Genomic DNA, 54,457 nt, shown 5'->3' with positions numbered 1-54,457 from the left:
GAACCCATGAACGAAACCTGGACCAACGCACCCACGGACGAGGCCGAGGAAGAAGCGGCCCGCGCCCTGCAGACCGCCCTGGACCGCCGCGCCGACTGACAAGGCGAATCACTCGCCCTTCGGGACTCGGTGGCCCGCCACCGGTCCTGGCATCGGCGTTCGGGCGGTGGTGGTGGGGTGGTGGGACACTGGCGACATGGCGCTCGATGCTGGTTCTGTGGAAGTGGCTCGGGTGTTGCGGGACGTCGCTCGGGTCGGGCCGTACTTCGAGATCCTGACGGGTGACGAGGTCGGTGGGGCCGGGTGGCAGCCTTTTCCTGGTGATTCCGCCCGGCTTGTGGCGTTGACCGGTGACTACGCCGAGCGGCTCGGGACCGGGGAGCGGCGGGTCGCGGCGTCGTTGCTCTTCCAGGGGCTCGCGGCGCGGTTGTGGTCGCCGGTCGTCGCCGCGGCGGCCCTGGGAGTCGTGCCCGACCTGGGGGGGCTTCGGTGGCGTGTCGAGCCGATCGCGTTGGGGCTCGTCGAGCCGCGGGGATGGCGGACGGACGATCTCTCCTGGGCCGCCGAACGTCTTCACGTGATGGTCGTGGACGGGCTGCTTCGGCCGCTGTATGCGTCGATGCTCACGTTCGTGAACCTCGCGGACGGGCTCGTGTGGGGCAATGCGGCTTCGGCGTTGGCTGGGAGCCTGAACGTCGGGCCGGATGACGGTGTGCGGCATGCTCTTGTTCGGGAGTTGTTCACGCGTGAACCCCTGGTCGGGGTGGGGGAGTGGGGGCCGGACGGGTTCGTCCGGCGTAACTGCTGCCTGTACTACCGTGTGCCCGGTGGGGGCATGTGCGGCGATTGTGGTCTGCGTCCCGGGATGTGAGATGAAAGCCCAGGCACTGAGACGTTTGCAGTAGAGTGCGCGCATGGTTTCCCGCAGTGTTCGTCTGGCCGTCATCCCCGGTGACGGGATCGGTCCCGAGGTCGTCGCCGAAGGGCTGAAGGTTCTCGACGCCGTGTCCGGTGAGCTCACGTTCGAGCGGACCGAGTACGACCTGGGCGCCGCCCGCTGGCATCGCACCGGCGAGACGCTGCCCGACTCGGTGCTGGACGAGCTGCGCCGGCAGGAGGTCATCCTGCTGGGCGCCGTCGGCGACCCGACCGTCCCGAGCGGAACCCTGGAGCGCGGTCTGCTGCTGCGGGCCCGGTTCGAGCTCGACCACTACGTCAACCTGCGGCCGGTGAAGCTGTTCCCCGGTGTCGCGACGCCCCTGGCGGGCGTGACGACGGACGACATCGACATGGTCGTCGTCCGGGAGGGCACCGAGGGCCCGTACACCGGTGTCGGCGGTGTCCTGCGCAAGGGCACCGAACACGAGGTCGCCACGCAGGAGAGCGTCAACACCGCCTACGGCGTCGAGCGCGTCATCCGGTACGCGTTCGAGGTCGCCGCCTCGCGGCCCCGCAAGCATCTGACACTCGTCCACAAGGACAACGTCCTCACCTTCGCGGGTGACCTGTACCAGCGCGTCCTCAAGCGGGTCGCGGAGGAGTACCCGCAGGTCACGACCGCCTACTGCCATGTCGACGCGGCCACGATGTTCTTCGTGTCGCAGCCGCAGCGGTTCGACGTGATCGTCACCGACAACCTGTTCGGCGACATCATCACCGACCTCGGCGCCGCGGTCGCCGGGGGCATCGGGCTCGCCGCGTCCGGCAACGTCAACCCCGACCGCACCGCGCCGTCGATGTTCGAGCCGGTGCACGGCAGCGCCCCCGACATCGCGGGGCAGGGCAAGGCCGACCCGACCGCGACCATCCTGTCCGTCGCCATGCTGCTCGACCACATCGGTGAGGCCGACGCCGCCCGCCGGGTCGAGCGGGCCGTCTCCGACGACCTCGCGGAACGGGCCGCCTTCGGTGAGCGGTCCACGTCCCAGATCGGCGACGCGATCGCCAAGCGAGTATCCGGCTGAGGGCACGCCTCTCTGCCGGAACCAGGGAACTCCGGGCGTGCCCTCGCGGCGCGCCCGGTTTCTTTGTGTGCGCCGCGCCCCGGAGGAGTGGGTCTAGACGAAGTAGGACAATAGGGACTATGGAAGCCGGAGCGGCGATGAGGCCGTGTCGGCGATCCGCGAGAGGACGAAACCGCGATGAGCAGCACCCTGGATTTCGAGATCACGCGCACCGAGCGGCCCGCGACCGCCGCCGAGCGCGAGCGCGTCCTGGCCGACCCCGGCTTCGGCCGGCACTTCACCGACCACATGATCACGATCCGCTACTCGGCGGACCGGGGATGGCACGACGCGCGGCTGGAACCCTACGGCCCGATCCCCATGGATCCGGCCAGCCAGGTCCTCCACTACGCGCAGGAGCTCTTCGAGGGCCTCAAGGCCTACAAGCAGCCCGACGGGTCGATCGTCACCTTCCGGCCGCACATGAACGCCGCGCGGATGAACCGGTCGGCGCGGCGGATGGCGATGCCGGAGATCCCCGAGCAGCTGTTCGTGGACGCGATCGAGCTGCTCGTCAGCACCGACAAGGACTGGGTGCCCGACACCGAGGGGCACAGCCTGTACCTGCGCCCGTTCATGTTCGCGACCACCCGCGCGCTCGGTGTCAACAGCCCGGCGAACGAGTTCCTCTTCATGGTCATCGCGTCCCCGTCCGGGCTGTACTACCCGCGGGGCATCAAACCCGTCTCGGTGTGGCTGTCGCAGGACTACACCCGCGCGGCCCCCGGCGGCACCGGCGAGGCGAAGACCGGCGGCAACTACGCCGCGTCGTTCGCCGGCCAGGCGCAGGCCGTCGCACAGGGCTGTGACCAGGTCGTCTGGCTGGACGCCGTGGAGCACCGCTGGGTCGAGGAGGTCGGGTCGATGAACCTCATGTTCGTCTACGGCTCCGGCACACGGGCACGGCTCCTCACCCCCGCGCTCACCGGGACGCTCCTCGCCGGCGTCACCCGCGACTCGATGCTCAAGCTGGCGCCCGACCTCGGCATCCCGGTCGAGGAAGGCAAGATCAGCATTGAGGAGTGGCAGTCCGGCTGCGAGTCCGGGGAGATCACCGAGGTCTTCGGCTGCGGCACCGCGGCGATCATCAGCCCGGTCGGCCGGGTCAAGGGCGCCGACCGCGAGTGGACGATCGGTGACGGCGAGCCCGGTGAGGTGTCGATGAGGCTGCGCCAGGAGCTGGTCGGCATCCAGTACGGCACCCGTCCCGACCCCTACGGCTGGGTCCACAAGATCGTCTGATCGTTGTTTCGACGCGGGCCTCGGGCGCGCCGGGCCCCGGGGCCGCGTCGTCTCAGGATGCGGGACGGATGTCCCGAGCATGAAAAGCATGTGGCAGACTGTGTACGTCATGCGCCACAGCCTCGTGATTATCGGCTGGCGCGCCGGCAGCAGCTAACAGGACAGCGCCGGCGCGCAGACCTCTCACGTCCGTGAGGGGTCTTTTTTGTGTCCTGGCGCAGGCCCTTGGGGGTACCAGCACATGCAAGGCGACTCGTTCCACGTCTACGACACCACTCTGCGCGACGGTTCGCAGCAGGAGGGGCTCAACCTCTCCGTGCCCGACAAGCTCGCCATCGCGCGGCACCTCGACGACCTCGGCGTGGGCTTCATCGAGGGCGGCTGGCCCGGGGCCAACCCGAAGGACACCGAATTCTTCAGGCGGGCTCGAACAGAGCTCGACCTGACGCACGCGCAGCTCACCGCGTTCGGCGCGACCCGCCGGGCCGGTGTGCGGGCGGCCGACGACCCCCAGGTCGCCGCGCTGCGCGACTCCGGCGCGTCCGTCGTGACCCTTGTCGCCAAGAGTCACGACAGGCATGTCGAGCTGGCCCTCCGCACCACCCTGGAGGAGAACCTCGCGATGATCCGCGACACGGTCTCCCACCTGCGTGCGGAGGGCCAACGAGTCTTCCTGGACGCCGAGCACTTCTTCGACGGCTACCACGCGAACCGCGCCTACGCGCTGGAGGCCGTCCGCACCGCCGCGGAGGCCGGCGCGGACGTCATCGCGCTGTGCGACACCAACGGCGGCATGCTTCCGGACGAGCTGGCCGACATCGTCCACGACGTCGTGTCCCTCGGCGTCCGCGTCGGCATCCACTGCCACGACGACTCGGGCTGCGCCGTCGCGAACACCCTCGCCGCCGTGAAGGCCGGCGCCACCCACGTGCAGGGCTGCGCGAACGGGTACGGCGAACGCAGCGGCAACGCCAACCTGTTCACCGTCGTCGGGAACCTCCAGCTCAAGCGTGGCATGTCGCTGGTCTCCGACGCGCAGCTCGCCGAGATGACCCGGATCGCGCACGCCGTCTCCGAGGTCACCAACGTCGCGCCCAGCTCGCAGCAGCCCTACGTGGGCGTGTCGGCGTTCGCGCACAAGGCGGGGCTGCACGCGTCCGCCGTCAAGGTCGACCCGGACCTGTACCAGCACATCGACCCGGCGGCCGTCGGCAACGACATGCGGATGCTGGTGTCGAGCATGGCCGGACGCGCGTCCGTGGAGCTGAAGGGCCGCGAACTCGGCTACGACCTGTCCGGCGAGAAGGCCAAGGCCGTCGTCGCCCGGGTCAAGGAGCTGGAGTCCACCGGCTACACGTTCGAGGCCGCGGACGCCTCGTTCGAGCTGCTGCTGCGCGAGGAGCTGACCGGCGTCCGGCAGCGGCACTTCGAGGTCGAGTCGTGGCGGTCGATCGTGGAGCGCCGACCGGACGGCTCCATGATCAGCGAGGCCACCGTGAAGCTGCACGCCAAGGGCGAGCGGATCATCGCCACCGGGGAGGGCAACGGTCCCGTCAACGCCCTCGACAACGCGTTGCGCATCGCGCTCGGACGGCTGTACCCGGAGCTGGCGCGGCTGGAGCTCGTCGACTACAAGGTCCGCATCCTGGAGGGCACGCACGGCACCGAGGCCCGCACGCGGGTGCTCGTCGAGTCCGGCGACGGCGAACGCGAATGGGGGACGGTCGGCGTCGAGGACAACGTCATCGCCGCGTCCTGGCAGGCGCTGGAGGAGGCCGTCACCTACTGCCTGCTCCGCGCCGGATACGAGGCGGGTTAGCCCGGCGGGGAATGACCTCGGCCACGTGGGCATTATCGAGGGCATGAGCACCGAGATCATCGACGTGGCCGAGCAGAACCGCTACGAGATCAGGCTGGACGGCGAGGTCGCCGGGTTCGTCGAGTACGAGCCGGGGGACGGCGCCGTCGCCCTCATCCACACCGAGGTCGACTCCGCGTACGAGGGGAAGGGCGTGGGCGGTTCGCTGGCCCGCGGCGTGCTGGACGACCTGCGGGCCCGGGGCCTGTCGGCCGTGCCGATCTGCCCGTTCATCAAGAAGTGGATCGACAAGCACCCCGACTACCAGGACGTCCTGGCGGCCTGACTGAACGGTCGTCTTTGCGGCGGTACGGTGTGGTCAGGTGGAATTTTCGTCGAAAGTTGCGAAATAGGTGGCGGATTTCGTGTGGAGCGGCCACCATGTACCGGCACGGCGCGTGTGACGTTCCACCGCGCCGTTTCTCTGTTGACCGAACCGCCGGAGTGATCGTATGTCTGTCCGACCCTGGAGCCCCGAGGACCTTGGGCGTCCGACGGACGGGACGTGGACGGACGTGGCGTTCATCCTGGGCGAGACCTGCGAGCGCGAAGGCGACCTGGAACAGGCCGCGGACTGGTACCGCAGGGCCGCCGAGTCCGGCCGCGCCGACGCGGCGATGCGTCTCGGCGCGGTCCTCGGCCGGCTCGCGGACGAGGGTTCCGCCGCCGACACGGCCGAGGACCTGCTGGCGGAGGCCACCCGCTGGCTCAGCGGCGCCTACGACGCGTCCACCCCCGACGCCATCGAGCTGATCACCGACCTGCTCAACCGGCAGCTTCGGCAGGCCGCCAGACGCGGTGTGGAACCCGCCCACACCGCCTGAACGCCGGCTGACACCTCCCGGTTCGTCATGAACCGATCCACCCTGACCGTCGTCGGACTCTCTGAGGTCGACGAACAGCGAGGTGGACGAGTTGAGCCGCGAGGAGCCCGGGTACACGCCCCCGGACCACAGGACCACCGACGAGTTCCACGTCCCCGACACGATCACCGATCCGCGGGACGCCGGGCCCGGACCGGAGTCGACCGTCATCGACGAACCCGTCGACTCCGGCGCGACCCTTCAGGACGTCCCGCCGGATGTCACGCTCCAAGACCCACCGGTCGACGACGTGGACGAGCCGCGGGACCTGCCCTCGGCGACCGTCGCCGACATCGCCGTCCCGCCCGGGGCGACGGCGGCCGAGGCCCCCACCGCTGAGGAAACCGCGTCCGACCCGGCCACGCTGCCCGACGAGCCGGAGCGGGCGGTCATGCGCGAGGAGGCGCCCTGGACCGCGCAGTTCGGCGCGGGAGCCGAACCGGCGCCCCTAGGCGGAACCGTGGCCCCCTCCGTCGCCGACATCGCCGTCCCGCCCGGGGCGACGGCGGCCGAGGCCTCCACCGCTGAGGAAACCGTGTCCGACCCGGCCACGTTGCCCGACGAGCCGGAGCGGGCGGTCATGCGCGAGGAGGCGCCCTGGACCGCGCGGTTCGGCGCCGGAGCGGAACCGGCGCCCCCAGGAGGAGCCGAAGCCTCCGCCGACGCGCCCACACAGCCCGCCGAGGCGAGCACGCCGCCGCCGTTCGACGCGACCGCCCCGGCGATGCCGCCTCTCGCGTCGCCCTCGGGGGGAGTGCCGCCGTCGAGGTCGCGGCGCCCGCTGCTGTTCGTGTTGATCGGCGTGGTGGTTCTCCTCGTCGTCGCCGCGGTCGCGATGGTGTTGGTCACCAGAAACTCCGAGACGGAGGAGAAGGCGTCGCCGGCGCGGTCGTCGGCGCCCGCCGCCCCGGAGGCACCGGCCCCGGCGACGTCCGGCGGATCGAATCCCAGCGAGGCGCCCGCGTCGCCTCCGCAGCCCGGCGGGCCTACCGAAGGCACACCCGCGCAGCCGCCCGCGTCCCCGGCACCGGCCGTGTCGACCGCGCCGATCGGTCCGCTGCTGGAAGGCGACGGCATCACCTACCAGCTCGCCCAACAGGACGAGGGGTACTTCGAGGGCCGGATGGTCATCACCAACCGAACCGACCGTCCGATGCGGACATGGCGGCTGACCTTCCGTGTCCCCGGCGCGAACGTGAAGAACATCTGGGGCGCCCGGCTCGTCCGCGGCGGGGAGAACGCCGAGATCGGCAATCTGGACGGCGCCCCCGCGATCCCACCCGGCGGCACATGGGAGATCCAGTTCGGCGCGGCGGGCGCGACGTCCACCCCGCAGGCGTGCCTGCTCGACGGCAGGCCCTGCGGCTTCTGACCGGACGTCCCGGGACATCGGGGGACCTCGGCGACATCCGGAGCGTGTCCCCGGCAACGGCTAGGCTCTTGACATGCGTATCGCCAGGTTCTCCACCGACGAGGGCATGTCCTTCGGCGTGGTGGAGGAGAACACCGTCGCCGCCATCGCGGCCCACCCGTTCGGTGACCTCACGTTCACGGGGCAGCGCCTCCCGCTCGCCGACGTCCGGCTGCTCGCGCCGATCCTGCCGAGCAAGGTCATCGCGATCGGCAAGAACTACGCCGACCACGTCAGCGAGATGGGCGGCGGCGAGCCGCCCGCCGAGCCGGTGGTGTTCTCCAAGCCGTCCACCGCCGTGATCGGCCCCGGAGAGGCCATCGCCTACCCGCAGAAGCTGTCCGAGCGGGTCGACTTCGAGGGTGAACTGGCCGTCGTCATCGGCCGGATGTGCCGCGAGGTTCCGGCGTCCCGCGCCGCCGACGTCATCCTCGGCTACACCTGCGCCAACGACGTCACCGCCCGCGACCTCCAGGCCAAGGACGGCCAGTGGACGCGCGCCAAGGGCTTCGACACCTTCTGCCCCCTCGGCCCGTGGATCGAGACGGAGGCCGACCCCGCCGACCTGGCGATCACCACGACCGTCAACGGCGCCGTCCGGCAGGACGCCCGCACGTCGCTGCTGCTGCACGACGTACCGACCCTGGTCGAGTACGTCAGCCAGGTCATGACACTGCTGCCCGGCGACGTGATCCTCACCGGCACTCCCGCCGGGGTCGGACCGCTGGAGATCGGGGACGAGGTGACCGTCATCGTGGAGAACGTCGGCACCCTGACCAACCGCGTCGTGGCCCGAGACTGAGAGGGGAGCGCCCATGGCGTTCGGCGGCTTCAGCGAGGAGGCCTTCTCGTTCTACGAGGGGCTCCAGGCCGACAACGGCAAGTCGTACTGGACAGCCCACAAGGACACCTACGAACGCCATGTGCGCGAACCCCTGAGAGAACTGTGCGCCGAACTGGAAGAGGAGTTCGGCGCGGTCAAACTCTTCCGTCCCTACCGTGACGTCCGGTTCAGCAAGGACAAGACGCCCTACAAGACGCATCAGGGCGGCCACACCAGCGAGGGCTTCTACCTCCAGATCGACGCGGACGGGCTGATGGTCGCCGGCGGCATGTACGCGCCCACACCCGAGCAGCTCCGCCGGTACCGCGAAGGCGTCGGCTCCGACCTCTACGGCCCCGAACTCCAGGCCATCGTCGACGACCTGCGCGCCGCCGGACTGGAGATCGGGGGAGACCGGCTCAAGACCAGGCCACGCGGCACGCCCCCCGACCACCCACGACTCGACCTGCTACGGCACCGCTCCCTCTATGCCCACGAAGGCTGGCCCGCCGACCCGTGGATGGAGACCCCGGAAGTGGTGACCCGAGTCCGCGCGTCATGGCGCCGGCTGCGTCCCCTCGTCGACTGGGGCAACCGGCACATCGGCCCACCCGACTTCACCCGCTGACCGCGCCCCGAGCCCCGTTCCCGAACCGTCCCGACCCCCGGGTCGGCGGCCCGCCGCGCCAAACGTTTTGGTCGCGGTCCCAAGGTCCTGTATTCTCATCGAGGCGCGAGCGACCCCGGCCCAACGGCCCGGGCGCCCGTACCTCACTGGGGTATGGTGTAATCGGCAGCACGAGTGATTCTGGTTCACTTAGTCTAGGTTCGAGTCCTGGTACCCCAGCTGCGTCCGCCACACGCGGACACACGCCCCCGTCGTCTAGTGGCCTAGGACGCCGCCCTCTCAAGGCGGTAACGGCGGTTCGAATCCGCTCGGGGGTACTGGGCGACACCTGCTCGCCGACCTTTGGTCGGCTTCGCCTGGTTTCCGTGTCTATCCAGGGGGCGACCCCCTGGAACCCCCGATGTGGGGGGCTCCGCCCCCCACGCCCCCCTGTGGCTGATGTCCGGGGTTTTGTGCGGGTGGGTTTCTTCTTCGGTTCTTGGTTCGGCTTCGCCGGGTTCTGGTGTTTCCCTTTCTTGGGCTCCGCCTCCTCGTTTGGCTGAGAGCCTGTGCGTTCTTCTGGTTCGGCGGTGGTTGGTTGCCGGGCGTTGGTTTGTTGTGTTCGTCTGAGGCCCGGAACCTCTGGTGGGTGGGGTTAAGCGGTCGAGGTGGTGGGGGAACTCCGGTAGGGTGGAGGTCGTCCGCACGGAGATCGTGTGGGAGATGTGGTCCTGCCCCCGTCGTCTAGTGGCCTAGGACGCCGCCCTCTCAAGGCGGTAACGGCGGTTCGAATCCGCTCGGGGGTACACGAGAAACGCAGCCGCGGGCCTTCAGGTCTGCGGCTCTTGCATGTGCGGCTCGGGTCTTCTTGATTCGCCTGGGGCGAAGGCGGCGCGGGTGACGTCCCGTTCGAGTGTCGCCGCCTGGAAACCGTAGGTCGGGATCGCGTCCACCTTGATGATCAGACAGAACTGTTCGACGCTCTCCACGGAGGCGGCCAGTTCGTTGTCGTGGCTTTTCAGGAAGTGGACGGCGGCGCGGTTGGCCAGGGACGTGTGCCCGCAGATGATGAAGACCGGGCGGGAACCGGGGGTGGGGCGGAACTTGGCCACCAACGCACGTTCTTGTTGACCTCGGGCGCACCTGAATGTCTCGCCGTCGACCACGAAGGCCAGACGGTCCTCGTCTGAGGTGAAGGGTGTGAGGGTGACGCCGGGCAGATGCGCGGCGAGATGTCCGCCGGTGCGCGGATTGGAGCCGCCTTCCGGTCCGCCGACGCAGAACTCGGTTCTGGTGCCGTTGCTCTCATGGAACTCGCGTGCCTTGCGGATGTCGACCGGGCTGCCCAGCTCACGTCCGAGCATCGCGATCTCGACGAGGGCGTGGACGTCGTCGTGCGCCGTGCTACCGGGCCCGCTGGCCTTGTCGTTCATCACCACGACACAGGGCGCGCCCCCTTCGAGGCCGAAGAACACGGCCTTGCGTTGGAGCCTGCGCGCCTGCTTCACACGGTTCAGCAGCCACACGCCTCCGCCGCTCAGGATGCTGGTCACCAGGCCGATCAGGACATTGAGCAGTACTGCGGACATGGGTCCTTCCTCGCGGTCGGCGAGCGATGCGGTTCGGACGCGAATCCAGCCTATTTCACGATCATGCCGTCACCCAGAGCCTGAGTGTCGGCGGTGGGTTGTAGCGTCGCGGCATGGCATTTCGGTCTGCGTTTCCCATGTTGGCGTGCGATGACCTGCAGCGGTCGCTGGAGTTCTACCGCGATGCGCTCGGATTCGAGGAGACCTATCGGTTCGAGGAGGGTGGGGTGACGACGTTCGTCGCTCTGCGCCTCGGTGAAGGGTCGCTTATCGGGCTGGGGGTGGTGCCTGAGGGGGGAGCGGGGATTCACGGGCTTGCGCAGCGGCCGATCTCCGGCCGTTTCTTCGAGTTGTGCGTCTACTGTGACGACGTCGACTCCTCGGTCGAGGAGTTGGCGGCGCTCGGTCATCCGGTGCTCGTCGCCCCCGGCGATACGCCTTGGGGTGAACGCATCGCCTACGTCGCCGACCCTGATGGGCATCCCGTGATGGTGACGGCCGAGAAGGCGTAGCCGGAGGGACGGCCCCCGCTCGTCCCTCCGGCATGGGGTGTCTCAGGTTCGGACGTGGCTGGTCGGGGTGCCGCTCGGCTCGGGTTCGGGTGTCGACAGGCGCGCGGGCCACCAGAAGTGGCGGTCCAGGTCCAGGGCCAGCGCGGGGACGACGATGGAGCGGACGAAGAACGTGTCCAGCAGTACGCCGAGGGAAACCAGGACCCCGAGCTGCACCATCATTGTGATCGGCATGACGCCGAGGACGCCGAACGTCGCGGCCAGGACGAGCCCGGCGCTGGAGATGACGCCGCCGGTGACGCCGAGGCCGCGTAGGACGCCGTTGCGATGGCCGGCGCGTCCCACCTCCTCGCGGACGCGGGAGACGAGGAACAGGTTGTAGTCCACGCCGAGCGCGACCATGAACAGGAAGCCCATCAGCGCGACCTGGATGTCGAGGGCAGGGAAGCCGAAGGCGTGGTGGAACAGCAACCAGGCCGCGCCGAGGGCCGCGAAGTACGACGCCACCACGGTTGCGATCACCAGGAGTGGGGCGATCAGGGCGCGGAGCAGGGCGATCAGGATGAGCAGGACGACGCCGAGCACCAGCGGGATGACGATCCGGCGGTCATGGGCCTGCGCGTCCGCCACGTCGATGCTGCCGGCGGTGCTCGCTCCGATCGTCGCGTCGGGGATCGTTTCGCGTAGCCGGCGGACGGTCCGCTCGGCCGCTGTGCTGTCGGGCGGATCGTCCAGGACGACCTCGATTCGGGTGAGGCCGCCGTCCTTGGAGGGCTGCGGGTCCTGGACGCGGGCCACGCCGGGGGCTTCACGCAGGGCCGTGGAGACGCGGGACGCGTCCGGTGCGTCGGCGATGACCTGGAGCGGGCGGCTCTGACCGCCGGGGTAGTGCTCCGCGAGGAGGCGTTCGCCGATGGTGGAGGAGGGAGTGGTCGTAAGGAAGTTCGCGCGGTCCAGGCCCGTGTCGATGCCCAGGGCGGCGGACGCGAGCGCGGCGAGGACGGCGAGGCCGCCGATCCAGACCAGGCGGGGACGGGCGGCGACGCGGTGGCCGACGCGGTCCCAGGCGCCGCGTGCGGGTGGCGTGTCGCCGGGACGCGGAATGCGCGGCCAGAACACCCAGCGTCCGAAGACGACGAGCAGCGCGGGCAGGAACGTCATGACGACGACCAGTCCGGCGAGGACGCCGATGGCGCCGATCGGGCCGAGCGCGTAGTTGAAGCCCATGTCGGCGGCGAGGAGGCAGAGCAGGCCGAGGGAGACCGTCGCGGCGGACGCGACGATCGGGGCGGCGGCACGGCGCAACGCGACACCCATCGCCCGGTGGCGGTCGGGATGGCGGCGCAGCTCCTCCCGGTAGCGGGCGAGGAGCAGCAGCGCGTAGTCGGTCGAGATGCCGAACACCAGCGCGTTCAGGATCGCGGACATGCCGTCCGCCACGTACAGGCCGGCGTGCTCGGCGAGAAGGTAGACGACAGCGTTCGACACCTGGAGCGCGATCGCCGCGCTCGCGATCGGCAACAGCCACAGGATCGGGCTGCGGTAGGTGAGCAGCAGCACGGCCGTGACGACGAGGATCGTGATGATGAGCAGTGTCTTGTCGATGTCCTCGAAGGCGTCGCCGACGTCGAGCGCGCCGCCCGCCGGGCCCGTCAGGCGGACCTCCAGACCGTCCGGCGCGTTCGCCAGGGACTGGTCGCGGAGCTTTTCGGCCTTGTCGGTGAGCGTGTCGTCGTCCGTCAACGGCACATGCAGCATCAGCGCCTTCCCGTCGGCGGACGGCTGCGGCGGCGCGATCGGCTTCGTCGCCACGGAGGCGAGGGCGCGGCGGTCGGCCTCCGCCTTCGCCCGGTCGGCGGCGGTGATGCCGGACGGCCGGACATAGGCGATGATCCCCGGGGCGAGTTCGCCGCCGGGGAAGCGCGGCGCCAGCTCCTCGACCTTCGTGGACTGCGCGCCGCGTGGAAGTTCGGCGGACGACTTCGCCTCGACGACGTCCGCGAGGCGGCCCGCCGCCGGGACGGCCAGGACCGTGACCACGACCCAGAACAGCAGGACCGCCCATTTCAGCAGGCGCCCCCGTGATGGTGGCTGTTTGCGTGAGAGCAGCATGAGGTGCTCTCCTTTCCGTGGGGCTCGATGTCGCGTGCGAAACACGCCGTTCGGCGTGGTGATACGGGCCTCCGCCCGGACCGCCGAGGGGCAACTCGGCGGTCCGGGCCCTACGGCTCCGGAAAGGCCAGGAACCTGGTGTGGAGGGTGCGCGCCTCCGGCGGTGGATCGTCTTCGGCGCGTTTGTAGCGGTAGAGGAGCGCGATGTACTCCTCGAAGAAGGGACGCACCTGGTCCGGCGTCAGCGTGACGGTGGAGAACGAGAAGAGCAGCGCGTCCGCCCACGGGCCCAGCCCGTCGCGGGCCCGCTGGAACCGGTCGAGCATGTCGAGTTCGTTCGCGAACTCCAGGCGGGTCAGCTCCTCGACGACCTCGCGCATCTCCGGGGACTGCCGGCTGTACGGCGGGAGACGGCGGTCGCCGGGCACCGCCCGCCACCAGCGTTCCCGTCCGCGCGCCAGCTCCGGCACCTCCTCGATGAACCCGTACTTGGCGAGCTGCCGCAGGTGGTAGCTCGTCGAGCCGGTGCTCTGGCCGAGTTCGCGGGCGAGGGTCGTGGACGAGACCGGACCGCGCCGCATGATCTCGGCGATCCGCCTCCGGAGCGGGTGCGCGAGGAGGCGCACCCGCTCCGGATCGGTGATCGCCTCGGGCGGCGGTTGTTCCTTCATGTCCGCGACCGTAGGAGTTGCAAAGAGGCTTTGCAATGGTTCTTGGCAAAGTTCACCGGGAGGGGAGGAGTGATCGCGACCTGAGAGGGAGGTGGCGGCTCACCCTCCTGATCGAGGATGAGAAGGCTTATGTGTCCTTGGCTGACGGGCGCGGCTGTGGTCAACTAAAAGCACTGGGATCCGGGGTGGGAGGCATGATGCGGGATCGCTTGGACGAGGTGTCGCCGGGAGCGTCGCTGGCCGAGAAGGTCGAATGGCTGATTCGGAACCTGTGGCCCGCGGACGCGGAGCCGCCGCGCAACAACGTCGAGGCCGCCGCCGCCATCGCGGCCGCCACCGGCGAGGACATCTCGTCCACCACCGTGTGGAAGCTGCGCACCGGACGGCAGGAGAACCCGCAACTCAAGACGCTCACCGCGCTCGCCACCTTCTTCGGCGTGCCGATCGGGTTCTTCGGGTTCCCGAGCGAGTCGGACCCCATCGGCGAGGACCTGACGCTGAAGGCGCTGCGCCGCGACGTCGAGAACGGCGTCATCCGGCCCGAGGTGCTGCGGGCGCTCGTCGACCTGTCCCCGGAGGCCCGCTGGGTCGTGGACGAGATGATCCTCGGCGCGGCGGCCGCCGACCGGGAACGGCACGGCGGGCACGGATAGCCCATGTTTTGCCGGGGCCTGATCAGGTAGGGGTCACGGCGTCAGGGAACCGTACCCGGGAGGGGCAATGGCGCCGTTCGTCGTCGTCCTCTCGGTGGTGGGGCTGGTCGGGGCGCTGATCGTCGCCGTGTACGCGGCGTCGTGGGCGATGGCGCCCCGTGGGCTTCTGGAGGCGGGGCCGTTCCTCTCGGGGGCGCGCCCGGTCGAGCACGCGCTGTCGCGCTACCACGTGCGCTGGTACACGGTGTCGATGATCTTCCTCGCCTTCGACATGGAGATGATCTTCATGTATCCGTGGGCGCTCGTCGTCGCGTCCGTGGGCGTGAAGGCGGTCGTGGAGATGTTCCTCTTCCTCGGGTTGATCCTGGTCGGCGTCCTGTACGCGTGGCGTGAGGGGGCGCTGCGGTGGGCCTGACGGCCGCGGCCGCGCGTCCGTTCGTCGTGTCGGCGGCGGACGGGACGGCCGACCGCGTGCGCGTCGAGGCCGAACTGCGGCGGCGCGGGCGGCGGGCCGCTCTTTCCCCGGTGGAGACGGGGACGCTCGTGGTCTGCGGGAACCCCGGGGCGGCGTTGGCGCGAGCCATCGACGCCGTGTGGCGGGACATGCCGGAGCCGCGTACACGGATGTCCGCGGATCTCGTGGCGGGCGCCGCCGCCGGTCCACGGGCCCCACTGGATCTGGACGAGGTCGGCATGGCCGACCGGACGGACGATCGGGACGGCCTGCGACTCGACGTGCTGCACGTCCCGCTCGGGCCCGTGCTGTCCCACTGGCCCGCAGGGCTGCGGGTCGATCTGACTCTCCAGGGTGACGTGGTGCAGGCCGCGAAGGCCGTCGCGGTCGACACGGCGGACGGGACGTTCTGGCACGAGGGACGGCGGGCGGCGCACCGACTCGACAGCGTGGCGCGGCTGCTGCATGTCGCGGGCTGGGACGCGGCGGGCGAACGGGCGGCCGTGCTGAGGGACGAGGCGCTGGCGGGCGCCCCGGACGTGGCGCGGCGGTTCCACCGGTTCGCTCGGCGGGTCGGGCGGTCGCGGGCGCTGCGTTGGATGACGCGGAACACGGCCGACGTCGACGGGTGGTTGCGGGACATCGGCGCCGCGCTCGAAGGACGCCCCGCCGCCGACCGGCCGGGTGAGCCCTGGCCCGAGGTCCTGGCGAGGCTGCCCGCACGGCTGGAAGGCACTGATCTCGGGGAGGCGCGGCTGATCGTCGCCGGTCTCGATCCGGACCTCGGGTCGGCCGCCGATGGTTGAGGTGGTCGTCCTCGGCGGGCTGGCGGTCGCCGCCGCGTGTCTGAACGGAGCCTTCGCCGGACGTCCCACCGAACCGTTCCACGAGGTCGCCCGGCTTCTGACGACGCAGCGGCGCGTCACGGTCAGGGCCGACCGTCCGCTGACACGGATCGGCGTGGTGTCGCTGCCGGTGGCGGCGGCGCTCGCGGCGCTGGTGGTGCCGTTCGGTGACCGCGTCGCGGTGGACACGGCGGTCGGCGTCGTCTGGTTCAACGCGATGGAGGTGGTGGCGTGGGCGTCGGTGTGGCTGGCCGGGTGGGGCGTCAACTCGGCGTACGCGCTGATCGGCGGGTACCGGTTCATCGCGCAGGGGCTCGCGTACGAGCTGCCGCACATGTTCGCGCTGATCACGGCGGCACTGGCCGCGCACTCCCTCGACCTGCGGACCATCGGGGACGCGCAGGACGGACTCTGGTACGCGGTGTGGATGCCGGTCGCGTTCGTCGTCTACCTGCTGTCCGCCCTCGCGATGGCGTTTTGGGGCCCGTTCGGCCATCCGCTCGGCGGTGACATCGCGGGCGGCGCGGCACTGGAACTGTCAGGCCCGGACCGGCTCGTCTTCACGGCCGGACGGTACGGGCTCCTGGCGGTCTCGGCGGGCGCCGCGGTCCCGCTGTTCCTCGGCGGCGGATCGGGACCGGCGCTGCCCGGGTGGGCGTGGTCGCTGGTGAAGACGTGCGCCGTCCTGGCGTTCCTGGTCTGGACGCGGCGGCTGCTGCCGGTACTGCGCATGGACCGGTTCATGACGCTGGCCTGGACGGTGCTGATCCCCGCCACGCTGCTGCAGATGCTCGTCGTCGGAATCGTCGTGATCTAGGGGGAGCCGTGGTGGACGCCGGATTCTGGGTGCTCGCGGTCGCCGCCGTCGGGTTCGGTGTCGCGGTGTTCGTCGTGGACTCGATGGCGCGGGCGACGTTCGCGCTGCTCGCGTCCTTCCTCTGCGTCGGAGGCGAGCTGCTGCTGATCGGCCTGAGCTATCTCGGCGTCCTGATCGTGCTGATGATGATCATGGAGATGCTGGTGATGGTCGTGTTCATGGTCATGTACATGATGAACCCGGCGGGGCTGATGCCGATGACCATGACGCACAACGCGCGCGGCGCGCTCGCCATCTCCGGCGGCGCGTTCGTCGCGCTCGCGGCGGGGATCTTCGCGGCCCCGTGGCCGGAGCGGGCGGGCCGCCCGCCGTCCGACCCGACGTTCGCGCTCGGAGCCTCGATCATGGGGCCGAAGATGCCGGTCATGATGGTGCTCGGCATCGCCATCCTGGCCACCATGATCGCGTCCGTGGTGCTCGCGACGAGCCGTGGACGCTATGACCGGGGGCGCCGATGACGCTCGAGACCTTCCTCCTGCTGGGAGCGGCGCTGTTCTGCGTCGGACTGTTCGGCGCGCTGTCCCAGCAGTCGATCGTGATGCTGATGATGGGCCTCGAACTCATGATCAACGGTGTGGTGGTCGCCGCGGCCGGGTTCTGGCACTGGGTGTCGCCGGGGTCCGCGGACGGTCAGGTCCTCGTGCTCGTGGCCATCACCGTCATGGCGCTGGAGATGGCGATGGGCTTCGCCGTCGTCACCGCCCTGTTCCGGGCGCGGGACGTGGACCTCACGGATGACGCAGGGGATTTGAAGGGATGATCCCGGGGTGGGGGAGCGGGCTGGTGGTGGACGAGTCGTCCGCCTTCCTGCTCGTGACCCTGGCCGTGGTGCTGGTGGCGGTGCTCGCCTATGCCTGGGCGGACGGGTACGGCGTCCGGTTCCACGTGTTGACGCTGCTGTTCGCGGCGGCGATGGCCGTCACGGTCACCGCGTCCGACCTGCTGCTGTTGCTGATGGGCTGGGAGGTCATGGGCGCGATGTCGTACGCGCTCATCGGCTACGTCTGGTCGGACCCGGAACGGGTGCGGTCGGCGGACGTCGCGTTCCTCACGACCCGGGCCGCCGACATGGGCCTCTACGCGGCGGCGGGGTTCGCGGTCGCCGGTGCCCACTCGCTGAAGCTGGACGACCTGGCGACGGCGGACGCCCCTTGGCGGGATCTGATCGCGGCCGGTGTCGTGGTCGCGGCGCTGGGCAAGTCGGCGCAGTTGCCGTTCTCGTTCTGGCTGTCGCGGGCCATGGCGGGTCCGAGCCCGGTGTCGGCGCTGCTGCACTCGGCCACGATGGTGGTCGCCGGGGCCTACCTGCTGCTGCGCCTGCGTCCGCTGCTGGACGCCACCGGATGGGCCGCCACGGCCGTGAGCTGGGCCGGTGCGCTGACCGCGCTGCTGCTCGGCGCGGTCGCGCTCGCGCAGCGGGACCTGAAGCAACTGCTCGCGGCGTCCACCTGCGCGCAGATCGGCTTCATGGTCCTGGCCGCCGGAGCCGGAGCGGTCGACGGCGGGACGGCGCATCTCGTCGCCCACGCCGCGGTGAAGAGCCTGCTGTTCCTGTGCGCGGGGGTGTGGCTGACCAGGCGCGGCACCCACCGGGTGGTCGATGTCGCGTTCGGGGTCGGCGCGGTCGCGCTGGCCGGGGTGCCGCCGCTGTCGTTGTGGGTGACCAAGGACGAGGTGTTGGCGGGTGTCGGGTCGTCTGCGCTGCTCGCCGTTGGATTCGCGGCGTCCGTGCTCTCGGCGGCCTACGCAGGGAAGGCGCTGCTGCGGTTGTTCCAGGCGGCCCAGCGGGTCCCGGTGCCGTTGGCGCAGCGGGTTCCGCTGGCGGGGCTGGCCGTGGCGGGCGCCGGGCTCGGGGTTCTCGGACTGCCCGGAGTTCTGGGCGGAGCCGGGCCCGTGGCCTGGGAGTCGGCGCTGTCCGGAGCGCTCGCGGTCCCGACAGTGGGCGTCGTCGTGGCCGTGCGCAGGGTTCCGGAGCCCGCGTGGGCCTCGCGATGGCTCTGGTTGGAGCGGGCGGCGCTCACCGGGCTGGTTCGCCCGGGGTTCGCGGTGGCGCGGGCCCTCGCACGGTTCGACGACCGGGTTGTCGACGGCGCCGTGGAAGGTGTCGCGCGGGGCGGGCGGTGGACGGCCGGGCTCGCCCGCCGCCGCGTCGAACTTCGAGTCGACGGGCTCGTCGGCGCGGTCGGGCGGGCCGCGCGGGGCCTCGGCGCCCTGGCCCGGCGCCCACAGACCGGGCAGGTCCACCTGTACTACGCGCAGGCGGCGGTGGTGCTCGCGGTGCTCGTCCTCGTCGCCGTCCTGGCCGGGTGACGCCCATGCTCACCTTGGTGATCTTCCTGCCGCTGGCCGTCGCGCTCGCGCTGCCGGGCGTCCCACGCCGCGCCGTGCCATGGACGTGGACCGGTGTCACCGTTGTCGAACTGGCGCTCGTCACGGCGATGTGGGCCGCGCACGGAACGGGCGGCGGGACGTCGTTCGAGACGGACGTGCGGTGGATCCCGTCCGTCCGGGCCGGCTACCACGTGGGTGTGGACGGTCTGTCGCTGCCCCTCCTGGCGTTGACGGCCGTCCTGTTCGCCGCGTGCGCGGTGTACTCGCTACGCAACCCGCACCGGGTACGGGCGTTCGCGATGCTGTTCCTGTTCCTGGAGACGGTCTGCCTCGGGCTGTTCGCGGCGCTGGACCTCCTGCTGTTCTTCGTGTTCTTCGACCTGTCGATCGTCGGCATGTACTTCGTGATCCTGCTGTGGGGACACGATGACCGGGCCCGCTCGGCGCTGAAGTTCTTCCTCTACACGTTCCTCGGATCGCTCGTCCTGCTGCTCGGGTTCATCGGCCTCTACCTCGGCGCGGACCCGCACACGTTCGACATGGTCGATTTGACCCGCACCCCGCCGTTCGCCGGGTCGTCCGGGCTCGCCGGGCTGACGCTCCTCGCCGTCGGCCTCGGCCTCGCGATCAAGACGCCGGTCGTGCCGTTCCACACGTGGCTGCCGCCCGCGCACACCGACGCGCCCGCCGCCGGGTCGGCGATCCTCGCCGGGGTCATGCTGAAGATGGGGACGTACGGGCTCGTGCGGATCGCGATGCCGATGCTGCCGGACGCCTGGCGCCGCTATGCGCTCGTGATGCTCGTCGTCGGGCTCGTCAGCGTCCTGTACGGGGCGTTCGTCGCGCTCGCGCAGGACAACGTCAAACGGCTCGTCGCGTACACGTCCGTGAACCACATGGGGTACATCGTCCTCGCGCTGGGCGCGGCCGGGTATGCGGGCGGCGACACCGACGCCCGGCGGCTCGCCGTCACCGGAGCGGTGACGCAGATGGTCAGCCACGGTCTCGTCACCGGCGCGTTGTTCCTGATGTGCGGGGTGCTGTACGACCGGGCCGGGAGCTACGACATCGGACGGTTCGGCGGTGTCGCGCGCCGCGCCCCCGTTTTCGCGACTCTCGTCGCGGTCGCCGCGTTCGCCTCGCTGGGACTGCCGGGCCTGTCCGGATTCATCGCCGAGTTCCAGATCTTCGCCGGAACGATCGGGACCGGCACCGCGGCGACGGCGGTGACCGGTGCGCTCGCCGTCGCGGGGATCCTCGTCACGGCGGCGCTGTTCCTGCGCGTCCTGCACCGGGTGGTGCTCGGGCCGTCCGGTGAGCTGACGCCGCGCGTCACCGACGTGCGGCGGCCCGAACTGGCGGCGCTCGTCCCGCTGCTCGCGCTGTCGCTGCTGATCGGCGTCGCGCCGCGCGTCCTGCTCGACACGATCGAACCGCTGTCCGCGGCGGTCGTCGTGCTCGTGGGCCGCTGATGAACGAGAACCCCGCCGACCTCGCGCCCGAACTGTGCGTGCTCATCGCCGCCGTGCTCGGCCTGGTCAACGGGCTGTTCCTGCCCCGGACGCGGCAGTGGCGGGTCGCCGTGACCTGCGCGGCCGGGCTCGTCGCCGGGCTGGCCGTAGCGGGTGTCGCCGCGACCCGCCCCGACCTGGTGGCGTTCGACGCGTTCGAGATCGACCCGGTCACCCACGTCACCCGGATCGTCGTGCTCGGCTCGACCCTCCTCGTCGTGGTCCTCGCCGCCGGGCAGGTGCGCGGGCATCCGCGAGAGAGCGAGCACTACGCCCTGATTCTGCTGTCGGCGCTCGGGACGGTCGCGCTCGGCGCGACGTCCGACCTGCTGGTGCTGGTCGCCGCGTACCTGCTGGCGAGCATCCCCGCGTACGCGCTCGCCGGGTTCGGGAAGGACGCGCCGGGCACCGAGGCCGCGCTGAAGTACTACCTGATGGGCGCGCTGCTCGGCGTGGTGATGCTCGGCGGCGTCACGCTGCTGTTCGGGGTCGGGCGGGGCACCGGGTATCCGATGCTGCGCGAGGGGTTCGCGGACGCGTCGCCCCCGGTCGTCGCGGTCGGCGTCGTCGCGCTGCTGGCCGGGTTGCTGTTCAAGGCGGGTGCCGTGCCGGGGCACTTCTGGGTCCCGGACGTCACGGAGGGCGCGCCCCCGGCCATCGCCGCCTTCGTCACGACCGTCCCGAAGGTCGGCGCGTTCGCCGCCCTGTACCGGTTCGGCGTCGAGACGTCGCCCGGTGGCTGGACGGTGCTCGTCGCCGTGATCGCCGCCGTCACGATGACGCTGGGGAACCTCGCCGCGTTCGGGCAGGACAACGTCCGGCGGCTGCTGGCGTACTCGACGGTCAGCCAGGCGGGCTACCTGCTGGTCCCGGTCGCCATGGCCGGGCGGACGGACCTCGCGGAGCCCGCCGTGCTCTACTACCTCGCCGCGTACGCCGTGACCAACGTCGGCGCCTTCGCCGTCGTGCTCGCCGCCGGACGCGACGATCTCGCCGGTTACACGGGCCTGCTGCGCGGCTCGCCGCTGCTCGGGCTCTCCCTGGTCGTGTGCCTGCTCGGCCTCGTCGGAACGCCGCCGACCGCCGTGTTCGTCGGGAAGGTCCTGATGTTCGGCGCCGCGCTGGACGGCGGTCACGCCTGGCTGGCCGTGGTCGCCGCCGGCAACACGGTCGCGAGCGTCTTCTACTACCTGCGCTGGATCGTCCCGCTGTTCGGACGGCGACCGGACGTCCCGCCGCCTCGTCCGGCACGCGGCGCCTCGGCCGTCGCGGTCGTGGCGGCGGCGCTGTCGGTGCTACTGGGCATCGGCAGCGGCCTCGCACTCACCGCGTCCTGATCGCGTCCCGGTCAGCCGTCGAACCATTCGCCGGTGGAACGGGTCCGCCGCGGTTCGGTCGGCGTGTACGGCGGAGGCGCCGCCTGCGGCACGATCGTGTTCTGCCGGGCCCGGACCCGCTCTTGCAGGGCGGCGTCGACCCGCATCTCGTCCTCGGTCGGGGCCATCGCGATGATGGCCAGCAGGACGACCGACACCACGCCCATCCCGCCGATGAGCGGCATCAGGAAGTCGGTGGCGGTCGCGCCGGCGGGCGTCGCCTGCTCGGTGTGCGCGGCGACCTGCATCGCCGCCATGCCCGTGTAGTGCATGCCGGTCACCGCCACGCCCATGATCAGCGCGGCTCCGGCGGTGGCCCATCCGCCGCGGATGTTCAACGCGAACAGCAGCGCCACGGAGGACGCCACCACCGCGATCACCACCGACAGCGCCACCAGCAGGGTCCGGTAGGAGACGTCCCCGGCCATGTTCATGGCCGCCATGCCCATGTAGTGCATGCTCGCCACGCCGACGCCCATGACGACGCCACCCACAACGATCTTGATGGGTCCGGTGGAGCCGAAGCCGACGACGAACAGCCCGGCCGCGACCACCACGACGGCGATGGCGCAGCTCAGCAGGGTGAGCGGCACGTTGTACCGGATCTCGGTGCCCGGGACGGTGAAGCCGAGCATCGCGATGAAGTGCATCACCCAGATGCCGGTTCCGCCGATCGCCGTCCCCGCGAGGACGAGCCACGACGCCCGCGAGCCGCCCGACGTGCCCCGCGCGCGTGCCGTGCACAACAGTCCGAGCAGGGAGCCGATGACGGACATGACGTAGGCCAGTACGGGCGTCAGCAACCCATAGGAGAAGTGGTGGACCTCTGACATCCGACCCCCCGGTCTTATGTGATTCAGTGCGCGGGATCATATACGGCTTACTTGTACAAACCGCCAGCGTGCGCCGGAAACGGCCACCAGACTTCTTTCAGGGGCGGACGGGACGGAGCGTGACCACCGCCGGTTCGCGCAGCCCGAAAAACTCCGCCGCGGAGCCCTGATTGACCGCGAGCCCGAGCCTTCCGGACGAGTCGACCCACAGGAGCGGGTCACCGGGCGTGACGGCGCCGAACGTCTCCTCGAACGTGACCACCGCTACATGGCCGGGACTGGACAGTTCCAAGGGGGTCCCATGCGCCACCGCGCCGAACGCGGCGACGAGATCGTCGGGGCCCGCGTTCAGGATCAGGCTGCCGAAGCGGTCGGTGTACAGGATCGGCGCGGTCAGCTCGCCATCGCCCGCCACGGGGGGCGCGACGTCCAGCGGCACGGGATCGACCGGCGCGCCGAGATCGGCGACCGGAACGCCGGTGGCGATATGGGCGGCGGCGGGGGAGAAGACGTCGCGCCCGTGGAACGACGCCGACACCGCCGGCAGCCGGTACTCCGGGTTCTCCAGCACATGCGCCCGGACCACACCGCCCAACTCCTCCGCGGCCGGGACGAGCAGGCCGTTGTCGGGGCCGACCAGCGCGTCCCCGCGTCCGGTCTCGATCACGACGGGCCGGCGCGGGGTGCCCACGCCCGGGTCGACGATGCCGACGTGCACGCCGACCGGGAGGTACGGCAGTGCCTGCCGGAGCAGCAGCGCGCCCTCGGTGACCGCGTACGGGGTGATCTCGTCGGAGAGGACGAGCACCGTGGCGCCCGAGGCGATCGAATGGACGACACCCGCGCAGATGCCGGTGTAGGCGGCGCCGAAGTCGGTCGCGAAGCTGACGAACGGGCGGCGCTGCGGCATGCGAACGACACTATCCGGCGGCTCGTATGCTGCGGGAGTGCGCGCCGAAGCCCTTGATCCCGTCCTGTTGCGGACGTTCGTCGCCGTCGCCGACCTCGGCTCGTTCACCGCCGCCGCGGCCGCGGAGGGCTACACGCAGTCGGCCGTGTCCCGGCAGATCGCGGCGCTGGAGGACGTCTGCGGCGTCGAACTGTTCGCCCGCGGCGCGCGGGGCGTCCGCCCGACACCGGCCGGCGAGTCCCTGCTGCCGCACGCCCGCGGCCTCCTCGACCGGCTGGCCGACACCGCCCGCGCGCTCGACGGGCTCCGCAGGCTCGACACCGGCACCCTGCGCCTCGGCGCGTTCCCGACGGCGAACGCCGCGCTGGTCCCGCGCGCGCTCGCCCGGTTCCGGGCCCGGCATCCGGGCGTCCGGCCGCTGCTGCGGGAGGGCATGACCGAGCGGCTGCTGCCGATGCTGGAGGCCGGGGAACTCGACATCGCCGTGGTCAGCACGCACAAGCACCCGTCGATCGCCGCCGACGAACTGGTGACGCTCGCCGACGACGCGCTGCTCGTCGCGCTTCCCAGCACCCACCGCCTCGCGGGCCACGACCGGGTCTCCCTCGCCGACCTGGCGGACGAGCCGTGGATCGTCGCCGACAACCCCGAGGCGGTCGCCACCATGCGCGCCCGCTGCGAGAGCGCCGGGTTCGTGCCGCGGACACCGCTGCGGGCCGCCGAGTGGATCTCCAAGCTGGGGCTGGTCGCGGAGGGGTTCGGCGTCACCCTCGTGCCGGCGCTGGCGGCCACGGCGGTGGCGCGGGACGGCGTCGTCCTGCGCGGCGTGGCCCCCGACCAGCCGCGCAGGACCGTCTACGCCGCCGTGGGACGGCACGCCCGCAGGTCGCCGGCCGTCACCGCGTTCCTGACGGACCTGCGCGACGTCGCCGAGGAACTCCGTCCCTAGTTGCCCGGGACGGCGACGAGCTCCACCTCCAGCAGGGCGTCCGGGTGGAACAGCCGCGACACCTCGACGGCCGTGCTCACCGGGCGGGAGTCCTTCATGAACGGCTTGCGGGCCTCCGCGTACTCGGGCAGCAGGTCCATGTCGGTGAGGAACGTCTGCACCTTGACGACATCGGCGAAACCGGCGCCGTGCGCCGCGAGGATCTTCTCGATGTAGCCGAACGTGACCTCGGTCTGGCGCGCCATGTCGCCCGGCGCGTCGATGTTCCCGTTCTCGTCCAGGGCGACCTGTCCCGACACGAACAGCAGCGGACCGGCCGTCACCAGCGCGGTGTGGGAGTAGACGGGCCGCGGCGGCGGGGGGACGGTCTCGGGGTTGCCGAACGTGACGCGCATCCTGGGGTTCCTCCTGATAGACCGACTGACAGGGCCGGCCGTGGCCGGCGCTACGAACGCTAGGCGGCCACCGTGCCATGACACCAGCGAAGACTTCGCATGGTTCCCATGCGTCCCGCGCATGGCTTTCCTCTTCAGGACGGGGTCTTCAGGACTTGCCGAAGCGACGGGACGAGGCGTCCTCCTGCGCCAGCCGGTGCAGGGCCGTCAGGACCTGCTCGTACAGGACGGTCGAGACCAGCAGCGAGTGGACCGTTCTGGCGCGCGGTGTCCCGGCGGCGACCCGGCCGATCTCGTGGTCGGCCACCGCGGTCGCGGCCTTCACATAGGGCCGCAGGTCGCGCAGGGTGATCGGGAAGCCGAGACGGCGCAGCGCCACGAACGTGTGCGCGAGCAGGTCGCGGGCGGGCGCGCGGTCGCCGACGTCCCAGCCGAGTTCGCGGACGAGGGCGTCCACGTCCTCGCGGGCGGCGCGCCAGTGGGGGTCGTGCGGCGCGGCGACATGCGGGCCGATCGCGTGCTGCGTGGTGGCGAACAGCGCGTGCAGGCTGACCCGGTCGTCCTCGATGGCGGCGATGATCTGCTGGATGGCCGACACGGGCAGGTCGCCGACCTCGCGGAGGGCGCTGATGAGCCGGAGCCGCTCCAGATGGCGCCCGTCGTACTCGGACCGTGTCGCGCTGACCGCCGAGCCCTTGGGGAGCAGGCCCTCGCGGATATAGAACTTGATCGTCTGGACCGTCAGGCCGCTCCGATCACTGAGTTCGGAGATCTGCACCGTCGCACCCCCTTTACCGTTGGTTAACGGTATCCGGGCGCACCGATTAGATACCGGCACTATCCAAAGGGTGTCCGAGTTATGGGGGTAAGGGGGGACCAGTAGGGCGGGACCCGGGTCAGGACGCGGTCCGGCGCATTCCCTCGCTGATCTTTTCGGCGGCCGCCGCGACCGGCCCGGCGTGCAGGCGGCCGGGGGAGCGGGTCAGCCGTTCCAGCGGTCCGGACACCGAGACGGCGGCGATCACCCGTCCGCCCGCGCCGCGGACCGGGGCGGAGACCGAGCCGACGCCCTGCTCCCGCTCGCCGACGCTCTGCGCCCAGCCGCGGCGGCGGACCGACGCCAGCGTGGCGGCCTCGAACTTGGCGCCGCGCAACCCGCGGTGCAGCCGGTCCGGCTCCTCCCAGGCCAGCAGGATCTGCGCGGCCGAACCCGCCGTCATCGGGAGCGCCGCGCCGACCGGGATGGTGTCGCGCAGGCCGCTGGCGCGCTCGGCCGCCGCCACGCAGACCCGCACGTCGCCCTGGCGGCGGAACAGCGAGGCGCTCTCGCCGGTGTGGTCGCGGAGCTGGGCGAGAACGGGCTGCGCGATCGCGAGCAGACGGTCCTCGCCGGCCGCGATGGCGAGTTCGGCGAGCCGTGGGCCGAGGATGAAACGCCCCTGCGTGTCGCGGTGGACGAGGCGGTGGTGCTCCAGCGCGACGGCCAGCCGGTGCGCCGTGGGACGGGCCAGACCGGTCGTCTGGACGAGCTGTGCGAGCGAAGCCGGACCGGCCTCAAGCGCGTTCAGTACAAGAACGGCTTTGTCAAGTACGCCGACTCCGCTAGAGTTGTCCATGTCTTGATATTGCCGTCTCGGATTTTGAGATGCAAGTCGGAGTCCAACCAGAGTCGTCCGAACATACGAGGTGGGAGTGATGGGCCGAACACTGGCCGAGAAGGTGTACGACGCGCACGTGGTCCGGCGTGCCGAGGGTGAGCCGGACCTGCTCTACATCGATCTCCACCTCGTCCACGAGGTCACCAGCCCCCAGGCGTTCGACGGGCTGCGCATGGCGGGCCGTCCCGTCCGCCGTCCCGACCTGACCATCGCCACCGAGGACCACAACGTCCCGACCACGGACCTGCTCAAGCCCATCGCCGACCCGGTGTCGCGCACCCAGGTCGAGACGCTGCGCAAGAACTGCTCCGACTTCGGGATCCGCCTGCATCCGATGGGCGACGACGGGCAGGGCATCGTCCACGTCATCGGGCCGCAGCTCGGTCTGACCCAGCCCGGCATGACGGTCGTGTGCGGCGACTCGCACACCTCCACGCACGGCGCGTTCGGCGCGCTCGCGTTCGGCATCGGCACCAGTGAGGTCGAGCACGTCCTCGCCACGCAGACGCTGCCGCAGACGAAGCCGAAGACGATGGCCGTCACCGTCGAGGGCGCGCTGCCCGAGGGCGTCACCGCCAAGGACCTCATCCTCGCGGTGATCGCCCGGATCGGCACCGGCGGCGGGCAGGGCCACATCATCGAGTACCGCGGTGAGGCCGTCCGGTCGCTGTCGATGGAGGGCCGCATGACGGTCTGCAACATGTCCATCGAGGCCGGCGCGCGTGCCGGGATGATCGCTCCGGACGAGACCACGTTCGCCTACCTGAAGGGGCGGCCGCACGCTCCGTCCGGGGCCGACTGGGACCGTGCCGTCGAGTACTGGACGTCCCTGCGCACCGACGACGACGCGGTCTTCGACAAGGAGGTCGTGATCGACGCGGCCGAGCTGACCCCGTTCGTCACCTGGGGCACCAACCCGGGCCAGGGCCTGCCGCTCGGCGACTCCGTGCCCGACCCCGCGTCCTTCGACGACCCGGTCGAGCGGCAGAGCGCCGAACGCGCCCTGGAGTACATGGGCCTCACCGCCGGGACGCCGCTGCGCGACATCGCCGTCGACACCGTCTTCGTCGGCTCCTGCACCAACGGCCGTATCGAGGACCTGCGCGCCGTCGCCGGCGTCCTGCGCGGCCGGAAGGTCGCGAGCGGCGTCCGGATGCTGGTCGTGCCCGGCTCCATGAAGGTCAAGAAGCAGGCCGAGGAGGAGGGCCTGGACGAGGTCATCTCCGCCGCCGGAGCCGAATGGCGGGAGGCGGGCTGCTCGATGTGCCTGGCGATGAACCCCGACAAGCTCACGCCCGGCGAGCGCAGCGCGTCCACGTCCAACCGCAACTTCGAGGGCAGGCAGGGCCCCGGCGGCCGCACCCACCTGGTGTCGCCCGCCGTCGCCGCCGCCACCGCCGTCACCGGCCGCCTCGCCGCCCCCGCCGACCTGTAAGGAAAGTCATGGAAGCGTTCACCACCCACACCGGGCGCGCCGTGCCGCTGCGCCGCAGCAACGTCGACACCGACCAGATCATCCCGGCCGTCTGGCTGAAGCAGGTCAGCCGCACCGGGTTCGACAAGGGCCTGTTCTCCGCCTGGCGCGAGGACCCCGGGTTCGTCCTGAACCAGCCGCAGTACGACGGCGCGGGCATCCTTGTCGCCGGGCCCGACTTCGGCACCGGATCGTCCCGCGAGCACGCCGTGTGGGCCCTCCAGCAGTACGGCTTCCGGGTCGTCATCGCGCCGCGCTTCGGGGACATCTTCCGCAACAACTCCACGAAGATGGGCCTGCTGCCCGTCGTCATCCCCGGCGAGCGGGTCGACGAGCTCCAGTCGCGGATCGAGCAGGACCCCACCCTGGAGATCACCGTCGATCTGGCGAGCCGCGAGGTCCGCTGGGACGGCGAGACCGTCTCGTTCGAGATCGACGACTACACGCGCTGGCGTCTCATGGAGGGCCTGGACGACATCGGCCTCACCCTCCGGCACGCCGACGCCATCAGCGAGTACGAGGCCGTTCGCCGCGACTGGCTGCCCACGACGGTGTAGGGCCCGCCGGTTCGCCGGGGGAGGACCGGTCTATCCCGTACCCGGGTGGACGCCTTGGAACGGTCGGCGGGGACAATCGCGTTAGTGCGAAGACCCGTTCGACCGTTCGGAGGCATGCCTTGGCCATGGTCCAGTGGACCGGCCCGGAGTGGGACGACCCCGCCCTGACCCGGCTCGCCCGGCAGTTGCGTGACGCCCATCGGGCCGTCGCGCCGCTGCCGTCGGCGACCCGGCGGCGGCTCATCCGCCAGCTCCTGGCGATCACCGATCTGGCGAAACGGGACCCGGAACTGGCCGCCCGCAGGTTGGAGGCCTTCCTCGCCGATTTCTCCGAGACGCCCGACGTCGGTTAGCGTGCGCAGTGGCCGGATCAGGTCCGGTCACCCGTCGAGACGGGGGCGAGGCCGACAAAACGCCAGCGACACGCCAACTCGTGCGTGCAGGTGATTGTGTCCACGCTGAGGGTCCCTTAGTTTCGTTCGGGCAAGGGGGGAACTAGAGGAGTAACCCATGAACAAGCGTGAGCTGGTCGACGCCATCTCTGACCGGCTGGGCAGCAAGAAGGCCGCAGCCGAGGCCGTCGACGCCATCCTGGAGGCGATCCAGAACGCCGTCGCCAAGGGCGACAAGGTCGCGATCACCGGGTTCGGTTCGTTCGAGAAGGCCGACCGGCCTGCCCGCACGGCCCGCAACCCCGCAACGGGCAAGACCATCGAGGTTCCCGCGACCTCGGTGCCGAAGTTCAAGGCGGGCGCGGACTTCAAGAACCTGGTGGCCGGCAAGAAGTAGCCTCACCACGAACAGCGCCCGGACCCGGCGACTCGGGTCCGGGCGCTGCTCTTGTCGGTGCGCTCCTCGTGCCCGTGCGTGTCGGGCCCGTGCGCTCGTTGTGCCCGTGCGGCCGTTGTGTCGGTGCGCTCGTCATGGCGGTACGCGGACGCTCAGGACGGCTGCCGCGGGTCGGGCAGCGGAAACGTCGAGAGCGTCACCACCGAGATCCGGTCGCCGTCCAGGGCGAGGTTCACCCGCTGCCCGAACCGCAGCAGCCGCAGCCCCCCGGCCGCGAACGCCTCGGCGTCGAAGGGCAGCTCCGTTCCGTCGTCGAGCAGCACGCTGCCCGCGCGGGTCGCCGCGTCGAACTCCTTCACCGTCGCCTGCATACCCGAACTCTAGGCGAGCGCGGGCAGTCTGGTCGCGACGGCGGCGGTACGGGGTCCGGTGCCCAGTGCGAGCGCCGTCCGGAGGTCGTCGAGGGTGTCGACGTCCCGCCGGACGGAGTCGATCCCGGGCAGCAGCAGCTCACGAGCGCCGCGGGCGCGGTGGGCGGCGCGGGAGTCGGAACCGAACGCCGGGGCGAACGGGACGCCCGGACGGGCCGTGTACAGGGTCGTCCCGGTGCCCGCCGCGTCCGGGACGAACGCCTCGGGCGACGCGGCGGCCGCGTCGAGGACCCGGGCGAGTTCAAGAGGACGCAAAGCGGGCAAATCGGCTGAAAGTGCGCCAACGCCCACGTCCCCGGCGAACTCACGGCTCCGCTCGGCGCCGTAGACCAGGGCCGGGTTCAGCCCCGCGTCCGGGACGTCGGGCACGACCCGGGCGCCGAGCGCGGCCAGGGCGGTGGCGGGAAGGGGGTCGTCGGTGACGACGATCACGGTGCGAACCCGGTCACAGCGCAGCGCGGCGGCGACCGTGTCGGTCGCCACCGCGAGCGCGAGCGACTCGCGGTGCGGGCCGGCGTGCGGTGACATGCGGGACTTCGCCCGGGCCAGCGGCTTGACCGGCACGACGAGCGACCATGGGAAGTGCTCTGCGGTAGACATGGCAACTCGACACTATGCGCACACAACCGCGACACTTGGGGACACCTTGCGTTCACCCAGGGGAAAGGGCGGGGGGAGAGGGGCATGAGCGAAGCGAACCGGGGGCCGGGGGGAGGCCCACAGGGCGCCCGCACGGGCCACGGTCATTCGCCGGGTCATTCGCCGGGTCATTCGCCGGGCTGGCGCAGGCTCACGACCGTCGTCCTTCGCCCGCTCCTGTTCGGCCTGCTGAAACGCGACTGGCGGGGCGGCGACAACGTCCCCGCGGAAGGCGGCGTCATCATCGCCGCGAACCACATCTCCGAGGCCGACCCGCTCGCGCTCGCGCACTTCGTGTTCGAGGCCGGCCGCTATCCCGTCTTCCTCGCCAAGTCGACGCTCTTCCAGGCGAGGTTCGTCGGAAAGGTGTTGCGCGGTACCGGCCAGATCCCCGTCCACCGCGACAGCGCCGACGCGGCCCTCGCCCTGGACGACGCGGAGCGGGCACTCCTGGACGGCGAATGCCTGATCTTCTACCCGGAGGGCAGCTGTACCCGTGACCCGGAGCTGTGGCCCATGACCGGGCAGACGGGCGTGGCGCGGATGGCGTTGAAGACCGGCGCGAAGGTCGTCCCGGTCGCGAACTGGGGGGCGCACGAGCTGATGCCGTACCGCAAGGGCGAGGCGACGGGCCTCGCGGGCACCCTGAAGAAGGGGTTGCATCCGTTCCCGCGCAAGACGATGAGGGTGGCCGCCGGTCCGCCCGTCGACCTGTCGAGGTACGAGGGCCGCTCGCTCGGCCGGGAGACCCTGCGCGCCGCCACCGACGAGATCATGGCCGCGATCACCGGTCTGCTCGCGGACCTGCGCGGCCAGGAGCCGCCCAAGGAACGGTACGACCACCACCGTGTCCTGGAGGAACGCCGCCGCGCCGCCTCGGCCGCGCCGGAGTTCCGGTCCGCGGTTCGCGAACCGAAGGCGGACGGCTCGTGACGTACCGCACCGCGGTGATGGGCGCCGGGTCCTGGGGGACGACGTTCAGCAAACTGCTGCACGACGCCGGCGGTGAGGTCGTCCTGTGGGGCCGCCGTCCCGAGATCGTCGAGGCGGTCAACGAACGGCACGAGAACCCCGACTACCTGCCCGGCGTCGCCCTGCCCGACGGTGTCCGCGCCACCCTGGACCCGGCCGAGGCGCTCAAGGGCGCCGACTTCGTGGCGCTGGCCGTCCCGGCGCAGACCCTCCGCGCGAACCTCGCCGCGTGGGTGCCGCTGCTGCCGCCGGACGCGGTGCTCGTCAGCCTGATGAAGGGCGTGGAGCTCGGCACGTCCCGGCGGATGTCGGAGGTCGTACGGGAGGTCGCGGACGTCCCCGAGGGCCGCGTCGGCGTGTTCTGCGGACCGAACCTCGCCCGCGAGATCGCGGGCGGGGAGCCCGGCGCGGCCGTCGCCGCCTGCGCGGACGAGAACGCCGCCCGGCGCCTCCAGGCCGCGACCATGACGCCCTACTTCCGCGTCTACACCTCCACCGACGTCGTCGGCTGCGAGCTCGGCGGCGCGGTGAAGAACATCGTCGCGCTGTGCGTCGGCATGGCCGTCGGGCTCGGGTTCGGCGCCAGCACGCAGGCGCTGCTGATGACCCGCGGGCTCGCCGAGATCGCCCGGCTCGGCGCCGCGCTCGGCGCCGACGAGCACACCTTCGCCGGGCTCGCCGGGATGGGCGACCTCGTCGGCACGTGCATGTCGCCGCTGTCGCGCAACCGGACGTTCGGCGAGAACCTCGGCCGCGGCATGACGCTGGAGGAGGTCATCGCGGTCACCAGGCAGACCGCCGAGGGCGTCAAGTCGTCCGAGGCGGTGCTGGAGCTGGCCCGCAAGCACAACGTCGAGATGCCGATCACCGAGGCGGTCGCCGCCGTCCTGCACCACGGCATGCCCCTCAAGGAGGCGGCCATCTCGCTGATCTCCCGTTCCCCCAAGCCCGAGCGGTACGGGGTGTGAACATGATCATCACCCCCGGTCGTTCGTGGCCTCTCCGGGCTGATCGACGGTAGGGTCGGGCCTCATGTCCCAGGCATCAAAGATCCGCGTGGCGGTGGTCTTCGGCGGGCGCAGCTCCGAGCACGCGATCTCCTGCGTCACCGCGGGCGCCGTGCTGGCCGCCATCGACCGGGACCGGTACGAGGTCGTCCCGATCGGCATCGCCCGCGACGGCCGCTGGGTGCTGCCGCCCGCCGATCTGCGGCTCGCCATCGAGGACGGCCGGTTGCCGGAGGTCACCGGTGCCGGCGGCGTCCTCGCGCTGCCGTTCGACCCCGACAGCCGCGGTCTGATGGTGGTCGAGCCGGGCACGGTCCCCGAGCGGCTCGGCGACGTCGACGTGGTGCTGCCGCTGCTGCACGGCCCCTACGGCGAGGACGGCACCCTCCAGGGGCTGCTCGACCTCGCCGGCGTCCGGTATGTCGGGGCCGGGGTGCTGGCCAGCGCGGTCGGCATGGACAAGGAGTTCATGAAGCTCGTCTGGCAGGCGCGCGGTCTGCCCGTCGGCCCCTATGTCGTGGTCGGCGACCGGGAGTGGCGGCGCGAACGCAAGCGCAAGATCGACGAGATCAAGGAGCTGGGCCTGGCGTCCGGCCGCGCCGTGTTCGTCAAGCCGGCCCGCGCCGGGTCGAGCATGGGCATCAGCCGCGTCACCGACGAGACCGACCTGGACGCCGCGGTGGAGCAGGCCAGGGAGCACGACCCGAAGGTCATCGTGGAGGCCGCCGTCGAGGGCCGCGAGATCGAGTGCGGGGTGCTGCAGGGCGTGGACGACGCTCCCGCCGAGGCGAGCCTGCCCGCCGAGGTGCTGATGGCGGGCGGTCACGACTTCTACGACTTCGAGACCAAGTACCTCGACGGCACCACCACCATGGCCATCCCGCCGGACCTGCCGCCCGCCGCGATCGAGGAGGTCCGCCGCATCGCCGTCCAGGCGTTCGAGGCGCTCGACTGCGAGGGCCTCGCCCGCGTCGACTTCTTCCACACCCCGGACGGACGCTGGATCCTCAACGAGATCAACACCATGCCGGGGTTCACCCCGGCGTCGGCGTTCCCGCAGATGTGGGCGGCGACCGGGCTCGACTATCCGGCGCTCGTCGACCGGCTCATCCAGACGGCGCTGCGGCGCTCCACCGGCCTGCGCTAACCGAACGGCAGCCACGCCGTGTTCGTCAGCGTGGCGGCGTCGGTGGCGCGGGCGCCGTCCGAGGAGAACGTCCAGAGGGTGTCGCCGACGACGAGTGAGCGCTGCACGCCGCCGCCGTAGGTCCCACGGGGATGCCTGATGGCGCCGGCCCTGGTGATGGACGTCCCGGAGACCTTGAGGGCGAGCGCCTCGCTCATCCCACCGTCGGGACGTGTCACCGGGATCACCGTCAGACCCGACCGTGGCCAGTACAGGAACGCGTGCGCCTCGAACTCCGCCTGCGACGACGCGCCCTCCAACTGGTAGGAGTCGACCCTGCGAGGCCGAGCGCCGGAGACGTCGAACAGCGAGACCTGAAGGCCGCGCGTCCGGCCGGAGGTGTCGGCGTCCTGTCCGACGCCGAGGAGTTTGCCGTCGGCCATGGGGTGCAGATACGCCGAGTAGCCCGTGATCTTCAGCTCGCCGGTGAGGCGCGGGCGGCGAGGGTCCTTCAGGTCGAGCACGTAGAGGGGGTCGACCTGCCGGAACGTCACCACGTACCCGGTGGCGCCGATGAACCGCACGGAATAGATCCGCTCGCCCTTGCCGAGGCCGTCGACCCGGCCGATCTCGGTGAGCCGGTCGCCGTCCTGCGCGAGGACGTGCACCGAACTCTCCGACCGGCCGGGCCCGGGGTCGAACCTGCCGACCGTCGTGGCCAGACGCAGGTTTCCGCCGTGCTCCGACATGGAGTACTGGTTGAGCAGATCGCCCTTCACCGAACCCGCGGCCACGTAGCGGGGGCGCCCCTTGCCGCCGACATCGAACTTGTACACGTCCGTGCGCAGCTTGGGAGCCTTCTTCCGCGTGAGCGGATGTGGGGGAGTGCCGGTGACGTAGAGGCTCTTCCCGTTGCCGTAGACGGTGGACCCGTCGGCCGCGACGGCGATCGCCTGCGGGTCGCCGAGCCCTTGCGACAGGTCGAACGTCAGCACGCTCAGCATCGTCGAGCCGGTGTACGAGGCCGGGCGGCTCACCTGCTCGCACGGCGGCGTGTACGTCTTCGCGGCGCCGCCGCCCTCCACCCGGAACGTCGGCAGCCAGGCGTCCAGGGGTGCCTTCAACGCGGCCGCCCGGTTCGCCGCGACGGCGGCCTGCTCGTCCGCCCGATGGTGCCCCGGGAAGTCGATCTTCGGCCGGTTCCGCATCACGACCCGGACGGTGGCGCCGCTCTGCCGGGCGTCGAGATAGCCGGCCTCGGTCGTCATGGTTCCGACGACCTTCGGCGCGGCGGACAGGTCGACCAGCGTCAGCCGTGTCATGGACGAGACGGGCTTGGGCAGGAGACCGTCCCGGCCCGGCGGCGCCGGGCGGGGATAGGAGATCATCGCCGACGCCCCGGTCAGCACCAGCACACGGTCACCGCTGAGCAGCATCTGCCCGGTGCCGTGATGGCCCGGCAGATCCAGCCTGTGCACGACCTTGCGCGTGGCCGGGTCGATGACGCGGAGCCCGCCGTCGGTGAGCGCCACGATCCTGCGGCCGTCGGTCTTGACGAGGTCGGGCTCGTCCGCGTCCGCCTCGTGCGCGTTGGTCTTGGAGTACTCGGGCGGCGCGTCGGGGGCGGGCGCGGCCTGCGGCGCACCCTTCGCCATGCCGCTCTCCGGCATCCCCGGCATCATGGGGCCGTCGTCCAGCCCGTAGGGGCCGACCTTCTCGGCCGTCGCCCGGCGCAGACCGTCCAGAAGGGCACCGCAGCCGTCGTAGGCGACGAGCCGCATCGGCGGCGCGGGCCGCGGCGGATCACCGTCGCCCGACGGCCCGCCACACCCTCCGGCCAGCAACGCCATCGTCCCGACCGCGGCAAGAGCACGACCACGCATGGATCTTGGACGCGTACACGACCCGCGCGGTTCCCCGAGGCGCGAACTCTTCCCGACTCCCGCTCCTTCGGTGCGGCTCCGCCGTGCAGGGACGACCGATATGCCACGCTTAGAGGCTGAAACCACTCTCTGAGGAGAACATCCCTTGGCGCATGGTGACCTGCCGGAGCGCATCGGCCCGTACCGGGTCGTGGATCGGCTCGGCGAAGGCGGGATGGGCACGGTGTACGCCGGGTTGGACGCGTCGGGACGCAAGGTCGCCATCAAGGTGATCAGACGCGAGTTCGCCGCCGACCGGCAGTACCGCGCTCGGTTCGAGGCGGAGGTCGCGGCGGCGCAGCGGGTCCGGCCGTTCTGCACCGCCCCCGTCCTGGACGCGGGGCCCGCCGCCGACCCGCCCTATCTCGTCACCGAGTTCGTGAACGGACCGAGCCTGGACGCGGCGGTCGCCAAGGACGGTCCGTTGCGGGGCGCCGACCTGGAGGCCGTCGCGGTCGGGATCGCCACCGCGCTGACCGCCATCCACGACGCGGGGGTCGTGCACCGCGACCTGAAACCCGCCAACGTGCTGCTGTCCACGTTCGGCCCGCGGGTCATCGACTTCGGCATCGCCCGCTCCTTGGACGGGACGCGCCTCACCGCGACCGGCGGCATCGTCGGCACACCGGCGTTCATGGCCCCCGAACAACTCGACGGCCGGGGCGCCACCCCCGCGTCCGACGTGTTCGCCTGGGGCGCGACCGTGGCGTTCGCCGCACGCGGCGGGCCGTGCTTCGCCGGTGACTCGCTTCCCGCGATCATCCACCAGATCATCAGCGAGGAGCCGGACCTCGGCGGCCTGGACGGCTCGCTCCTCGACGCCGTCCGCGCGGCGCTCGCCAAGGACCCGGCACGGCGCCCGTCCGCCCAGGCGCTGCTGGACGGGCTCATCTCCAGCGGCGTCCGGGAGACCCCGACCCAGCACCCGACCCAGCGTCCGACACAGCCGCCCACCCAGTCCTCGACACAGGCCCCCACGCAGCCCCCGACGCAGCCCTCGACACAACCCTCCGGACTGTCGGCCACGCCGCCCCCGCTCGCCGTGGGAGAGGCGGAGGCGCTCGTCGAGCGGCAGTACCGGCAGGCCGCCCAGGCCGGTGATCCGGCCGCGATGCGCAACCTCGCCATGCTGCTGCACGGCCAGGGACGCACGGCCGAGGCGGAGACGTGGAAGCGCTACGCCGACGCGGTCGCCGTGCGCGGCGCCGCCTACCAGCAGCCCATGGGATACACGCCGCACCGATACCAGGCGCCGCAGGCGCCCGCCAAACGACCGGTCAACAGCCTCGCGATCTACGCGGTCTCGATGGGCGCGGTCGGGCTGCTCACCTGCGGGCTGCCGTCCATTCCGGCGATCATCGCCGGGCATATGGCGTGGGCGCGGCTGCGGCGTTCCGGGGAGCGCGGCCTGGGCCTCGCGGTGACCGGGATCGCGCTCGGCTGGGTCATGGTCGCGTTCTGGGCGCTCGTCGTGTTCGGGTCCCTCCTTCCGGACAACCCCTGAGCCGGAAAACGTGTTGCGGCGAGATCGACTCCGCTGGCATCGTTACCGATGTCAGCCCGTCGAGGACACGAGGCTTCTGAGAGGAGGACCGGCCATGGCTCTGGAGCAGTACCGCCTACGACTGCCCGCGGCGTCTCTCGCCCGCCCCGGCCGGTATCCCGTCTCCTGACGACTCTCCGGCCGAGCCGCCGCGAGTGACGCCACCTCGCTGAAGGTCACGCGGCTCTACTCCAACGGCAGAGAGGCCACTCTCAGGAAGTGGATGTTCCGGGTTCGAATCCCGGGAGCCGCACGCACGCCTCCGTAGTCCAACGGCAGAGACGGCAGCATGAGGTGCTGTGCGATGGGGGTTCGAATCCCTCCGGAGGTACGACGCGGCCGGTAGGCCGCCGTTTCCAGGGGCGGCGTCGACGTTCGGAGAGTCGAGCCTGGCTGTAACCCAGGTGTCGCTGACTGAGGGGGTTCGAATCCCTCCCGCCCCACCACCCCGAACGCCGCGCGAGTGCGCTCCGGCGCCGTGACCGCGGTCAGATCTGCCCTTCGGGTTTCCTGGGGATCGTCGCCGTGATCAGCGGCCCGAGTTCGATCAGCACGTCACCGGCCGGGTTGTACTTGGGCGGGACCGTCACCTCGACATAGGCCTGCCGCCCCACGGCGACGAAGGTGACCGGCCGGTCGGCGGGATGGCCGAACCAGTCGACCCCGTTGATCGTCACCAGCTCGGACATCGGTCTGAGCGACGGGGGACGGGGGACTCCGCAGCGCAGCGCGATCGGGGGCGACCCCCAGGCCGCGGTGAGGGACGAGTCCGGGGTGGTGTCGCGGCGTTGCTGTCCGTGCACCTTCTCGGGGAGCCGCAGCCCCTGGCACAGCCGCCGGACGGCCGCGTCCGCCTTCGGGACGGGCACCTGGACGGCGCCGTCGCCGCACCCGGCGACCAGCGGTACCAGCCCCGCGGCGAGGACCGCGACCAGGCGCCTAGATGTGAACAATCGGGCAGGTGAGGGTCCGGGTGATGCCTTCGACCGCCTGGATCTGGGCGACGACGAGCTTGCCGAGCTCGTCGACATTGCGCGCCTCCGCTCGGACGATCACGTCGTAGGGTCCGGTGACGTCCTCCGCCAGTGTGACGCCCGTAATGCCGGAGATATGGCCCGCCACCTCGGCGGCCTTGCCGACTTCGGTCTGGATGAGGATGTAGGCCTGCACCATCACGTCCTCCCCGGGCGGAGAATCAACCGTCGGACGGTTCACCGTATCGTGTTACGCGCCGCCGCGCGTGTCCGGGGGCGCACGTGCCGCGATCAGGCGCATACGGAACGGTCTAAACGCGGGGGGCGGATGGGAACGATCGGTGAGCTGGGCGAGTTCGCGCTGATCGCCCGGCTGACCCGGCGGTCGCCGTCGGGCCCGGACGTGCGGCTCGGCCCCGGTGACGACGCCGCCGTGATCGCCGCCCCGGACGGACGCGTCGTGGCCACCACCGACCTGCTGGTGGAGGGGCGCCACTTCCGACTCGACTGGTCGGGCCCCTACGACATCGGGCGCAAGGCCGCCGCGCAGAACCTCGCCGACGTCGTCGCGATGGGCGCCCGGCCCACGGCCCTGCTGGTGGGCTTCGCGGCCCCGCCCGGCACCGGCACGGACTGGGCCGAACGGCTCTACGACGGGCTCGCGGACGAGTGCCGCGCGGCGGGCGCCTCCGTCGCGGGCGGCGACGTCGTCGCGGCGCCCGCCGTCACGCTCGCGATCACCGCGCTCGGCGACCTCGGCGGCGCGGCTCCGCTCACCCGGTCCGGGGCGCGTCCGGGAGACGTCGTCGCGGTCCGGGGACGGCTCGGTCACGCCGCCGCCGGGCTGGCGCTGCTCACCGGGGGCCGCACCGAGCCCGCCGAGCTGGTCGCGGCGCATCGCCGTCCCGAACCGCCCTACCGGGCGGGGGAGGAGGCCCGCGCGCACGGCGCCACCGCGCTGCTGGACGTGAGCGACGGGCTCGTCCAGGACCTCGGGCACATCGCCGCCGCGAGCGGCGTCCGGATCGAGGTCGACTCCGCCAGGGTGCCCGTCCCGGAGATCCTCGGACCGGACGGACTGCGGCACGCCCTCACCGGAGGCGAGGACCACGCGTTCGCCGCGACGTTCCCCCCGGACGCCGTTCCGCCCCCGTCCTGGACCGTCATCGGGACCGCGTCCGAAGGGGCGGGAGTGACCGTGGACGGACGCGAACCACCGTCCGGCGCATGGGACCATTTCCCGACGTGAGACGGCGTTTGTCAATGTCCTCACGCCGACCGATTGACGCGTCTTGTAGGCATGGTTGGTACGGGTTTGGTATACATCCTGTGATCGAAGAGGAATGGGATGGGACGACACACCAGGCGCGAACGACCGGGCCGCGGACCCGTACCGGATCGCGACGCGACCTACGGGCCGTTCTACGACGCTCCCCTGGATCCCACCTTCGACACCTACTCCGGGCCGACCGACGACCGCGTTTACGTGTCCCCGCACGACCGGGCGTCGACCGGCCCGCCCCCCGACGCGGAATGGACGCACGGCCCACCGGACGAGCACCTGTTCGACCCCCTCCCAGGGGACTATCCGGGTGACTACCCCGGCGCTCCCGGCTCCTATTCCGCCTTCGCCTCCGACGACCCGTTCGACTCTTCGGATTTCTGGTCGCCGGAGACGCCCGAACCCGAGAACCGTCCCCGCGAGAAGTCCGGCTCGAAGAGGCCGCTGAAGTTCCTTTCGATGCTGCCCGTCCCGCTACTGCCGATCGTCGCCCTCGTCATCGCGGTCGGAATCGTGGCCTACGCGCTGAGCACGCAGCAGATCTCCCTCAACTTCGCGGGCGGCGCGCCGAGCGAGAGCACCCAGAACAGCCCCCGGGACAACCCGGTGTCCGACCGCGATGACGACGACGGCGAGCGCCCCAGCCGCAGCGGCGAGGGCCGCTCCGACGGCCTCATCGTCGCGTTCCGGGTCGCGTCCAAGACCCCCGACGGCTTCAAGGCGACCGCCACGATCGCCAACAAGGGCACACGGCCCATCACGAAATGGGCGCTGGCGTTCAGGATCTCCGGCGCGTCCGTCACCGCCGTCAAGGGCGCCACCGTCGTCCGGAAGGGCAAGGTCGCCCACGTTCGCGGGCGCACCGCCATCGCCCCCGGCGCGAAGGTGCGGATCGTGTTCGCCGCGAAGGGCACCGCGAGCAGGCCGGCCACCTGCATCCTCAACGGCCAGCCCTGCGTGATGGTCTGAGATCGTCGCAGCTCCACAACCCTTTACAGTGGACGGCATGACGCCCTCCCCGTCCTCGCCCCGGACCCCGCCGCTCGTGCTCACCGTCGCGGGCTCCGACTCCGGTGGCGGCGCCGGCATCCAGGCCGACCTGAAGACCATGCTCGCGCTCGGCGTCCACGGGATGAGCGTCGTCGCCGCCGTCACCGCGCAGAACTCCCTCGGCGTCCAGGGCTACTGGGAACTGCCGCCGGAGGCGGTGCGCGCCCAGCTCGACTCCGTCCTGTCCGACATCGGCGTCCACGCGGTCAAGACGGGGATGCTGGCGTCCACGGTCCTCGTCGAGACCGTCGCCGAGGCCCTCGCCGCCTGCGACGCGCCCGCCGTCGTCGACCCGGTCGGGGTGTCCAAGCACGGTGATCCGCTGCTCGCGGCCGACGCCGTCCACGCCGTCCGCTCGGCGCTGCTGCCCGTCGCGACCGTCGCGACGCCCAACCTGTACGAGGTGGAGCAGCTCACCGGCGTCAAGGTGGTGGACGAGACGGGCCTGCGCGAGGCGGCCGAGGCCGTACGGGCGCTCGGCCCCGCATGGGTGCTGATCAAGGGCGGGCATCTGCCGGGCGAGCCCGCCGACCTGCTGTTCGACGGGGAGCGCGAGTACCGGTTCACCGCGCCCCGGCACGACAACCGGCACACCCACGGCACCGGATGCACGCTCGCGTCCGCGATCGCGTCGCATCTGGCGCTCGGCGAGGACGTCCCGGCGGCGGTGGCGAAGGCGAAGGAGTACGTGACGGGCGCGATCGCGGCGGGCTTCCCGCTCGGCGCGGGGATCGGCCCGGTCGACCACGGCTGGCGCCACCGCGCCTGAGCCGCCCCCGGCCGGCGGCCTGCCCGCGTCCACGACCCCGCGCACACCAAAACCGGCCCATCGGGCGTCCCGATGAGCCGGTGCGATCCAGGCGCGGTCAGACGGTCGGCTTGGCGACCTTCCCGGCCTTGATGCAGGAGGTGCAGGCGTTGATCCGCTTGGTGCTGCCGTTCACGACGGCGCGCACCCGCTGGATGTTGGGGTTCCAGCGGCGCGGGGTGCGGCGGTGCGAGTGGGAGACGCGCATGCCGAAACCGGGTCCCTTGCCGCAGACGTCGCAAACGGAAGCCACGGGAAACTCCAAGTGGTGTCGAAACTCTGACCGGAGCGCCACCCGGACACCGCAGCGGGCGGGACGGGCATCATGGGTGCTCACTGACGAACACCTTGGACGAGGCGCACGGATCAGAGTAGCCGACAGCGCGCCGAAGAGGCGAATCAGCCCGCCGCGCCGACGAACGGGCGCGGCTGGGCGGCCTCTCGACGGCCTCTCGACGGGCATCGCGTGATGCCCGTCGGGCCCATCGGCTAGAAAAGACAGCGTGGCGAACCTCGACGAGCCGTTGCGCAAGGTCCTCGGCGACAAGACGGCCAAGGTCCTGGAGAAGGGCCTCGACCTGCACACCGTCGGCGACCTCCTGCACCACTACCCGCGCCGCTACGCGCACCGCGGTGAGCTGACGCAGCTCAGTGGCCTGCAGGACGGCGAGCACGTCACCGTCATGGCGGAGGTCGTGAAGGTCCAGGGCCGCACCCTCACCCGCAGTCCCGGCTACGTCCTGGAGATCACCGTCACCGACGGGACCGGGCTGCTCCAGCTCAGCTTCTTCGGGCGCAAGGGCTCCTACCGCCCGGAGAAGGAACTGTCGCCCGGCACCCGCGGCCTGTTCGCCGGGAAGATCAGCACCTACCGTCCCCGGAGCGGCAGGGCGGTCCGGCAGCTCGCCCACCCGCAGTACAAGGTCGTCCACGAGAAGGGCGCCGAGCAGGCCGCGCAGGAGTGGGCCGACGAGATCATCCCGATCTACCCGTCGACCAAGGCCCTGCCGATCGAGACGATCGGCATGTCGATCGGCACCGTCCTCGACCAGCTGAGCCTGCCCGCCGACCCGATGCCCGCGGAACTGTTGCGCCGCCGCGACCTGATCGGCCTGCGCGAGGCCTACGAGGGCATCCACCGGCCGCGCGGCTGGGACGAGCTGGGCCGTGCCCGCAAGCGCCTGAAGTGGGACGAGGCGTTCGTCATCCAGGTCGCCCTGGCGCAGCGCCGCCGCGCCGCCGCCGCGCTTCCGGCCACACCGCGCCCGCCGTCCTTCGGCGGCCTCCAGGCGGAGTTCGACGCGCGCCTGCCGTTCGAGCTCACCGAGGGCCAGCGGCAGGTCGGCGACGAGATCGCCGCCGACCTCGCCCTCGAACACCCCATGCACCGCCTCCTCCAGGGCGATGTCGGCGCCGGCAAGACCGTGGTCGCGCTGCGGGCGATGCTGCAGGTCGTGGACGGCGGGGGGCAGGCGGCGCTGCTGGCGCCCACCGAGGTCCTCGCCCAGCAGCACCACCGGTCGATCACCGGAATGCTCGGCGACCTCGCACAGGCCGGGCAGATCGGCGGCGCCGAAAACGCCACCCGGGTGGCGCTGCTCACCGGGTCGCAGGGGGCCAAGGCGCGCAAGGAGGCGCTGCTGGACGCGGCGTCCGGCGCCGCCGGGATCGTCGTCGGCACCCATGCGCTCCTCCAGGAGAGCGTCCAGTTCGCCGACCTCGGCCTCGTCGTCGTGGACGAGCAGCACCGGTTCGGCGTCGAGCAGCGGGACGCGCTGCGCGAGAAGACCGCCGGCGGGCGCCCGCACGTCCTGGTCATGACCGCGACGCCGATCCCGCGCACGGTGGCGATGACGGTGTTCGGCGACCTGGAGACGTCCGTACTCGGGCAGCTCCCGGCGGGCCGCTCGCAGATCCAGACCCATGTCGTGCCGCCGGAGAAGCCCGCGTTCCTCGCCCGGACGTGGGAGCGCATCAAGGAGGAGGCGGCGCGCGGACGTCAGATCTACATCGTCTGCCCGCGCATCGGCGAGCAGGAGGGCGACGAGGGCGACGCCATCGCGTCCGACGACACGCAGGCGGGGGAGGGGCGCCGCTCACCGCTGGGAATCATGGAGGTGCTGCCGAAGCTGGAGGAACTGCTCGCCGGGCTGCGCATCGGCGTCCTGCACGGCAAGCTGCACCCCGACGAGAAGGACGCGGTGATGCGCCGCTTCACCGGCCGGGAACTGGACGTCCTGCTCGCCACCACGGTCATCGAGGTCGGCGTGGACGTGCCCAACGCCACCGTCATGGTGATCATGGACGCGGACCGGTTCGGCGTCTCCCAGCTCCACCAGCTGCGTGGACGCGTCGGGCGCGGCTCCCTCCAGGGTCTGTGCCTCCTGGTCACCGACGCCGAACCGGGCAGCAAGGCCCGCGAGCGTCTCGACGCGGTCGCGTCCACCACCGACGGGTTCCGGCTGTCGCGCCTCGACCTGGAGCAGCGCCGCGAGGGCGACGTCCTCGGCGCCGCGCAGGCGGGCCGCGCGTCCAGCCTCCGGCTGCTCACCCTGCAGCGGGACGAGGACGTGATCCGCGACGCCCGCGAGGAGGCCACGGCCCTCGTCGAGGCCGACCCCGACCTGTCCGGCCATCCCGGCCTCGCCACCGTCCTCGCCTCGCTCCTGGACGAGGACCGCGCCGACTTCCTGGAAAAGGCCTGACCGGACGAGGCCGACAAGTCACGACAATCCTCGACAACTAGTGACCATGTGGGGTGCGGGCGGGTAGAGGTTCCGTGGCGGGTCTCGTACGCGACGGAGGAGCTCCAATGACGGCCGTTGGCCCACTGCTGCCCGGCGACCCGGCGCGGCTCGGCCGGTACGAACTGGTCGGACGGCTCGGTGAGGGCGGGCAGAGCGTCGTCTACCTGGGGCGGGACGACGGCGGGCAGGCGGCGGTGAAGCTGCTGCGCGACCGGTTCAGCCGCGACCCGGAGTGGCGGGCGCGGTTCGAGCGGGAGATGAGCATGATCGGCCGGGTGGCGGGGTTCTGCACCGCGCAGGTCCTGGACGCCGACGTGTCCGGTGACCGGCCGTACGTCGTCAGCGAGTACGTGCCGGGACCGTCGCTGAGCGGCCTGGTGAACGCGAGGGGCCCACGAACCGGCACCGACCTCGACCGGCTGGCGATCGGGACCGTGACGGCGCTGGCGGCGATCCACCGCGCGGGGATCCTGCACCGCGACTTCAAACCGTCCAACGTGTTGATGGGGCCGGACGGGCCGCGCGTCATCGACTTCGGCATCGCCCGTGTCGTCGGCGCGTCGGCGGCGAGGGGCAGCGGTGCGATGGGGACGCCGTCGTACATGGCGCCCGAACAGGTCAACGACACCGAACTCGGCACAGGCGTGGACATGTTCACGTGGGCGGCGACGATGCTGTTCGCGGCGACGGGACGGCACCCGTTCGGCAACGACACGATCTCCGCCGTGTTCCACCGGATCCTGAACTACGAACCCGACCTCTCGGCGCTTCCGGGGACACTGCGCGGCGTGGTCGCGTCGTGCCTGGCCAAGGACCCGTCACGACGCCCGGAGGCGCAGCGGGTGCTGCTGGACCTTCTCGGCGGCGGCGCCGCGACCGTCCACGAGGCCGAGGAGCGGACGCTGAGCACCGGTGTCCAGCTCGCGGGCGATCCGAGGACGCCGTCGCCCGCACCGCCGACCGTGGGAAGGGTCGATCACCCGCCCCAAACGGGCGGGTTCGGCCCCGGACGGCCGTCGCCGTCCGTTCCGCCGCGTCGCCGCGGTCGCGGGCCCGCCGTCGCCGCCGCCGTGGCGGCGCTTCTCTTGCTCGGCGTGGGCGGCGCGGCATGGGCGCTGCTGGCGGACGGCTCGCCGGAGAGGTCCGCGGCGGCGGACATCGCCGCGGCCGCACCACCGGCCGCCGCGGCGGCGGTCGTCGAGCCCGCCGCACAGGCGGTCCGGACGGTCCTGACCTTCGACCATGTGACGCTCGACGAGAACGTGCGGGCCGCGCACCGGGTGGCGACGCCCACGTACGGGGCCGAGTACGACCGGCAGCTCGCGACCCGCGAGTACCGCGAGGAGTTGAAGGCCAGGAAGGGGTCGGTCACCGCGGAGATCGTCGACTCGGCCGTGGTGGCGGCCTCGTCCGGCCGCGTCGCCGTCACGACGTACGTCAAGCGGACGGTCCGCGCGGCGGACGCCGACCCGACCCGCCTCCAGAACCCGATGCGGGCGACCATGGTCAGGCAGGGCGGCGGCTGGCTGCTCGACAGCCTGTACTCGCTGAAGGCGGCCTCGCCCCGCGCCGACCTGGCGGGCGCGGCGTGGCCCGGCCCGCGGGCGCGCGAGGCGCTCGACGCCGTGACGCGCGCGCCGTCCGTCGCGTCCGGGACGCCCGTGGAGATCGGCCTGCGCCCGGCCGGGCGGGCGGACCGGCTGACGGCGCTCGTGACGCTCGGCGCCTGCAAGGGCGACTGCACCGACCAGGCCCGCGTCACCGTTCACCGGCTGCACCTGCAACGCTCGGACGGCGGCTGGAACGTCGCGGGCTCCGAGAACCTCTGAGCGGACCGTTCCCGAGCGTCCGCCCAGCGAAAGGGGCGCCCTCCGCCGGGCGGCGCCCCTTCCACGAACGGTTCAGGACTCGCGGGCCTCGCGCCTGCGGGTCGCGGCGACCGCGGCACTGCCCGCGACGAGGGCCGTGATGCCGAGCGCGAGCAGCGGCAGCGCGTCCGTCCCGGTGAACGGCAGGCCCCTCGGCGGCGTGAACTCGCCGACCGCCGTCGCGCCCGGCCCCATCGGCGCGGACGGAAGCCGCGGCAGCAGCGGCGACGCCGGTGGCTGGGCGTCCGGCGGCACCGGACCGGGCGGCGCCGGCGGAGCAGGGGGAACCGGCGGAGTGGGAGGCGTCGGCGGGATCGGGGGAGAAGGCGGCGTGGGCGGCGTCGGAGCGGCGCAACCACCGACGCACGCGTTCGCCGACACGTCCACCGACAGCGGTACGGCACCGCCGGGCTTCACCGAGGCACCGGCCTCGGCCTTCGCGCGGACGAGCCCGCCACCGCCCGCCGAGACCGTGGCGCCCGCGCTGAGCGAAACACCCGGCGCCCCGTTCCCGGCGCTGGTCCGGCTGCCCGAGCCACCGCCCGGCGAGGCGCTCAGACCCGTGCGCAGTCGGACCTTCACCCCGTCGTCCCGGGAGCCGACGCCCAAGCCGACATCGAGGCCCGCGCTCGCCGTCCTGGTCGGCTTGTCGTATTTCGTCGTGGAGGTGAGGTCGAGGTCGAGCAGGGACGCCGGCCTTTCCGACCGCGGCGATTTCTCGGCGGAGGGCCGGGAGGTCTCAGCGTGCGAAACGCCGCTCATGGCGGCGATGCCGAGAACCGTCGCGCCGGCCGTCACCGCCAGTCTCCTACCGTGATGCACTGCTGCTCCTGAGGGGATCGGCTGCAAGCTGCGATCACGTTTGCACGTCCAGTAGTCGACTGTGAACCGGTAACGGACCATTTAGGCCCTGTTTCACAAGACACCCCTGTTCAGGTTGTGCACTCTTGGGGCGTGACGTACGCCGGAGTCCGCCGCTCCGCGTTGCCGCGATACTGGGGGAATGACCAGGGTCATCGCGGGCAGCGCGGGAGGACGGCGGCTGGCCGTCCCACCGGGACGGGACACCAGACCGACCAGTGACCGGGCCCGTGAGGGCCTGTTCGCCACGGTCCTGGCCCTGCTCGGCCCGCTGGACGGGCTGCGCGTCGCCGACCTGTACGCGGGATCCGGCGCGGTCGGCCTGGAAGCGCTGTCACGCGGCGCCGCGCACGCGCTGCTCGTCGAGTCGCATCCACGCGCGATCCGGGTCGTCCGGAAGAACGCCGAGGACCTCGGACTTCCCGGCGCCGTCCCGTGCGCGGGAAAGGTCGAGCGCGTCGTCGGCGGGCCGCCGCCGGGCGGCCCCTACGACCTGATCTTCGCCGACCCGCCGTACGCGCTGGACGACGCGTCCGTCACCACCCTGCTGGAGAACCTGCGCGACCACGGCTGGACGGCCCCGGACGCGCTGGTCGTCGTGGAACGCGCCGCCCGCGGCCCGGCGCTGCGCTGGCCCGACGGCTACGAACCCGAACGCGACCGGCGTTACGGCGAGGCAGTGTTCTGGTACGGGCGCGCCACCGGTAGTTGAGAGCACCGGCATCCCGGGTAGATGCCATCGCATGAGGCCCGGCATTGACCGTGCCGTTGGGCGTGCTTGGCTCATCACCCTGGTGCTGCTCATCGCGCTCATGGTGAACATCACCTACGTCCAGGGGTTCCAGGCCCAGGACCTGCGGGACGACCCGAACAACGCCCGCCGGCTCGACGACCGCTTCAAGATCGAGCGGGGTCCCATCGTGGCGGACGGCGAACGGCTCGCCTGGTCGGAGAAGATCGACGACGAGCGTTACCGCCGCCGCTACAAGCAGGGCCCGGTGTTCGCGCCCATCACCGGCTACTTCTCCGTGTTCTCCCAGACCGGTCTCGAGGAGGCCGAGAACCACTTCCTCGACGGGACCGACGACCGGCTCGCCACGTCCAACCTCGTCGACAAGCTCATCGGCAGGCCCGTCCCGGGCGGCACCGTCGAGGCCACCATCGACGTCGGGGCGCAGCGCGTCGCCTACGACGCGCTGCGCGGCGCGGGCGCCCGGCGCGCGGCCGCCGTCGCGCTCGACGCCGACACCGGCGAGATCCTGGTGATGGCCTCCACACCGTCCTACGACCCCGACGACGTGTCCACCCTCGACGGCGAGGAGGCGCAGGCGGCGTTCGAGCGCCTCAACGCCCAGCCGCTGAAGCCCCTGCTCAACAAGGCGACGAACGAACTGTTCCCGCCCGGCTCCACGTTTAAGGCCGTCGTCGCCGCCGCCGCGCTGAAGGCCGGGGCGAGCGCGAACACCCCCGTCAGGGCCGGACGCAGCTACCGGCCGCCGGGCGCCGGCCAGGCCATCAACAACGACGCGGGCGACATCGGCGGATCGTGTGACCTGGGCAGCATCCCGCTCATCGAGGCGTTCGCCCAGTCGTGCAACACGACGTTCGCCTACATGGGCGCGGAGGAGCCCGGCAACGGCGCCGTCCACGAGGAGGCCGCGCGGTTCGGGTTCGGCGACCGGATCGAGTACGCCGACGGGCTGCGCGGCGCCGCCGGCGACTTCCCCGAGACCGACCAGCCGTCGCTCAGCGCCCTCGGCTCCATCGGACAGGGCAGCACGGTCGCCTCGCCGCTCCAGATGGCCATGGTCGCCGCCGCCGTCCTCAACGACGGCGTGGTCATGAGACCGCACCTGGTCGACAGGCTCCGCTCCCCGAAGGGGAGGACGGTGGACGACATCTCGCCGCAACGGCTGTCGAAACCCCTGACCGGCGACCAGGCCGACCAGATGCTGGACATGATGAAGGCCGTCGTCGACCGGGGCACCGGCAGGTCACTGAGGGGAACGTCCATCCTCGGCGGCAAGACCGGGACCGCCGATGTCGAGGGCGCCGCCTACAACGACCGCTGGTTCATCGGCGTCGGCCCCCGCGACGACCCGATGTACGCGGTCGCGGTGATGACCGAGGCGCCCGGGTACGGCATCGAGTCCGGCCCGATCGCCGCGAGGATCATCGACGCGCTGGGAGACGGAGGGTAGTGACCTCCGGACCCGGCCGAACCGACTCCGAACGCGATTTGGTACTTTCGCGCCGCAGGCCGGAAAAACGGGACCGAGGGGGTTCGCGCCGTGCGCCGTGTCGTCTGTCCGGGATCGTTCGACCCCGTCACCAACGGTCATCTCGACATCATCAGCCGCGCCTCCCGCCTCTACGACGAGGTGGTCGTCGCCGTGCTGATCAACAAGAGCAAGAAGAGCCTGTTCACCGTCGACGAGCGCGCCGACATGATCACCGAGGTCACCAAGGAGTACGGCAACGTCTCGGTCGACACGTTCTACGGCCTCACCGTCGACTACTGCCGCAACCAGGGCATCCCGGTGATCGTCCGGGGGCTGCGGGCCGTCAGCGACTACGAGTACGAGCTGCAGATGGCCCAGATGAACCACCGCATCGCCGGGGTGGAGACCCTGTTCATGGCGACGAACCCCGAGTACGCGTTCCTGTCGTCGAGCCTGATGAAGGAGGTCGTGAAGTTCGGCGGGGACATCTCCGGCCTCGTCCCCGACATCGTCCACGACCGGCTCGTCGAACGGCTCACGGGGGACTGACGCCCCGCGAGGACGGGAACACGCACCGGCGGCCGCCCCTGGTGGTGGGTCCGCGAGTTGGGACGACGGCCCTGTCTTCGGTACCCTGGGATATCGGCCATCACCGTGGCCGCCGTTCTCATGCCTCACGAAAGCAGGAATCCGCTGACCCGCCTCGACCCGACCGCCCCTCTCGTGCTCGACTCCCGAGCTCTGGGCAGGCAACCCGGGTCCTCGCGGGAGGAGCACCTGTCCGTGCCGGCACCCGAGAACTTCGGCGTCGAGATGGTGGGCGTCCCCGAGGGCGCCGCGATCGAGCTGGACCTCCGGCTCGAAGCGGTCCTCGAAGGGGTGCTCGTCACCGGCACGGCGACGGTCCCCCTCCGGGGGGAGTGTTCCCGCTGCCTCGACCCGATCGCCTCGACCTTCGAGGCGGAGTTCCAGGAGCTCTTCGTCTACGACGACACCCGCTCGGGCGGGAACGCCGACGACGACGAGCTTCGCCTCGAGGGCGACCTGATCGACCTCGAACCCGTCCTGCGGGACGCGGTGGTGCTCGCGCTGCCGCTGTCCCCGCTGTGCCGGGACGACTGTCCGGGCCTGTGCCCGGACTGCGGTGCGCGGCTGGCGGACGAACCCGGCCACCACCACGACGACGCCGTCGACCCCCGGTGGACGGCGCTGCGGGGCCTCGGCGACACGGCGCCGGCTCCCCCGAACCGGGGGGACGGGAGCGACAGCGGCTCCCGTCGACCAATCGACCGACGAGAACGAAAGCAGGAGGGCTGAGGTGGCCGTCCCGAAGCGGAAGAAGTCGCGCAGCAACACGCGGCACCGGCGTGCGCAGTGGAAGACCGCGGCGCCCAACCTGGTCGAGTGCCCGACGTGCCGCGACCCCAAGCTGCCGCACACCGCGTGCGCGACCTGCGGCACCTACAACCGGAGGCAGGTCATCGAACCGGCGTCCTGAGACTTCTCGCATCCTGGGGGGCGGATACGCGCGTGAGCGCTACCGCCCCCCGATGCGGCAGGACAGGCACCCGACCACCCCGGCGCGACATGTCGGCGTGGTGACCGGCGCGGAGACTGAACCTCGTTCACTGCGCCCGGAGCCGTGGTGCACGCCGGGATTTGCCTACCGGCGCGCACCTCGTCTTCGCGGACCCCTCCCCGCCGTGCGTCCTCGCCGACCCGGCCGGCCGGCCGCGCGCCATCGACGCGACCGCCCCCTCGGGCGGTGCACGGCCTGCGAGGAGGGCCCGTGAGCGGCAAGAAGAGCGATCCCGCTCCGGATCGCACCGAACTGATCGACGCCCTGGGCGTCGAAGTGAGCGACGAACTGCTCGAACGGGCGTTGACGCACCGTTCGTACGCCTACGAGAACGGCGGCCTGCCCACCAACGAGCGCCTGGAGTTCCTCGGCGACTCGGTGCTGGGCCTGGTCGTCACCGACACCCTGTTCCGCGGCCACCCCGACCTGCCCGAGGGGCAACTCGCCAAGCTGCGCGCCGCCGTCGTCAACATGCGGGCCCTCGCGGGTGTCGCCCGCGGCCTCGGCGTCGGCGCCCACATCCGGCTCGGCCGCGGCGAGGAGGGCACCGGAGGCCGAGACAAGGCCTCCATCCTCGCCGACACCCTGGAGGCGCTGATCGGCGCCGTCTACCTCGACCGCGGCCTGGACGAGGCGTCCGCGCTGGTGCACCGGCTCTTCGACGCACTGATCGCCCGTTCGGCGGGCCTAGGCGCCGGCCTGGACTGGAAGACCTCCCTCCAGGAACTCACGGCGGTGGAGGAACTGGGCGTCCCCGAGTACCACGTCGCCGAGAGCGGCCCCGACCATCAGAAGACGTTCCGCGCCTCAGTTCGGGTGGGCGGCCGGACATACGGCTCCGGTGAGGGCCGCAGCAAGAAGGAGGCCGAACAGCACGCCGCAGAGGCCGCCTGGAACGCGATCCGCGCGATCGTCGTCCAGCGCGAGGCCGCCGACCAGGCCGGCGAGGCGGCCCAGGCCGGTGCCTGAACTACCCGAGGTCGAGGTCGTCCGCCGCGGCCTGGACCGCTTCACCACGAACCGTCCCATCGCCTCCGCCGAGGTCCTGCACCCGAGAGCGGTGCGCCGCCACGAGACCGGCCCCGCCGACTTCGCCGCCCGCCTCGCCGGCCGCACCGTCCTCGCCCCGCGCCGCCGCGGCAAGTACCTGTGGCTGCCCCTCACCTCCTCCGACGGCGAACCGCCTGAGGAGGCCCTCCTCACCCACCTCGGCATGAGCGGCCAACTGCTCGTCGGCGAGCCCGACCGGCCCCGCGAGAAACACCTCCGGATCCGGATCCTCTTCGCCGACGGCGGCTTCGACCTGCGCTTCGTCGACCAGCGGACCTTCGGCCACCTCATGGTCACCGACCTGGCACCGGACAAGATCGGCGACGGACTCGTCCCGAAACCGATCCTGCACATCGCCGCCGACCCGCTGGAGGACGCCTTCGACCCGGAGGCGTTCTTCCGCGCCCTGCGCCGCCGCCGAACCGGGATCAAACGGGCCCTGCTCGACCAGTCGTTGATCAGCGGCGTCGGCAACATCTACGCTGACGAGGCCCTGTGGCGGGCCCGGCTGCACTGGGCACGTCCGACCGAGACCCTGACACGGGCGGAGGCGACACGCGTCCTGGAGGCCGCCCGCAAGGTCATGTCCGCCGCCCTCGCGGTCGGCGGCACGAGCTTCGACAGCCTCTACGTCAACGTGAACGGCGAGAGCGGCTACTTCGAACGCTCCCTGGACGCCTACGGCCGCCGCGACGAACCGTGCCGCCGCTGCGGCACCCCGATCCGTCGCGACGAGTTCATGAACCGTTCGTCCTACAGCTGCCCCGTGTGCCAACCACGCCCCCGCCGAGCACGCCACTAAGCTGTGTTGATTGCAGGACCGGCCCACTGCGCTCGCCTGACGGCTCGCTGTGTTGATTGCAGGACCGGCCCACTGCGCTCGCCTGACGGCTCGCTACGTGACCGTTCCTGGGGCGAACGCGACATCGCTTCGCGATCCGCCCGGTTCCGCTCGCCTTCGGCATCGCTGCACCGGGCGGGTAACGCGTTCGGGCGCGAGCTGAGACCACGTCGAAACAGGACCTAGGAGCGCCGATGACCGGAACGGGGGACGAGATGGAGACGGTACGCCTGACGGCCTGGGTGCGCGGCCACGTCCAGGGCGTAGGTTTCCGCTGGTGGGTACGGGCCCGCGCCCTGGAACTCGGCCTGACCGGCAGCGCCACCAACCTGGCCGACGGACGCGTCGAGGTCGTTGCCGAGGGCCCCCGGGACAAGTGCCACCGACTCCTCGCCCTCCTGAACGGCGACACCGCCGGCCCACCCCGTCCAGGCACGGTCACGGGCGTCGTCGAACGCTGGAGCGAGCCACGCGGCGAGGCCGACGGTTTCCAGGAACGCTGATGGGGTAGGGAGTCCTGGTTTACACCTGCTAAACTAGAGCTGGAAGGTTGTTACCGGCCTGTGATGTGCGGCTTGACCAGGACTCCGGCCGGTGCGACTCTAGACGATACGCGCACCGACTTCAGCAGTTTCTTGTGCGCGATCCCTGCTGGTTACTCAGCGTGGAGGACCCTTAGTCATGGCGAAGGCTCTACTCGGCCACGTCGGCGGTCCCGACCCCCGGATGGTCGCGGAGATGCGGCGCCTTCAGCAGCGCGTACGTGATCTGGAAGCCGAGCTCGTACGGCTCCAGGCGGAGAACGACGCGCTGGCGACGGCGGCAGACGACGATGTGATGTCGCTCGCGGTGAAGGACCGTGAACCGGCGCTGACCTGATCGGCGCCTCATTCTCAGAGTGGACAGGGACGCCGCCATCTGGCGTCCCTAACGCATTCCCCAGGGGGAACGCCCCCCTGGCCCCCGTCACGACGCAGGCGATCCTCACGCCGCCAAGCCCCAGGGCACCGCGGCCGCCTGCGCGTGACCAATTCCACAAACCCCGAAACCGGGGACACTCACCATTTCCGCGCCCCCCGACAAACCGCAAAAATTAGGTCAAACCTCCCCCAGTTCTGACACATCCAACCCGCCAACTTCGCCCCTCCTCCCAATCGGCACCACGAGCCCCACGCCAAAACCCGCCGATCGCACCCAAAAGCAGCAAGCCCCCGCCAGCGCACACCGACAAAGACCCGCCGGCCCCGAAGAGGGGCCGCGCGAGCCAACCTCGGCCCACCTCCGCAACACCTTTGACCGCTGAGATCGCGCCCAAAGGCAGGACCGAGCCCGCAAGAGTTCGATCATCCAACGAGCCGATGCGATACCACCGGCCGCACCACCGCGCACGACGACGCGAGCCGCCGGGGCTGAACGAGCGCGCTGCCTCAAGCACGCGACCACCCCTACACGCCGACCTCAGCCGGTACAGCAACCACGCAACGACCGGCGGGGTCGCGTTCGCGTCCGAAGGCAAGTTCGAGCGAAGCGAGAACCCGATCGCGCAGCGAGCCGAAGCGATGCGGGCGATCGCCCGCGGTGCACGACGATGGGGGCCCTTCAGGGCCGAAGGGGAGTGCACACATCCCGGACGAACCTCAGCCCGCCTCCGCAGCCCCGCAACGACCTTGACCCCTGCGATCGCGTCCGAAGGCAGGTTTCGAGCCTGCGAGAAACCTGATCGCGCAGCGAGCCGTAAGGCGAGCCGGAGCGATGCGGGCGATCGCCCGCGGTGCACGACGATGGGGGCCCTTCAGGGCCGAAGGGGAGTGCACACATCCCGGACGAACCTCAGCCCGCCTCCGCAGCCCCGCAACGACCTTGACCCCTGCGATCGCGTCCGAAGGCAGGTTTCGAGTCTGCGAGAAACCTGATCGCGCAGCGAGCCGTAAGGCGAGCCGGAGCGATGCGGGCGATCGCCCGCGGTGCACGACGATGGAGGCCTTTCAGGGCCGAAGGGGAGTGCACACATCCCGGACGAACCTCAGCCCGCCTCCGCAACCCCGCAACGACCTCGACCCCTGCGATCGCGTCCGAAGGCAGGTTTCGAGCCTGCGAGAAACCTGATCGCGCAGCGAGCCGTAAGGCGAGTCGAAGCGATGCGGGCGATCGCCCGCGGTGCACGACGATGGAGGCCTTTCAGGGCCGAAGGGGAGTGCACACATCCCGGACGAACCTCAGCCCGCCTCCGCA

General features: G+C 71.4%; 57 protein-coding genes and 6 tRNA genes. 48 read left to right on the top strand and 15 right to left on the bottom strand.

From position 1 onward, the window contains the following. Positions 1 to 217 precede the first annotated feature (217 nt). The 12 genes from BZB76_RS17710 (at position 218) to BZB76_RS17655 (ending at position 9,613) form a co-directional block, all read left to right on the top strand. Positions 218 to 871 (top strand): (2Fe-2S)-binding protein, encoded by a 654-nt coding sequence (locus BZB76_RS17710; RefSeq protein WP_170180661.1) that lies wholly within the window; start codon positions 218 to 220, stop codon positions 869 to 871. Positions 872 to 914: 43 nt separating this feature from the next. After that, complete coding sequence (locus BZB76_RS17705) at positions 915 to 1,964, top strand: 3-isopropylmalate dehydrogenase (RefSeq protein WP_121435411.1); 1,050 nt, start codon at positions 915 to 917, stop codon at positions 1,962 to 1,964. A gap of 177 nt (positions 1,965 to 2,141) precedes the next feature. Next, complete coding sequence (locus BZB76_RS17700) at positions 2,142 to 3,245, top strand: branched-chain amino acid aminotransferase (RefSeq protein WP_121435410.1); 1,104 nt, start codon at positions 2,142 to 2,144, stop codon at positions 3,243 to 3,245. Between the two features lie 241 nt (positions 3,246 to 3,486). Continuing rightward, positions 3,487 to 5,064, top strand: a complete 1,578-nt coding sequence (cimA, locus tag BZB76_RS17695; protein ID WP_121435409.1) for a citramalate synthase — start codon at positions 3,487 to 3,489, stop codon at positions 5,062 to 5,064. A gap of 43 nt (positions 5,065 to 5,107) precedes the next feature. Further along, positions 5,108 to 5,389, top strand: coding sequence for a GNAT family N-acetyltransferase (locus BZB76_RS17690; protein WP_121435408.1), 282 nt, complete (start codon positions 5,108 to 5,110; stop codon positions 5,387 to 5,389). 166 nt (positions 5,390 to 5,555) lie between these two features. After that, positions 5,556 to 5,927: an SEL1-like repeat protein gene (locus tag BZB76_RS17685; protein ID WP_121435407.1), complete on the top strand. Its 372-nt coding sequence runs from the start codon at positions 5,556 to 5,558 to the stop codon at positions 5,925 to 5,927. An 82-nt stretch (positions 5,928 to 6,009) separates the two neighbouring features. Further along, positions 6,010 to 7,338, top strand: a complete 1,329-nt coding sequence (locus BZB76_RS17680; RefSeq protein ID WP_121435406.1) for a cellulose binding domain-containing protein — start codon at positions 6,010 to 6,012, stop codon at positions 7,336 to 7,338. A gap of 73 nt (positions 7,339 to 7,411) precedes the next feature. Next, entirely contained in the window at positions 7,412 to 8,179 is a 768-nt protein-coding gene (locus tag BZB76_RS17675; RefSeq protein WP_121435405.1) for a fumarylacetoacetate hydrolase family protein, read from the top strand. 13 nt (positions 8,180 to 8,192) lie between these two features. Beyond that, entirely contained in the window at positions 8,193 to 8,828 is a 636-nt protein-coding gene (locus BZB76_RS17670) for a DUF2461 domain-containing protein (RefSeq protein ID WP_121435404.1), read from the top strand. A 147-nt stretch (positions 8,829 to 8,975) separates the two neighbouring features. Further along, positions 8,976 to 9,047 (top strand) — tRNA-Gln (locus tag BZB76_RS17665). 25 nt (positions 9,048 to 9,072) lie between these two features. Next, a tRNA-Glu gene (locus tag BZB76_RS17660) sits at positions 9,073 to 9,145 on the top strand. Between the two features lie 395 nt (positions 9,146 to 9,540). Then, positions 9,541 to 9,613, top strand: a tRNA-Glu gene (locus BZB76_RS17655). Positions 9,614 to 9,637: 24 nt separating this feature from the next. On the opposite strand, the gene BZB76_RS17650 is transcribed toward BZB76_RS17655, so the two are convergent. After that, positions 9,638 to 10,396, bottom strand: a complete 759-nt coding sequence (locus tag BZB76_RS17650; RefSeq protein WP_121435403.1) for a hypothetical protein — start codon at positions 10,394 to 10,396, stop codon at positions 9,638 to 9,640. Positions 10,397 to 10,533: 137 nt separating this feature from the next. On the opposite strand from BZB76_RS17650, the gene BZB76_RS17645 reads away from it, so the two are divergent. Next, positions 10,534 to 10,908, top strand: a complete 375-nt coding sequence (locus BZB76_RS17645) for a VOC family protein (protein ID WP_211343033.1) — start codon at positions 10,534 to 10,536, stop codon at positions 10,906 to 10,908. 42 nt (positions 10,909 to 10,950) lie between these two features. On the opposite strand, the gene BZB76_RS17640 is transcribed toward BZB76_RS17645, so the two are convergent. Both BZB76_RS17640 and BZB76_RS17635 read right to left on the bottom strand, forming a co-directional pair. Continuing rightward, positions 10,951 to 13,020 (bottom strand): MMPL family transporter, encoded by a 2,070-nt coding sequence (locus BZB76_RS17640; protein WP_121435401.1) that lies wholly within the window; start codon positions 13,018 to 13,020, stop codon positions 10,951 to 10,953. A gap of 110 nt (positions 13,021 to 13,130) precedes the next feature. Further along, entirely contained in the window at positions 13,131 to 13,691 is a 561-nt protein-coding gene (locus tag BZB76_RS17635) for an ArsR/SmtB family transcription factor (RefSeq protein WP_121435400.1), read from the bottom strand. 194 nt (positions 13,692 to 13,885) lie between these two features. Between BZB76_RS17635 and BZB76_RS17630 the strand changes: the two genes are divergently transcribed. The 9 genes from BZB76_RS17630 to BZB76_RS17590 all read left to right on the top strand — a co-directional run bounded on the left by BZB76_RS17630 (position 13,886) and on the right by BZB76_RS17590 (position 21,699). Beyond that, a complete protein-coding gene (locus BZB76_RS17630; RefSeq protein WP_147449457.1) occupies positions 13,886 to 14,344 on the top strand; it encodes an XRE family transcriptional regulator in 459 nt (152 codons plus the stop codon). A gap of 67 nt (positions 14,345 to 14,411) precedes the next feature. Further along, complete coding sequence (locus BZB76_RS17625; protein WP_121435398.1) at positions 14,412 to 14,759, top strand: NADH-quinone oxidoreductase subunit A; 348 nt, start codon at positions 14,412 to 14,414, stop codon at positions 14,757 to 14,759. Beyond that, positions 14,750 to 15,604, top strand: coding sequence for a hypothetical protein (locus BZB76_RS17620; RefSeq protein ID WP_121435397.1), 855 nt, complete (start codon positions 14,750 to 14,752; stop codon positions 15,602 to 15,604). The genes BZB76_RS17625 and BZB76_RS17620 overlap by 10 nt, the downstream gene beginning before the upstream one ends. Further along, positions 15,597 to 16,460, top strand: a complete 864-nt coding sequence (locus BZB76_RS17615) for a complex I subunit 1 family protein (protein WP_121435396.1) — start codon at positions 15,597 to 15,599, stop codon at positions 16,458 to 16,460. Before BZB76_RS17620 ends, BZB76_RS17615 begins: the two co-directional genes overlap by 8 nt. 11 nt (positions 16,461 to 16,471) lie before the next feature. After that, positions 16,472 to 16,978, top strand: coding sequence for an NADH-quinone oxidoreductase subunit J (locus BZB76_RS17610; protein WP_246007008.1), 507 nt, complete (start codon positions 16,472 to 16,474; stop codon positions 16,976 to 16,978). After that, on the top strand, positions 16,975 to 17,280 hold the full coding sequence (gene nuoK, locus BZB76_RS17605) for an NADH-quinone oxidoreductase subunit NuoK (RefSeq protein ID WP_117399795.1): 306 nt from the start codon (positions 16,975 to 16,977) through the stop codon (positions 17,278 to 17,280). The genes BZB76_RS17610 and nuoK overlap by 4 nt, the downstream gene beginning before the upstream one ends. Further along, on the top strand, positions 17,277 to 18,830 hold the full coding sequence (locus BZB76_RS17600) for a proton-conducting transporter transmembrane domain-containing protein (RefSeq protein ID WP_121435394.1): 1,554 nt from the start codon (positions 17,277 to 17,279) through the stop codon (positions 18,828 to 18,830). Before nuoK ends, BZB76_RS17600 begins: the two co-directional genes overlap by 4 nt. A 5-nt stretch (positions 18,831 to 18,835) precedes the next feature. Further along, positions 18,836 to 20,323 (top strand): complex I subunit 4 family protein, encoded by a 1,488-nt coding sequence (locus BZB76_RS17595; RefSeq protein WP_121435393.1) that lies wholly within the window; start codon positions 18,836 to 18,838, stop codon positions 20,321 to 20,323. Beyond that, on the top strand, positions 20,323 to 21,699 hold the full coding sequence (locus BZB76_RS17590; protein WP_121435392.1) for an NADH-quinone oxidoreductase subunit N: 1,377 nt from the start codon (positions 20,323 to 20,325) through the stop codon (positions 21,697 to 21,699). The genes BZB76_RS17595 and BZB76_RS17590 overlap by 1 nt, the downstream gene beginning before the upstream one ends. 11 nt (positions 21,700 to 21,710) lie before the next feature. On the opposite strand, the gene BZB76_RS17585 is transcribed toward BZB76_RS17590, so the two are convergent. After that, on the bottom strand, positions 21,711 to 22,571 hold the full coding sequence (locus BZB76_RS17585; RefSeq protein ID WP_121435391.1) for an MHYT domain-containing protein: 861 nt from the start codon (positions 22,569 to 22,571) through the stop codon (positions 21,711 to 21,713). A 97-nt stretch (positions 22,572 to 22,668) separates the two neighbouring features. Beyond that, on the bottom strand, positions 22,669 to 23,481 hold the full coding sequence (locus BZB76_RS17580) for an SAM hydrolase/SAM-dependent halogenase family protein (protein ID WP_121435390.1): 813 nt from the start codon (positions 23,479 to 23,481) through the stop codon (positions 22,669 to 22,671). Between the two features lie 37 nt (positions 23,482 to 23,518). Between BZB76_RS17580 and BZB76_RS17575 the strand changes: the two genes are divergently transcribed. Beyond that, positions 23,519 to 24,430 (top strand): LysR family transcriptional regulator, encoded by a 912-nt coding sequence (locus BZB76_RS17575; protein ID WP_281273876.1) that lies wholly within the window; start codon positions 23,519 to 23,521, stop codon positions 24,428 to 24,430. Here the strand turns inward: BZB76_RS17575 and BZB76_RS17570 are convergent. From BZB76_RS17570 to BZB76_RS17560, 3 genes are all read right to left on the bottom strand, one after another. Beyond that, the gene (locus BZB76_RS17570; protein ID WP_121435388.1) at positions 24,427 to 24,825 is read right to left on the bottom strand and encodes a RidA family protein; all 399 of its coding nucleotides are present in this window, start codon (positions 24,823 to 24,825) and stop codon (positions 24,427 to 24,429) included. The two genes, BZB76_RS17575 and BZB76_RS17570, sit on opposite strands and share 4 nt — an antisense overlap. Positions 24,826 to 24,973: 148 nt before the next feature. Then, a complete protein-coding gene (locus BZB76_RS17565; protein ID WP_170180660.1) occupies positions 24,974 to 25,603 on the bottom strand; it encodes a MerR family transcriptional regulator in 630 nt (209 codons plus the stop codon). Positions 25,604 to 25,721: 118 nt separating this feature from the next. Further along, entirely contained in the window at positions 25,722 to 26,441 is a 720-nt protein-coding gene (locus tag BZB76_RS17560) for an IclR family transcriptional regulator (RefSeq protein ID WP_121435386.1), read from the bottom strand. A gap of 79 nt (positions 26,442 to 26,520) precedes the next feature. On the opposite strand from BZB76_RS17560, the gene leuC reads away from it, so the two are divergent. The 4 genes from leuC (at position 26,521) to BZB76_RS17540 (ending at position 29,303) form a co-directional block, all read left to right on the top strand. Next, a complete protein-coding gene (gene leuC / locus BZB76_RS17555; RefSeq protein ID WP_121435385.1) occupies positions 26,521 to 27,918 on the top strand; it encodes a 3-isopropylmalate dehydratase large subunit in 1,398 nt (465 codons plus the stop codon). 8 nt (positions 27,919 to 27,926) lie between these two features. Further along, positions 27,927 to 28,514: a 3-isopropylmalate dehydratase small subunit gene (gene leuD, locus BZB76_RS17550; RefSeq protein WP_121435384.1), complete on the top strand. Its 588-nt coding sequence runs from the start codon at positions 27,927 to 27,929 to the stop codon at positions 28,512 to 28,514. Positions 28,515 to 28,639: 125 nt separating this feature from the next. Continuing rightward, on the top strand, positions 28,640 to 28,867 hold the full coding sequence (locus tag BZB76_RS17545; RefSeq protein ID WP_121435383.1) for an SCO5555 family protein: 228 nt from the start codon (positions 28,640 to 28,642) through the stop codon (positions 28,865 to 28,867). Between the two features lie 157 nt (positions 28,868 to 29,024). Beyond that, entirely contained in the window at positions 29,025 to 29,303 is a 279-nt protein-coding gene (locus BZB76_RS17540; protein ID WP_021598708.1) for an HU family DNA-binding protein, read from the top strand. Positions 29,304 to 29,455: 152 nt separating this feature from the next. On the opposite strand, the gene BZB76_RS17535 is transcribed toward BZB76_RS17540, so the two are convergent. Both BZB76_RS17535 and cofC read right to left on the bottom strand, forming a co-directional pair. Then, positions 29,456 to 29,674 carry a hypothetical protein gene (locus BZB76_RS17535; RefSeq protein ID WP_121435382.1) on the bottom strand — a complete coding sequence of 73 codons (219 nt, stop codon included), beginning with the start codon at positions 29,672 to 29,674 and terminating at the stop codon, positions 29,456 to 29,458. Between the two features lie 9 nt (positions 29,675 to 29,683). Further along, on the bottom strand, positions 29,684 to 30,334 hold the full coding sequence (gene cofC / locus BZB76_RS17530) for a 2-phospho-L-lactate guanylyltransferase (protein ID WP_121435381.1): 651 nt from the start codon (positions 30,332 to 30,334) through the stop codon (positions 29,684 to 29,686). A gap of 84 nt (positions 30,335 to 30,418) precedes the next feature. Between cofC and BZB76_RS17525 the strand changes: the two genes are divergently transcribed. From BZB76_RS17525 to BZB76_RS17515, 3 genes are all read left to right on the top strand, one after another. Beyond that, complete coding sequence (locus tag BZB76_RS17525; protein ID WP_121435380.1) at positions 30,419 to 31,306, top strand: lysophospholipid acyltransferase family protein; 888 nt, start codon at positions 30,419 to 30,421, stop codon at positions 31,304 to 31,306. 17 nt (positions 31,307 to 31,323) lie between these two features. Next, a complete protein-coding gene (locus BZB76_RS17520; protein ID WP_121435562.1) occupies positions 31,324 to 32,313 on the top strand; it encodes an NAD(P)H-dependent glycerol-3-phosphate dehydrogenase in 990 nt (329 codons plus the stop codon). Between the two features lie 64 nt (positions 32,314 to 32,377). Next, entirely contained in the window at positions 32,378 to 33,499 is a 1,122-nt protein-coding gene (locus tag BZB76_RS17515) for a D-alanine--D-alanine ligase family protein (RefSeq protein ID WP_121435379.1), read from the top strand. On the opposite strand, the gene BZB76_RS17510 is transcribed toward BZB76_RS17515, so the two are convergent. Continuing rightward, positions 33,496 to 35,361 carry a beta-propeller domain-containing protein gene (locus tag BZB76_RS17510; protein WP_121435378.1) on the bottom strand — a complete coding sequence of 622 codons (1,866 nt, stop codon included), beginning with the start codon at positions 35,359 to 35,361 and terminating at the stop codon, positions 33,496 to 33,498. The genes BZB76_RS17515 and BZB76_RS17510 overlap by 4 nt on opposite strands. A 145-nt stretch (positions 35,362 to 35,506) precedes the next feature. Here BZB76_RS17510 and BZB76_RS17505 point away from each other — a divergent pair, with 145 nt between their 5' ends. The 4 genes from BZB76_RS17505 to BZB76_RS17490 all read left to right on the top strand — a co-directional run bounded on the left by BZB76_RS17505 (position 35,507) and on the right by BZB76_RS17490 (position 37,389). After that, positions 35,507 to 36,904, top strand: coding sequence for a protein kinase domain-containing protein (locus tag BZB76_RS17505; protein WP_121435377.1), 1,398 nt, complete (start codon positions 35,507 to 35,509; stop codon positions 36,902 to 36,904). Between the two features lie 219 nt (positions 36,905 to 37,123). Beyond that, positions 37,124 to 37,196: transfer RNA gene (locus BZB76_RS17500), tRNA-Leu, on the top strand. 5 nt (positions 37,197 to 37,201) lie between these two features. Continuing rightward, a tRNA-Leu gene (locus tag BZB76_RS17495) sits at positions 37,202 to 37,274 on the top strand. A gap of 28 nt (positions 37,275 to 37,302) precedes the next feature. Next, positions 37,303 to 37,389, top strand: a tRNA-Tyr gene (locus BZB76_RS17490). A gap of 42 nt (positions 37,390 to 37,431) precedes the next feature. Here BZB76_RS17490 and BZB76_RS17485 read toward each other — a convergent pair. Beyond that, complete coding sequence (locus BZB76_RS17485; protein WP_246007007.1) at positions 37,432 to 37,896, bottom strand: DUF3515 domain-containing protein; 465 nt, start codon at positions 37,894 to 37,896, stop codon at positions 37,432 to 37,434. After that, complete coding sequence (locus BZB76_RS17480) at positions 37,883 to 38,116, bottom strand: Lrp/AsnC family transcriptional regulator (RefSeq protein WP_121435375.1); 234 nt, start codon at positions 38,114 to 38,116, stop codon at positions 37,883 to 37,885. Before BZB76_RS17480 ends, BZB76_RS17485 begins: the two co-directional genes overlap by 14 nt. Before the next feature lie 129 nt (positions 38,117 to 38,245). Between BZB76_RS17480 and BZB76_RS17475 the strand changes: the two genes are divergently transcribed. From BZB76_RS17475 to thiD, 3 genes are all read left to right on the top strand, one after another. Further along, on the top strand, positions 38,246 to 39,166 hold the full coding sequence (locus BZB76_RS17475) for a thiamine-phosphate kinase (RefSeq protein WP_121435374.1): 921 nt from the start codon (positions 38,246 to 38,248) through the stop codon (positions 39,164 to 39,166). A 99-nt stretch (positions 39,167 to 39,265) separates the two neighbouring features. After that, positions 39,266 to 40,168 carry a cellulose binding domain-containing protein gene (locus tag BZB76_RS17470; RefSeq protein WP_121435373.1) on the top strand — a complete coding sequence of 301 codons (903 nt, stop codon included), beginning with the start codon at positions 39,266 to 39,268 and terminating at the stop codon, positions 40,166 to 40,168. 37 nt (positions 40,169 to 40,205) lie between these two features. Beyond that, the gene (gene thiD, locus BZB76_RS17465) at positions 40,206 to 41,018 is read left to right on the top strand and encodes a bifunctional hydroxymethylpyrimidine kinase/phosphomethylpyrimidine kinase (protein WP_121435372.1); all 813 of its coding nucleotides are present in this window, start codon (positions 40,206 to 40,208) and stop codon (positions 41,016 to 41,018) included. Between the two features lie 97 nt (positions 41,019 to 41,115). Here the strand turns inward: thiD and rpmB are convergent, their stop codons facing one another. Further along, a complete protein-coding gene (gene rpmB / locus BZB76_RS17460) occupies positions 41,116 to 41,310 on the bottom strand; it encodes a 50S ribosomal protein L28 (RefSeq protein ID WP_117399620.1) in 195 nt (64 codons plus the stop codon). A gap of 250 nt (positions 41,311 to 41,560) precedes the next feature. On the opposite strand from rpmB, the gene recG reads away from it, so the two are divergent. Both recG and BZB76_RS17450 read left to right on the top strand, forming a co-directional pair. Next, positions 41,561 to 43,762 carry an ATP-dependent DNA helicase RecG gene (gene recG / locus BZB76_RS17455; protein ID WP_121435371.1) on the top strand — a complete coding sequence of 734 codons (2,202 nt, stop codon included), beginning with the start codon at positions 41,561 to 41,563 and terminating at the stop codon, positions 43,760 to 43,762. Positions 43,763 to 43,869: 107 nt separating this feature from the next. Next, complete coding sequence (locus BZB76_RS17450) at positions 43,870 to 45,633, top strand: serine/threonine-protein kinase (protein ID WP_121435370.1); 1,764 nt, start codon at positions 43,870 to 43,872, stop codon at positions 45,631 to 45,633. A 72-nt stretch (positions 45,634 to 45,705) separates the two neighbouring features. Here the strand turns inward: BZB76_RS17450 and BZB76_RS17445 are convergent, their stop codons facing one another. Then, positions 45,706 to 46,470, bottom strand: coding sequence for a hypothetical protein (locus BZB76_RS17445; protein ID WP_121435369.1), 765 nt, complete (start codon positions 46,468 to 46,470; stop codon positions 45,706 to 45,708). A 205-nt stretch (positions 46,471 to 46,675) separates the two neighbouring features. Here BZB76_RS17445 and rsmD point away from each other — a divergent pair, with 205 nt between their 5' ends. The 9 genes from rsmD to BZB76_RS17400 all read left to right on the top strand — a co-directional run bounded on the left by rsmD (position 46,676) and on the right by BZB76_RS17400 (position 53,104). Beyond that, a complete protein-coding gene (gene rsmD, locus BZB76_RS17440) occupies positions 46,676 to 47,245 on the top strand; it encodes a 16S rRNA (guanine(966)-N(2))-methyltransferase RsmD (RefSeq protein ID WP_121435368.1) in 570 nt (189 codons plus the stop codon). Positions 47,246 to 47,276: 31 nt separating this feature from the next. Further along, on the top strand, positions 47,277 to 48,734 hold the full coding sequence (locus tag BZB76_RS17435; protein WP_121435367.1) for a penicillin-binding transpeptidase domain-containing protein: 1,458 nt from the start codon (positions 47,277 to 47,279) through the stop codon (positions 48,732 to 48,734). A 90-nt stretch (positions 48,735 to 48,824) separates the two neighbouring features. Further along, positions 48,825 to 49,304, top strand: coding sequence for a pantetheine-phosphate adenylyltransferase (gene coaD / locus BZB76_RS17430; RefSeq protein ID WP_121435366.1), 480 nt, complete (start codon positions 48,825 to 48,827; stop codon positions 49,302 to 49,304). Positions 49,305 to 49,424: 120 nt separating this feature from the next. Further along, positions 49,425 to 50,072, top strand: coding sequence for a YceD family protein (locus BZB76_RS17425; protein WP_121435561.1), 648 nt, complete (start codon positions 49,425 to 49,427; stop codon positions 50,070 to 50,072). A gap of 1 nt (position 50,073) precedes the next feature. Further along, on the top strand, positions 50,074 to 50,253 hold the full coding sequence (rpmF, locus tag BZB76_RS17420) for a 50S ribosomal protein L32 (RefSeq protein WP_117399613.1): 180 nt from the start codon (positions 50,074 to 50,076) through the stop codon (positions 50,251 to 50,253). A 291-nt stretch (positions 50,254 to 50,544) separates the two neighbouring features. Continuing rightward, positions 50,545 to 51,303: a ribonuclease III gene (gene rnc / locus BZB76_RS17415; protein ID WP_121435365.1), complete on the top strand. Its 759-nt coding sequence runs from the start codon at positions 50,545 to 50,547 to the stop codon at positions 51,301 to 51,303. Further along, on the top strand, positions 51,296 to 52,186 hold the full coding sequence (gene mutM / locus BZB76_RS17410; protein WP_121435364.1) for a bifunctional DNA-formamidopyrimidine glycosylase/DNA-(apurinic or apyrimidinic site) lyase: 891 nt from the start codon (positions 51,296 to 51,298) through the stop codon (positions 52,184 to 52,186). The genes rnc and mutM overlap by 8 nt, the downstream gene beginning before the upstream one ends. A gap of 254 nt (positions 52,187 to 52,440) precedes the next feature. Further along, a complete protein-coding gene (locus tag BZB76_RS17405; protein WP_121435560.1) occupies positions 52,441 to 52,728 on the top strand; it encodes an acylphosphatase in 288 nt (95 codons plus the stop codon). A 178-nt stretch (positions 52,729 to 52,906) separates the two neighbouring features. Then, positions 52,907 to 53,104, top strand: a complete 198-nt coding sequence (locus BZB76_RS17400; RefSeq protein WP_067883924.1) for a hypothetical protein — start codon at positions 52,907 to 52,909, stop codon at positions 53,102 to 53,104. Positions 53,105 to 54,457: the final 1,353 nt, after the last annotated feature.

This window comes from Actinomadura pelletieri DSM 43383 (assembly GCF_003634705.1).
Classification (GTDB): Bacteria; Actinomycetota; Actinomycetes; order Streptosporangiales; family Streptosporangiaceae; genus Spirillospora; species Spirillospora pelletieri.
Note: the sequence above shows the minus strand (reverse complement) of the source record. Positions and strands in the feature narration are given on the sequence as shown.

What these genes read in the sequence shown, in the direction of transcription:
- rsmD (WP_121435368.1), top strand. Translation starts at nt 46,676, where the DNA reads ATGACCAGGGTCATCGCGGGCAGCGCGGGAGGACGGCGGCTGGCCGTC.
- BZB76_RS17670 (WP_121435404.1), top strand. Translation starts at nt 8,193, where the DNA reads ATGGCGTTCGGCGGCTTCAGCGAGGAGGCCTTCTCGTTCTACGAGGGG.
- BZB76_RS17700 (WP_121435410.1), top strand. Translation starts at nt 2,142, where the DNA reads ATGAGCAGCACCCTGGATTTCGAGATCACGCGCACCGAGCGGCCCGCG.
- BZB76_RS17475 (WP_121435374.1), top strand. Translation starts at nt 38,246, where the DNA reads ATGGGAACGATCGGTGAGCTGGGCGAGTTCGCGCTGATCGCCCGGCTG.
- BZB76_RS17405 (WP_121435560.1), top strand. Translation starts at nt 52,441, where the DNA reads ATGGAGACGGTACGCCTGACGGCCTGGGTGCGCGGCCACGTCCAGGGC.
- thiD (WP_121435372.1), top strand. Translation starts at nt 40,206, where the DNA reads ATGACGCCCTCCCCGTCCTCGCCCCGGACCCCGCCGCTCGTGCTCACC.
- BZB76_RS17675 (WP_121435405.1), top strand. Translation starts at nt 7,412, where the DNA reads ATGCGTATCGCCAGGTTCTCCACCGACGAGGGCATGTCCTTCGGCGTG.
- BZB76_RS17540 (WP_021598708.1), top strand. Translation starts at nt 29,025, where the DNA reads ATGAACAAGCGTGAGCTGGTCGACGCCATCTCTGACCGGCTGGGCAGC.
- leuD (WP_121435384.1), top strand. Translation starts at nt 27,927, where the DNA reads ATGGAAGCGTTCACCACCCACACCGGGCGCGCCGTGCCGCTGCGCCGC.
- BZB76_RS17560 (WP_121435386.1), bottom strand. Translation starts at nt 26,441, where the DNA reads ATGGACAACTCTAGCGGAGTCGGCGTACTTGACAAAGCCGTTCTTGTA.
- BZB76_RS17525 (WP_121435380.1), top strand. Translation starts at nt 30,419, where the DNA reads ATGAGCGAAGCGAACCGGGGGCCGGGGGGAGGCCCACAGGGCGCCCGC.
- BZB76_RS17520 (WP_121435562.1), top strand. Translation starts at nt 31,324, where the DNA reads ATGGGCGCCGGGTCCTGGGGGACGACGTTCAGCAAACTGCTGCACGAC.
- BZB76_RS17425 (WP_121435561.1), top strand. Translation starts at nt 49,425, where the DNA reads ATGCCTCACGAAAGCAGGAATCCGCTGACCCGCCTCGACCCGACCGCC.
- BZB76_RS17595 (WP_121435393.1), top strand. Translation starts at nt 18,836, where the DNA reads ATGCTCACCTTGGTGATCTTCCTGCCGCTGGCCGTCGCGCTCGCGCTG.
- BZB76_RS17685 (WP_121435407.1), top strand. Translation starts at nt 5,556, where the DNA reads ATGTCTGTCCGACCCTGGAGCCCCGAGGACCTTGGGCGTCCGACGGAC.
- BZB76_RS17535 (WP_121435382.1), bottom strand. Translation starts at nt 29,674, where the DNA reads ATGCAGGCGACGGTGAAGGAGTTCGACGCGGCGACCCGCGCGGGCAGC.
- BZB76_RS17545 (WP_121435383.1), top strand. Translation starts at nt 28,640, where the DNA reads ATGGTCCAGTGGACCGGCCCGGAGTGGGACGACCCCGCCCTGACCCGG.
- BZB76_RS17580 (WP_121435390.1), bottom strand. Translation starts at nt 23,481, where the DNA reads ATGCCGCAGCGCCGCCCGTTCGTCAGCTTCGCGACCGACTTCGGCGCC.
- BZB76_RS17705 (WP_121435411.1), top strand. Translation starts at nt 915, where the DNA reads ATGGTTTCCCGCAGTGTTCGTCTGGCCGTCATCCCCGGTGACGGGATC.
- BZB76_RS17510 (WP_121435378.1), bottom strand. Translation starts at nt 35,361, where the DNA reads ATGCGTGGTCGTGCTCTTGCCGCGGTCGGGACGATGGCGTTGCTGGCC.
- BZB76_RS17470 (WP_121435373.1), top strand. Translation starts at nt 39,266, where the DNA reads ATGGGACGACACACCAGGCGCGAACGACCGGGCCGCGGACCCGTACCG.
- BZB76_RS17615 (WP_121435396.1), top strand. Translation starts at nt 15,597, where the DNA reads ATGGTTGAGGTGGTCGTCCTCGGCGGGCTGGCGGTCGCCGCCGCGTGT.
- cimA (WP_121435409.1), top strand. Translation starts at nt 3,487, where the DNA reads ATGCAAGGCGACTCGTTCCACGTCTACGACACCACTCTGCGCGACGGT.
- BZB76_RS17690 (WP_121435408.1), top strand. Translation starts at nt 5,108, where the DNA reads ATGAGCACCGAGATCATCGACGTGGCCGAGCAGAACCGCTACGAGATC.
- BZB76_RS17570 (WP_121435388.1), bottom strand. Translation starts at nt 24,825, where the DNA reads ATGCGCGTCACGTTCGGCAACCCCGAGACCGTCCCCCCGCCGCCGCGG.
- BZB76_RS17585 (WP_121435391.1), bottom strand. Translation starts at nt 22,571, where the DNA reads ATGTCAGAGGTCCACCACTTCTCCTATGGGTTGCTGACGCCCGTACTG.
- BZB76_RS17630 (WP_147449457.1), top strand. Translation starts at nt 13,886, where the DNA reads ATGATGCGGGATCGCTTGGACGAGGTGTCGCCGGGAGCGTCGCTGGCC.
- BZB76_RS17600 (WP_121435394.1), top strand. Translation starts at nt 17,277, where the DNA reads ATGATCCCGGGGTGGGGGAGCGGGCTGGTGGTGGACGAGTCGTCCGCC.
- BZB76_RS17515 (WP_121435379.1), top strand. Translation starts at nt 32,378, where the DNA reads ATGTCCCAGGCATCAAAGATCCGCGTGGCGGTGGTCTTCGGCGGGCGC.
- BZB76_RS17650 (WP_121435403.1), bottom strand. Translation starts at nt 10,396, where the DNA reads ATGTCCGCAGTACTGCTCAATGTCCTGATCGGCCTGGTGACCAGCATC.
- BZB76_RS17590 (WP_121435392.1), top strand. Translation starts at nt 20,323, where the DNA reads ATGAACGAGAACCCCGCCGACCTCGCGCCCGAACTGTGCGTGCTCATC.
- BZB76_RS17635 (WP_121435400.1), bottom strand. Translation starts at nt 13,691, where the DNA reads ATGAAGGAACAACCGCCGCCCGAGGCGATCACCGATCCGGAGCGGGTG.
- BZB76_RS17645 (WP_211343033.1), top strand. Translation starts at nt 10,534, where the DNA reads ATGTTGGCGTGCGATGACCTGCAGCGGTCGCTGGAGTTCTACCGCGAT.
- cofC (WP_121435381.1), bottom strand. Translation starts at nt 30,334, where the DNA reads ATGTCTACCGCAGAGCACTTCCCATGGTCGCTCGTCGTGCCGGTCAAG.
- BZB76_RS17400 (WP_067883924.1), top strand. Translation starts at nt 52,907, where the DNA reads ATGGCGAAGGCTCTACTCGGCCACGTCGGCGGTCCCGACCCCCGGATG.
- nuoK (WP_117399795.1), top strand. Translation starts at nt 16,975, where the DNA reads ATGACGCTCGAGACCTTCCTCCTGCTGGGAGCGGCGCTGTTCTGCGTC.
- BZB76_RS17480 (WP_121435375.1), bottom strand. Translation starts at nt 38,116, where the DNA reads ATGGTGCAGGCCTACATCCTCATCCAGACCGAAGTCGGCAAGGCCGCC.
- BZB76_RS17435 (WP_121435367.1), top strand. Translation starts at nt 47,277, where the DNA reads ATGAGGCCCGGCATTGACCGTGCCGTTGGGCGTGCTTGGCTCATCACC.
- BZB76_RS17450 (WP_121435370.1), top strand. Translation starts at nt 43,870, where the DNA reads ATGACGGCCGTTGGCCCACTGCTGCCCGGCGACCCGGCGCGGCTCGGC.
- leuC (WP_121435385.1), top strand. Translation starts at nt 26,521, where the DNA reads ATGGGCCGAACACTGGCCGAGAAGGTGTACGACGCGCACGTGGTCCGG.
- BZB76_RS17640 (WP_121435401.1), bottom strand. Translation starts at nt 13,020, where the DNA reads ATGCTGCTCTCACGCAAACAGCCACCATCACGGGGGCGCCTGCTGAAA.
- BZB76_RS17625 (WP_121435398.1), top strand. Translation starts at nt 14,412, where the DNA reads ATGGCGCCGTTCGTCGTCGTCCTCTCGGTGGTGGGGCTGGTCGGGGCG.